The 56,658-nt window shown below is 57.7% G+C and carries 55 protein-coding genes, 3 tRNA genes, 1 other RNA gene and 1 pseudogene (2 of these 60 running past the window's edge); 14 read left to right on the forward strand and 46 right to left on the reverse strand.

All coding sequences use genetic code 11. The features are described from left to right. A protein-coding gene (locus PMI22_RS26650) for a transglycosylase SLT domain-containing protein (RefSeq protein ID WP_007942846.1) crosses the window boundary here: on the reverse strand, nucleotides 1-1,835 show its 5' portion. Its footprint begins 334 nt before the window's first position; only the first 1,835 of its 2,169 coding nucleotides appear in the window; the start codon lies at nucleotides 1,833-1,835; its stop codon lies off the left edge, out of view. Then, the gene (locus PMI22_RS26645) at nucleotides 1,835-2,815 is read right to left on the reverse strand and encodes a hypothetical protein (protein ID WP_157214390.1); all 981 of its coding nucleotides are present in this window, start codon (nucleotides 2,813-2,815) and stop codon (nucleotides 1,835-1,837) included. Before PMI22_RS26645 ends, PMI22_RS26650 begins: the two co-directional genes overlap by 1 nt. 267 nt (nucleotides 2,816-3,082) lie before the next feature. Here PMI22_RS26645 and PMI22_RS31210 point away from each other — a divergent pair, with 267 nt between their 5' ends. After that, the gene (locus PMI22_RS31210) at nucleotides 3,083-3,463 is read left to right on the forward strand and encodes a hypothetical protein (RefSeq protein WP_157214391.1); all 381 of its coding nucleotides are present in this window, start codon (nucleotides 3,083-3,085) and stop codon (nucleotides 3,461-3,463) included. A gap of 461 nt (nucleotides 3,464-3,924) precedes the next feature. Here PMI22_RS31210 and PMI22_RS26640 read toward each other — a convergent pair whose 3' ends face one another. The 31 genes from PMI22_RS26640 to rlmE form a co-directional block, all read right to left on the reverse strand. Beyond that, nucleotides 3,925-4,530 (reverse strand): hypothetical protein, encoded by a 606-nt coding sequence (locus PMI22_RS26640; RefSeq protein WP_007942849.1) that lies wholly within the window; start codon nucleotides 4,528-4,530, stop codon nucleotides 3,925-3,927. Continuing rightward, a complete protein-coding gene (locus PMI22_RS26635) occupies nucleotides 4,527-4,832 on the reverse strand; it encodes a hypothetical protein (protein WP_007942851.1) in 306 nt (101 codons plus the stop codon). The genes PMI22_RS26640 and PMI22_RS26635 overlap by 4 nt, the downstream gene beginning before the upstream one ends. Further along, nucleotides 4,829-5,191 carry a hypothetical protein gene (locus PMI22_RS31215; RefSeq protein ID WP_157214392.1) on the reverse strand — a complete coding sequence of 121 codons (363 nt, stop codon included), beginning with the start codon at nucleotides 5,189-5,191 and terminating at the stop codon, nucleotides 4,829-4,831. Before PMI22_RS31215 ends, PMI22_RS26635 begins: the two co-directional genes overlap by 4 nt. Next, nucleotides 5,188-6,984: a DUF927 domain-containing protein gene (locus PMI22_RS26630; protein ID WP_007942853.1), complete on the reverse strand. Its 1,797-nt coding sequence runs from the start codon at nucleotides 6,982-6,984 to the stop codon at nucleotides 5,188-5,190. The genes PMI22_RS31215 and PMI22_RS26630 overlap by 4 nt, the downstream gene beginning before the upstream one ends. Beyond that, nucleotides 6,971-7,849 (reverse strand): toprim domain-containing protein, encoded by an 879-nt coding sequence (locus PMI22_RS26625; protein ID WP_007942854.1) that lies wholly within the window; start codon nucleotides 7,847-7,849, stop codon nucleotides 6,971-6,973. The genes PMI22_RS26630 and PMI22_RS26625 overlap by 14 nt, the downstream gene beginning before the upstream one ends. Continuing rightward, the gene (locus tag PMI22_RS26620; protein WP_007942855.1) at nucleotides 7,846-8,070 is read right to left on the reverse strand and encodes a hypothetical protein; all 225 of its coding nucleotides are present in this window, start codon (nucleotides 8,068-8,070) and stop codon (nucleotides 7,846-7,848) included. Before PMI22_RS26620 ends, PMI22_RS26625 begins: the two co-directional genes overlap by 4 nt. After that, the gene (locus tag PMI22_RS26615; RefSeq protein ID WP_007942856.1) at nucleotides 8,063-8,353 is read right to left on the reverse strand and encodes a hypothetical protein; all 291 of its coding nucleotides are present in this window, start codon (nucleotides 8,351-8,353) and stop codon (nucleotides 8,063-8,065) included. Before PMI22_RS26615 ends, PMI22_RS26620 begins: the two co-directional genes overlap by 8 nt. 3 nt (nucleotides 8,354-8,356) lie before the next feature. After that, nucleotides 8,357-8,719 carry a hypothetical protein gene (locus PMI22_RS26610; protein WP_007942857.1) on the reverse strand — a complete coding sequence of 121 codons (363 nt, stop codon included), beginning with the start codon at nucleotides 8,717-8,719 and terminating at the stop codon, nucleotides 8,357-8,359. 164 nt (nucleotides 8,720-8,883) lie between these two features. After that, complete coding sequence (locus PMI22_RS26605; protein ID WP_007942858.1) at nucleotides 8,884-9,099, reverse strand: hypothetical protein; 216 nt, start codon at nucleotides 9,097-9,099, stop codon at nucleotides 8,884-8,886. Continuing rightward, on the reverse strand, nucleotides 9,096-9,356 hold the full coding sequence (locus PMI22_RS26600) for a hypothetical protein (RefSeq protein WP_007942860.1): 261 nt from the start codon (nucleotides 9,354-9,356) through the stop codon (nucleotides 9,096-9,098). The genes PMI22_RS26605 and PMI22_RS26600 overlap by 4 nt, the downstream gene beginning before the upstream one ends. 472 nt (nucleotides 9,357-9,828) lie before the next feature. Continuing rightward, nucleotides 9,829-10,302: a Rha family transcriptional regulator gene (locus PMI22_RS26595; RefSeq protein ID WP_007942862.1), complete on the reverse strand. Its 474-nt coding sequence runs from the start codon at nucleotides 10,300-10,302 to the stop codon at nucleotides 9,829-9,831. Then, the gene (locus PMI22_RS26590; RefSeq protein WP_007942863.1) at nucleotides 10,299-10,610 is read right to left on the reverse strand and encodes a helix-turn-helix domain-containing protein; all 312 of its coding nucleotides are present in this window, start codon (nucleotides 10,608-10,610) and stop codon (nucleotides 10,299-10,301) included. Before PMI22_RS26590 ends, PMI22_RS26595 begins: the two co-directional genes overlap by 4 nt. A gap of 1 nt (nucleotide 10,611) precedes the next feature. Beyond that, nucleotides 10,612-10,869: a helix-turn-helix transcriptional regulator gene (locus PMI22_RS26585; protein ID WP_007942864.1), complete on the reverse strand. Its 258-nt coding sequence runs from the start codon at nucleotides 10,867-10,869 to the stop codon at nucleotides 10,612-10,614. A gap of 80 nt (nucleotides 10,870-10,949) precedes the next feature. Continuing rightward, nucleotides 10,950-11,879, reverse strand: coding sequence for a hypothetical protein (locus tag PMI22_RS26580; RefSeq protein WP_007942865.1), 930 nt, complete (start codon nucleotides 11,877-11,879; stop codon nucleotides 10,950-10,952). Between the two features lie 173 nt (nucleotides 11,880-12,052). Further along, nucleotides 12,053-13,363 (reverse strand): tyrosine-type recombinase/integrase, encoded by a 1,311-nt coding sequence (locus PMI22_RS26575; RefSeq protein ID WP_007942866.1) that lies wholly within the window; start codon nucleotides 13,361-13,363, stop codon nucleotides 12,053-12,055. 161 nt (nucleotides 13,364-13,524) lie between these two features. Next, nucleotides 13,525-13,600 (reverse strand) — tRNA-Thr (locus PMI22_RS0129010). A 131-nt stretch (nucleotides 13,601-13,731) separates the two neighbouring features. Then, the gene (gene pnp, locus PMI22_RS26570; RefSeq protein ID WP_007942868.1) at nucleotides 13,732-15,837 is read right to left on the reverse strand and encodes a polyribonucleotide nucleotidyltransferase; all 2,106 of its coding nucleotides are present in this window, start codon (nucleotides 15,835-15,837) and stop codon (nucleotides 13,732-13,734) included. Between the two features lie 195 nt (nucleotides 15,838-16,032). After that, nucleotides 16,033-16,302 (reverse strand): 30S ribosomal protein S15, encoded by a 270-nt coding sequence (gene rpsO, locus PMI22_RS0129015; protein ID WP_003177875.1) that lies wholly within the window; start codon nucleotides 16,300-16,302, stop codon nucleotides 16,033-16,035. Nucleotides 16,303-16,564: 262 nt separating this feature from the next. Further along, nucleotides 16,565-17,482, reverse strand: a complete 918-nt coding sequence (gene truB, locus PMI22_RS26565; protein WP_007942871.1) for a tRNA pseudouridine(55) synthase TruB — start codon at nucleotides 17,480-17,482, stop codon at nucleotides 16,565-16,567. 3 nt (nucleotides 17,483-17,485) lie between these two features. Beyond that, nucleotides 17,486-17,887 (reverse strand): 30S ribosome-binding factor RbfA, encoded by a 402-nt coding sequence (gene rbfA, locus PMI22_RS26560; RefSeq protein WP_007942872.1) that lies wholly within the window; start codon nucleotides 17,885-17,887, stop codon nucleotides 17,486-17,488. A gap of 159 nt (nucleotides 17,888-18,046) precedes the next feature. Continuing rightward, complete coding sequence (infB, locus tag PMI22_RS26555) at nucleotides 18,047-20,578, reverse strand: translation initiation factor IF-2 (RefSeq protein WP_007942873.1); 2,532 nt, start codon at nucleotides 20,576-20,578, stop codon at nucleotides 18,047-18,049. Nucleotides 20,579-20,605: 27 nt separating this feature from the next. After that, nucleotides 20,606-22,087 (reverse strand): transcription termination factor NusA, encoded by a 1,482-nt coding sequence (nusA, locus tag PMI22_RS26550; protein ID WP_007942874.1) that lies wholly within the window; start codon nucleotides 22,085-22,087, stop codon nucleotides 20,606-20,608. A 47-nt stretch (nucleotides 22,088-22,134) separates the two neighbouring features. Then, nucleotides 22,135-22,593: a ribosome maturation factor RimP gene (gene rimP / locus PMI22_RS26545; protein ID WP_010463487.1), complete on the reverse strand. Its 459-nt coding sequence runs from the start codon at nucleotides 22,591-22,593 to the stop codon at nucleotides 22,135-22,137. A gap of 138 nt (nucleotides 22,594-22,731) precedes the next feature. After that, nucleotides 22,732-22,808, reverse strand: a tRNA-Met gene (locus tag PMI22_RS26540). Nucleotides 22,809-22,904: 96 nt separating this feature from the next. After that, a tRNA-Leu gene (locus PMI22_RS26535) sits at nucleotides 22,905-22,990 on the reverse strand. 22 nt (nucleotides 22,991-23,012) lie between these two features. Beyond that, the gene (secG, locus tag PMI22_RS26530; protein WP_033048675.1) at nucleotides 23,013-23,396 is read right to left on the reverse strand and encodes a preprotein translocase subunit SecG; all 384 of its coding nucleotides are present in this window, start codon (nucleotides 23,394-23,396) and stop codon (nucleotides 23,013-23,015) included. Nucleotides 23,397-23,400: 4 nt separating this feature from the next. After that, on the reverse strand, nucleotides 23,401-24,156 hold the full coding sequence (gene tpiA / locus PMI22_RS26525; RefSeq protein WP_007942877.1) for a triose-phosphate isomerase: 756 nt from the start codon (nucleotides 24,154-24,156) through the stop codon (nucleotides 23,401-23,403). A gap of 66 nt (nucleotides 24,157-24,222) precedes the next feature. Then, nucleotides 24,223-25,560 (reverse strand): phosphoglucosamine mutase, encoded by a 1,338-nt coding sequence (glmM, locus tag PMI22_RS26520; protein WP_007942882.1) that lies wholly within the window; start codon nucleotides 25,558-25,560, stop codon nucleotides 24,223-24,225. A gap of 16 nt (nucleotides 25,561-25,576) precedes the next feature. After that, nucleotides 25,577-26,428, reverse strand: coding sequence for a dihydropteroate synthase (gene folP / locus PMI22_RS26515; protein WP_007942884.1), 852 nt, complete (start codon nucleotides 26,426-26,428; stop codon nucleotides 25,577-25,579). 8 nt (nucleotides 26,429-26,436) lie between these two features. Next, nucleotides 26,437-28,347, reverse strand: coding sequence for an ATP-dependent zinc metalloprotease FtsH (gene ftsH / locus PMI22_RS26510; RefSeq protein WP_033048677.1), 1,911 nt, complete (start codon nucleotides 28,345-28,347; stop codon nucleotides 26,437-26,439). Between the two features lie 202 nt (nucleotides 28,348-28,549). Continuing rightward, on the reverse strand, nucleotides 28,550-29,176 hold the full coding sequence (rlmE, locus tag PMI22_RS26505; RefSeq protein ID WP_007942887.1) for a 23S rRNA (uridine(2552)-2'-O)-methyltransferase RlmE: 627 nt from the start codon (nucleotides 29,174-29,176) through the stop codon (nucleotides 28,550-28,552). A gap of 101 nt (nucleotides 29,177-29,277) precedes the next feature. Between rlmE and PMI22_RS26500 the strand changes: the two genes are divergently transcribed. Beyond that, nucleotides 29,278-29,586: a YhbY family RNA-binding protein gene (locus PMI22_RS26500; RefSeq protein ID WP_007942889.1), complete on the forward strand. Its 309-nt coding sequence runs from the start codon at nucleotides 29,278-29,280 to the stop codon at nucleotides 29,584-29,586. Between the two features lie 9 nt (nucleotides 29,587-29,595). Here PMI22_RS26500 and PMI22_RS26495 read toward each other — a convergent pair whose 3' ends face one another. The 8 genes from PMI22_RS26495 to grpE form a co-directional block, all read right to left on the reverse strand. Continuing rightward, a complete protein-coding gene (locus PMI22_RS26495; RefSeq protein WP_007942890.1) occupies nucleotides 29,596-30,000 on the reverse strand; it encodes a hypothetical protein in 405 nt (134 codons plus the stop codon). 28 nt (nucleotides 30,001-30,028) lie between these two features. Next, a complete protein-coding gene (gene greA / locus PMI22_RS26490; RefSeq protein ID WP_007942892.1) occupies nucleotides 30,029-30,505 on the reverse strand; it encodes a transcription elongation factor GreA in 477 nt (158 codons plus the stop codon). Continuing rightward, on the reverse strand, nucleotides 30,502-33,723 hold the full coding sequence (gene carB / locus PMI22_RS26485; RefSeq protein WP_007942893.1) for a carbamoyl-phosphate synthase large subunit: 3,222 nt from the start codon (nucleotides 33,721-33,723) through the stop codon (nucleotides 30,502-30,504). Before carB ends, greA begins: the two co-directional genes overlap by 4 nt. Nucleotides 33,724-33,841: 118 nt before the next feature. Beyond that, nucleotides 33,842-34,978 (reverse strand): glutamine-hydrolyzing carbamoyl-phosphate synthase small subunit, encoded by a 1,137-nt coding sequence (gene carA, locus PMI22_RS26480; protein ID WP_007942894.1) that lies wholly within the window; start codon nucleotides 34,976-34,978, stop codon nucleotides 33,842-33,844. Nucleotides 34,979-35,237: 259 nt separating this feature from the next. Beyond that, nucleotides 35,238-36,041 (reverse strand): 4-hydroxy-tetrahydrodipicolinate reductase, encoded by an 804-nt coding sequence (gene dapB / locus PMI22_RS26475; RefSeq protein WP_007942896.1) that lies wholly within the window; start codon nucleotides 36,039-36,041, stop codon nucleotides 35,238-35,240. A gap of 10 nt (nucleotides 36,042-36,051) precedes the next feature. Then, nucleotides 36,052-37,176 carry a molecular chaperone DnaJ gene (gene dnaJ, locus PMI22_RS26470; RefSeq protein WP_007942897.1) on the reverse strand — a complete coding sequence of 375 codons (1,125 nt, stop codon included), beginning with the start codon at nucleotides 37,174-37,176 and terminating at the stop codon, nucleotides 36,052-36,054. 297 nt (nucleotides 37,177-37,473) lie between these two features. Beyond that, on the reverse strand, nucleotides 37,474-39,390 hold the full coding sequence (dnaK, locus tag PMI22_RS26465) for a molecular chaperone DnaK (protein ID WP_007942898.1): 1,917 nt from the start codon (nucleotides 39,388-39,390) through the stop codon (nucleotides 37,474-37,476). A 102-nt stretch (nucleotides 39,391-39,492) separates the two neighbouring features. Further along, nucleotides 39,493-40,059, reverse strand: coding sequence for a nucleotide exchange factor GrpE (gene grpE, locus PMI22_RS26460; RefSeq protein WP_007942899.1), 567 nt, complete (start codon nucleotides 40,057-40,059; stop codon nucleotides 39,493-39,495). A gap of 240 nt (nucleotides 40,060-40,299) precedes the next feature. Here grpE and recN point away from each other — a divergent pair, with 240 nt between their 5' ends. Continuing rightward, nucleotides 40,300-41,973 (forward strand): DNA repair protein RecN, encoded by a 1,674-nt coding sequence (gene recN / locus PMI22_RS26455; RefSeq protein ID WP_007942901.1) that lies wholly within the window; start codon nucleotides 40,300-40,302, stop codon nucleotides 41,971-41,973. A gap of 75 nt (nucleotides 41,974-42,048) precedes the next feature. On the opposite strand, the gene fur is transcribed toward recN, so the two are convergent. Beyond that, entirely contained in the window at nucleotides 42,049-42,453 is a 405-nt protein-coding gene (gene fur / locus PMI22_RS26450) for a ferric iron uptake transcriptional regulator (RefSeq protein ID WP_003197684.1), read from the reverse strand. Between the two features lie 97 nt (nucleotides 42,454-42,550). On the opposite strand from fur, the gene PMI22_RS26445 reads away from it, so the two are divergent. Beyond that, on the forward strand, nucleotides 42,551-43,072 hold the full coding sequence (locus tag PMI22_RS26445) for an outer membrane protein assembly factor BamE (RefSeq protein WP_007942903.1): 522 nt from the start codon (nucleotides 42,551-42,553) through the stop codon (nucleotides 43,070-43,072). 60 nt (nucleotides 43,073-43,132) lie between these two features. Here PMI22_RS26445 and PMI22_RS26440 read toward each other — a convergent pair whose 3' ends face one another. The 3 genes from PMI22_RS26440 to PMI22_RS26430 are packed head-to-tail and all read right to left on the reverse strand — an operon-like array spanning nucleotide 43,133 to nucleotide 45,285. Then, nucleotides 43,133-43,447: an RnfH family protein gene (locus tag PMI22_RS26440; protein WP_007942904.1), complete on the reverse strand. Its 315-nt coding sequence runs from the start codon at nucleotides 43,445-43,447 to the stop codon at nucleotides 43,133-43,135. Then, a complete protein-coding gene (locus tag PMI22_RS26435) occupies nucleotides 43,440-43,874 on the reverse strand; it encodes a type II toxin-antitoxin system RatA family toxin (RefSeq protein WP_007942905.1) in 435 nt (144 codons plus the stop codon). The genes PMI22_RS26440 and PMI22_RS26435 overlap by 8 nt, the downstream gene beginning before the upstream one ends. A 7-nt stretch (nucleotides 43,875-43,881) precedes the next feature. Beyond that, complete coding sequence (locus tag PMI22_RS26430) at nucleotides 43,882-45,285, reverse strand: sodium-dependent transporter (protein ID WP_007942906.1); 1,404 nt, start codon at nucleotides 45,283-45,285, stop codon at nucleotides 43,882-43,884. A 118-nt stretch (nucleotides 45,286-45,403) separates the two neighbouring features. Between PMI22_RS26430 and smpB the strand changes: the two genes are divergently transcribed. Continuing rightward, nucleotides 45,404-45,886 carry an SsrA-binding protein SmpB gene (smpB, locus tag PMI22_RS26425; protein WP_007942908.1) on the forward strand — a complete coding sequence of 161 codons (483 nt, stop codon included), beginning with the start codon at nucleotides 45,404-45,406 and terminating at the stop codon, nucleotides 45,884-45,886. A 51-nt stretch (nucleotides 45,887-45,937) separates the two neighbouring features. Here smpB and PMI22_RS26420 read toward each other — a convergent pair whose 3' ends face one another. Further along, entirely contained in the window at nucleotides 45,938-46,705 is a 768-nt protein-coding gene (locus PMI22_RS26420; protein ID WP_007942909.1) for an FCD domain-containing protein, read from the reverse strand. A gap of 263 nt (nucleotides 46,706-46,968) precedes the next feature. Between PMI22_RS26420 and PMI22_RS26415 the strand changes: the two genes are divergently transcribed. The 9 genes and pseudogenes from PMI22_RS26415 to PMI22_RS29880 all read left to right on the forward strand — a co-directional run. Further along, nucleotides 46,969-48,663, forward strand: a complete 1,695-nt coding sequence (locus PMI22_RS26415) for a lactate permease LctP family transporter (RefSeq protein ID WP_007942910.1) — start codon at nucleotides 46,969-46,971, stop codon at nucleotides 48,661-48,663. Nucleotides 48,664-48,812: 149 nt separating this feature from the next. Further along, complete coding sequence (locus tag PMI22_RS26410) at nucleotides 48,813-49,637, forward strand: (Fe-S)-binding protein (RefSeq protein WP_007942911.1); 825 nt, start codon at nucleotides 48,813-48,815, stop codon at nucleotides 49,635-49,637. Beyond that, entirely contained in the window at nucleotides 49,634-51,088 is a 1,455-nt protein-coding gene (locus PMI22_RS26405) for a LutB/LldF family L-lactate oxidation iron-sulfur protein (protein WP_007942912.1), read from the forward strand. Before PMI22_RS26410 ends, PMI22_RS26405 begins: the two co-directional genes overlap by 4 nt. Beyond that, nucleotides 51,088-51,759, forward strand: a complete 672-nt coding sequence (locus PMI22_RS26400; protein WP_007942913.1) for a LutC/YkgG family protein — start codon at nucleotides 51,088-51,090, stop codon at nucleotides 51,757-51,759. The genes PMI22_RS26405 and PMI22_RS26400 overlap by 1 nt, the downstream gene beginning before the upstream one ends. After that, nucleotides 51,756-54,566 carry an FAD-binding and (Fe-S)-binding domain-containing protein gene (locus PMI22_RS26395; protein WP_007942914.1) on the forward strand — a complete coding sequence of 937 codons (2,811 nt, stop codon included), beginning with the start codon at nucleotides 51,756-51,758 and terminating at the stop codon, nucleotides 54,564-54,566. The genes PMI22_RS26400 and PMI22_RS26395 overlap by 4 nt, the downstream gene beginning before the upstream one ends. A gap of 199 nt (nucleotides 54,567-54,765) precedes the next feature. Beyond that, nucleotides 54,766-55,044: a hypothetical protein gene (locus PMI22_RS26390; RefSeq protein WP_007942915.1), complete on the forward strand. Its 279-nt coding sequence runs from the start codon at nucleotides 54,766-54,768 to the stop codon at nucleotides 55,042-55,044. A 100-nt stretch (nucleotides 55,045-55,144) separates the two neighbouring features. Continuing rightward, nucleotides 55,145-55,538: a transfer-messenger RNA gene (gene ssrA / locus PMI22_RS30125) on the forward strand. A gap of 221 nt (nucleotides 55,539-55,759) precedes the next feature. Beyond that, a pseudogene (locus PMI22_RS30130) lies at nucleotides 55,760-55,927 on the forward strand (DNA cytosine methyltransferase); the annotation flags it as partial. Nucleotides 55,928-56,349: 422 nt separating this feature from the next. Beyond that, nucleotides 56,350-56,658, forward strand: partial view of a CsgE family curli-type amyloid fiber assembly protein gene (locus tag PMI22_RS29880; RefSeq protein WP_081502727.1) — the 5' portion only. The gene runs 189 nt beyond the window's last position; only the first 309 of its 498 coding nucleotides appear in the window; its start codon is at nucleotides 56,350-56,352; its stop codon lies beyond the right edge, outside the window.

The following is a 56,658-nucleotide window of genomic DNA, read 5'->3' on the forward strand; positions in this document are numbered from 1 at the left end:
GCCAGTCGAGCGACCGAGATATCGCCCTCGGCGCCGTTTTGAGCCAGCTTCTCCAGGTCAAGCATGGTTCCATATTGCCGGCGAACCTTGGCAAAATCAGCCGCCTCTTCTGGCTTCATTGAGCGGTTAAGCGCGCTCATCAATGACTTTTTAAGATCGCCCGCGTAGTAGGCTTGAGGCGTGTTATGGCCGCCAATGCGATCTAGCGTTCTTTTGATGTTGTAGGCAGCCTGGCCATCGATTTCGCCGTTCTGCACCTTGGCCATGATCTCGTCGATTTGCTTCTGAATGATCGCAGCCTGACCACTCTCCAAATCATTCGATGCTTGGTGTGCATGCTGCGCAAGTTCGTCAACAAACTGCTTATCGACCTTCACCTTGTTGTTTTGCAGAACGGTTTCAAACTTCGCCCCCAGATCTGCCCTGGCATTCCGCAACGCCATACCCACATCATCGGTGTCTTGGCCAATCGTGCGGCTCAGCGCTGTTTTCAGCTGGTCGTTCATCTTTGACAGCGTGCCAGTCCTGCCGCTGAAAGGCATGTATTCGAGCGAGGCGGCAAGGGCATTCATGGGTTTGCTTTTGACGATCCTGTCAGCAGGAATATCAATCCCGTAAATATCTTTCGCCTTGTTCGCAAGGTCGACAACCGCCGGCTTTACATCACCGCCGCGCACCGCTCGGCCTATAGCGCGAGTCGTGCTGCCAGCAACCGATGCGGCACCAGGGATCACGCCACCAACCATGGCCCCCATACCGGCATCTTGCGGATTAATCAGACCAGCCGATGCGCCGCCAGTGATCGCCCCGCCTGCGCTGCGTGTTGCCAGTGCAGGCAGGCCGGTCAAACCACCAACACGAAAGCCGCCAGAACCTATCGACTCAATCAGCGGGGCGATCTTGGCTGCACCAGGCAGCAATGCGGCACCTTTCGCCAATGCGCCACCCATGCCGCCAGTCCCGAGTATTTCGGTGCCGATCTTGCCGGCCTTGAAGGCCATGGAGTCAGGATTTGCGCCAATGGCTCGCAGCATCGAATCAAGATCAGTCCGACGTTGATTATTCGACTCCAGGGACAGGCCTTTGCCATTGAGGGCATCTTTGCCTATATCCCATGGCGCAAGGATGGTTGCTCCGATAGACCCAGCACCGCGTGCGCTGCCTGCCAGCAGGTTGCCTGTGTCCGCCATCAGCTCCTTCCCTGCATTAGCTGGCAGCTGAGGCAACGTCCCGCCGAACCGTCCTGCTTGGTGCGGAGCGGGCTGAACACCGCCGGATTGCTCCGGCAGCATGGCCTGTTGGGCAGGAGCGGTCTGGACAGGCTGATTTGGCTGCTGGGCGCTCATTGCAGGCGCGGCCTGCTGCGGGGCGGGTGCAGAGAACTCCTTGTTCAATTCAGCGAAAGGGTCGTCCTGCTGCTGTGATGGCGCAGCCTGGCTGAACTCTTTATTCAACTCGGCAAATGGGTCTGATTGCTGGGACATATTGGCTGTCACCTTCTGGATATAGTTGCGCGTCTCGGCTGGAGCGGCGTCCATGCCCTTGCGTTGGACGTTGCCAATGCCCCAGTTGTAAGCGGCCAATGCCCCGGGAACGCTGCCGGTCTGCTGCATCATGTCGGAGAGCATCTTGGCGGCAGCAGCGGCTGACTGCTGCAGGTTGTTGGGGTCATTCAGGCCGTATTGCTGGGCAGTGGCGGGCATGAACTGGAAGTGCCCTTGCGCGCCTTTCGGGGACTGCATGTTTTGGCCGCGACTCGACTCGGCAGACCAGACAGCATCCAGCAATCCGGACGGCAGCCTGTTCTTCTGCTCGAGCTGGGCGAAGAGGCCCATTACTGCTTACCTTGGTTCTGCCAGCGAGACATGACCGGATCAGCCCAGATCGACTGCTGAATTTTCCGGTATTGGGCATCAACCTCTGACAGGGGCATTCCTCGCTCCTGCGCGATTTTGATGGCCTTCTCGTAGTAATCGGCTTTTCTGATTGCAGAGTTATTCTTCGCCTGCGCCAAATCGAGGATGTATGCGTTGGCCATCGGCGTTTTTTCCAGAGAGGCGAATGTTTGCAGCGCCCTGGCTGCATCGCCCTCCGTTTGCGTGCCTTTGTTGTCCTGCAACTGTTTGTTGATTTGCGACATAGCCACTGACTGAAATTTCTGCGCGTTCGCGCCAAACAGTTGCGCGTTTTGTGGTGCAACCCCAAGGCCGGCAAGCACGTTGGCTGCCGCCGCTTTTGCGTCAGTCGCCCATCCGGTTTCAATCGGGATAGCCCTCATGGCGCTGATATTGCCGTTCATGTCCTGAGCGGATTTCCCGGAATCAAGGGTTGGGCGATACGAGTTGGTAATGAAGTCGTTATTCAGCCCTTTGGTGGCATCCTGAGCCACTGGATTGCGTCCGGCCATGTACCCGCCAGGCTGCCCAGGTGCGCCACCCTGCCCGGGCGCGGCACCACCTGCACCTGCGGCGACATTGAGTCGCGGAACGTAGTATTCGTTGCCGTCAGGGCCTACAACCTTCATTGGGTCGAGACTCGCGGCACCGCCCTGCTCTGCCTGTTTTTTCGCTACATCGAACGGGAACTGAGCGCCGGCCACTGCGTTGGCTTCCGCACCTTTGTAGCCAGCGTTGGCTGATGCCGCACCCGGTACCGGTATGGCCTGACCCTGCGCATTCATCGTTACGCCTTCTGCCATTTTCGGCATATGGGTCTGCTGGCCGGTGCGCGGGTCGATGTAATAGTTTCCGGCCTTGCGCTCCTGCGGGTTGTTGGCCTGCTTGTACAGATCCAGCAAGGTGCCGCCACCTTCCATGCCAAGCATCTGATAGGTCGTGATGTCATTCAGGGTAAGCGGGAATTGGCCCTGAGCCTGTCGGCCTTGTGGCATCCCTCCAGGCGCAGCGCTAGGTGTCGCCGGGGAACCTGGCACTTGGTAACCATCAGCACCGCCCATCTGAATAGGCGATTGACCGCCAAGCTGAGCAAATGGCTTGGCGCCATCGGGGCCAGCGGGAGGCTGCGTATTGCCTGGGCCTGCTACTGGAGTGCTGCCCGGCATGTGCTGTAGCAGCCACTCATCTTGCCTTTTTTTCTGCGCAAGATTGGCCTGAATTTGCTGCGCCTGCATGCCTCGATACTGGTCAGTGGTTTGGCGCTCCAGGGCATTGCTATAGCCATTCATGCCGGCCAATCCGGCAACGCCCAGGGTATTGACTGGAGCACCCCGGCGAGCGCCGGCCAGACCGCCAAAGGCAGCCGACAGAAGTCCCTGCCCTTCAGGGGTCTTTGCAAAATCGAGAAGCCCGGTCATGTCAGCCATATCAACCCCACAGGAATTGGTGTTGAGCCATCAACTGCTGACGGCGTGCGAGAGGAGGACGTCGGCCCTCGGTGCTTGTGGTGCGGCATTGATTCATGCGACGAAAACCTCGGTAGAGAGCAGAAGACGGCGTTCCGCTAGGGCGATCAACGCGGCATTTGCCTGTACGCTTCCGGAAATTGCCGCGATGCGCAGCCGTTCGTATGCGGCGGCAACCTCTGCGCGGGTTGGCCCGTTTTGGCGGCCCCGGATCTTGGTGCTTGTGCTCATCCTCATTCTCCAGTGTTAGGTTATAACCTAATACAGGCAGATTAGACCTTATCTGTATATTTGAACAGTTCTTTTCAGGTGTGCTTGAGTTGATACAGATACGCATAAAAAATCCCACCTGATCTATTGATCGGCAGGGCATTGAGGGAGACGGTTTTGTTGCAGTAAGTCGGAGGTAGGCAAAGTGATACATGGCTGAATTTTCAGCTCAGTCGCTCGGCCTCAGATGAGACCGAAAAGGCTCGATCCCACAGAGAGCGCTTCCAAGGCCAGTCTGCCAATTTCGCGACACGTTTTCGCAATCCGCAAAACGTGTCGCGTACCAAATGGGGTCATTCGCCAACTAGCCACGGGGCTGGTGGCATTTTCGGGTCGAACACTTCACCAGGCTCGAACAGGTCAGGTAGGTTTTCGGGGCATTCCTTAGTAATCCGGATGATTGCGGCATGGCAGGCGCGATAGAACGGGCCACCTTGTCCCCATTCACCGCCGTACTCCGTGGAGCTGTCCTCCAGCCGGTATTGGTAGACCACTCCACGAAGACTGGTGTCACCGTTCGTATGCGCCTGCTTGCGATGTACGGGGTTGACGCTCAGCAGATCGCACATAAGGTCAAAGCCCAGAGAGTCGGCCAGCCTTCCACGGTCGTACATCAGTGTTTGCCCCAAATCAGCCAGTACACGGCGCGCCGCACTGCGTTCATCCTCTCGGTGTTCTAGAGCTTTTTTCTCCAGGTCTGCGATGGCTTGCCGAGTGAATGGCAGGAACGCTTTCAACTTGCCCGCTTCACGGTGCATGACACGTCTTTCAGCACGGATGAAATCGAGCTGATGAGCAACGGCGCGACAAATACGCCGCTTGGCGATGAGTTTCGTGGCGGTGCTGGTGCCTGGTTTCAATGCGATGTCGCACAGGGCAATGACGAGGTTCTTCTTCATTGGTTTAACTCCATGGGTATGCGGTCGTAGATAGCGCGCAGATCGGCGCCAGCCAGGCAGTAACGAGCTGTCGGCGCGCAGCAGGCTCGACAGGTCATGATGTGATTCAGATATTGGTCGCGGGCGTGACGCCACCCGGGTGTGGCATTGGCGGCGTTGGTGTAAGTGCTTGCCGGTAATTGGGCGGAGTGCTCGACCAGCACCAAACGTGCATGATCCGTGGTGCGATTCACCATGGCCGGTTTTGCAGCATCAGCGAGGGTTGGCGGGATGTGATCGAGCAGGCCGGAAAGGAGGCTCATTGCTCCACCATGCCCGGATTACTCACATACACATGTTGCTGTGAATTCAAAAAGTGTGGCAACAGTGGCAACGGTGGCAACAGCCCCGTAAACCGGGGTCTCCAGCCGTGTCCGATGTTGCTATTTCGTTGCCACTCGGTTTTTTGTGGCAACGGTGATAACCAAATGTGAGATTTGTTGCGGGCTCTTATATTGAAACTGATGTGTGTGTTGCCACTTGTTGCCACTTTTTTTATAGGGTGGCAACGGCTGAGAGGCCCGCCCAGCAAGGCCGTTGCCACTGTTGCCACTGTTGCCACCAGTTCTAGGTTCCTATGAACTCGGGCAATCCGGGCAAATGGTGTTTGGGTGCCGTTCATAGGCCGCCCCCTTCCATGTCCATGGCCTCTGGGTCAACGACATACAGGCGAGATTGACCGCCACCGGGGAGACGATAGTTTTTGGTGCTGCGCTTGCGATCCGCGTCCCGCTTTGCCAGAACACCCGCGCCTTCAAGTGCCTTGATGACACGGTTCAAGCCATGACCATGTGCGGCCTCGGTCAGCGCGGACTTGTTGAACAGGTACAGCCGTTTACCCATGGATAGCTCCCAGTACCCGGCCCGGTTGAATACCCTGGTGTCAGGCGTCTGGTCGTTCACGTCGGAGAATCGGCTACTGCCGTGTTTGTCGATAAAGTCGAGGACACCGGAAAGGATCTGGCGGTCTTCGGCATTGCCGCTGCCCACCCGGCTCAGCCACTCGCCATACAACAACTGGCAGTCAGCCAAAGCGCTTCCCGGCGCCCAGGGCAACAGGCCGTAAGCGATGGCCATTTCCCCTGCCAATGCGATGACGGCGAAACGGTCGGCCACCCGTCCAGCCTGGGCGTTATCCTCGGTGAAGCTGGCGCGGATGCCGGCGAAGTCTTCCAGCAATCCGGGGCGGTCATCACTGGCGAGCAGCTTCTCCACGAAGGCTGGCCCGATGTGCCCATGGTGGGCGCCAACCGCCACGGTCAGCAGGCGGTGGAAGTCGGCGCCCGCAAGGCCGTGTAATTCATCAAAGGCGCGGTGGGTGCGAGTACCGGCGTTCACGTCCACCATGCGCAGCTCGGCGCCAGCGTGGGCCGCATTACCGCCGATGGCCGCGTGTTCAGACAGGGAGCGTTCGCCACTCGACAGCGCCAGCAGGCGCCATGACAGTTTGGCGCGTCCTTCCCGCTCACGGGTCATGGTGCCTTTACCTTGGCCGTTGGCGAGCGAGTAGGCCATTTCCTGTACGCGCTTGGGGTCGGCTCGCTTGATTTCATCCAGAGGCAGCATGGTGTCATTGCGGCCCGAGGCTTCAATCTCCAGACCGCCCTTGGTCATGTCCCACGATGCGGCAAAGATGCCGGGGTCACCCCACACGGATGAACCGATCAGTTGCGCCAAAGTCTTGCCGCTAGAGCTGTCGCCCACCAGGTGAACACCGCCACCCAAGACACCGACCAGACTCAGCAGCGGGCCAGCGAGGGCGCAGCCAATCGCCAGGGTCAGCACCGGATTGCCCTCGCACTTGGCGGCGACCTCGGCTTTCCATCCCGCCAGGTCGCCGCGCAGGCTGAACAGGTTCTGTCCCTTACCGCTGGCCTGATAACGCACCTTGTCGCTGCCAATGGTACGGCCTGGCAACACAAAGGCCCCCGACACATGCCAGCCCGGTCGGCAGGTGGTGGCGAACACCTCGGCAGGGCGTTGCTCAAGCAAATACTCCATGAACTGGCCGCGCTTCTTGAGGGCAATGATGACGCCCATGCCGAACAGTTGGCGCCTGGCGTCCTCGCCACTACCGCCGAACACCTCCATTGGAATGATCCATTCCTTGGTGCCGCTCTCGGTCACCAGGCGCAGGAAACGCCCCTCGCTACCGTCATCGCTATTGGTGGTGCGAGCGGCGACGGTCACGGGGGTGGCGATCCATTCGTCAGTGATCGGGCGGTCTGTTTTGTCGTCGTCGGCATCATCGTCGGCGGCACTGCGCTTGAAGCCGTGCCAGTACACGCCGGGGCGCAATCTGCGGCCTTTCTCATTCGTCACCCAGTGATCGTAAACACCCCAGCATGGGCGCTCAGGTTCAACCATGGGCGCTTCGGGGCGCAGGTTGATTACGTTGTTTTCAGGCGTGCGCATGGTCACGGCTCCAGATTGCTAAGTCGTTGAAGTCGGAGAGGGTTAACGGGGCATCAGCGGGCCACTCGGAAAACGTCACCAAGCCGCCACAGGCTGCGGCGGCGGCATTGGCGGCGGTGCGTCCGGGGTTGCCCTCGGTCATTCGGTCGTCGTCGCCGGCAACGATGATTTCGGTGGTGTGGTATTCAGCCCGAAGCGCCAGCGCCACCGGCTTGAGGTTCCCGGCATTCATGGCGCAGGCGACGGTGTAGCCGCTTTCGTGAAGCGTGGCCCCCGTGGCCCAGCCTTCGCAAATACACAGCGGCTTGCCGGGTGTGATACGCCCCATGGGCGAATAGCTGCCCTTGACCCGGCCCCCGGCCAAGAAACGCTTGCTGCCGTCCGGGGCGATGCGCTGCAGGTTGACCAGCACACCACCGGCATACAGCGGCACCAGTAACTCGTCATTGCGTTGGCGCAGGCTGTGGGAGCGAACGCCCTTAGCGATTAAATAGGCATGGTCAGGATCAGCGCGGCGAGCGTCACGCCACCAGCGTTGAGCAAGTGTTGCCGCGCTCAGTTGGCGCTGGCGTTGCTCGGCTTCGCGCTGCTGGCGGGCCTGCTCGATGCGCTGGCGCAGCTGTTCGGCTTCGCGGTGGTCGGCAGGTTCACGACAGCTCCAGGTGCTGGAGCCACCTGACTTCCAACTGCCGAACGCGCCCGACGCAATGCCGTCTAGATAGAGCACATACCAACCATTGAGCGAACCGGGCTTGTCGTCCGGAACGCGGAAACGGTGAATAGCACCATCAGGGATAGGCAACCAATCAAGCGGCCCATAGACCGACTGGAGCGCATCACGAAAAAGGATCGTCGCGTCTGTCATGCGGCCCCCTGTGGCGGTTCAAACCGTGCCAACACAGCGTTGAGCTTGGTGGTCGTCTTGCGCATTAGTGCGGCACGTTCACGATCTGGCTCGCTGTCACGCAATATCGTCAGGTCGTTGAAGATGCCGACCAGCAGGGCAAAGCTGTACGAATCGATATGCGGCGGCACGTCGTCACGCACGATGCTGGTGAATGGGTCGAACGGGATCACATCACCCATGGTTCACCTCCCGGCGATCAGCGCCAGCAAAGGCCCGACAGACCTGTCCGTTGTTCACGGCATGCCAGTGGGTAATGTCGTCGACGGCATCAACCAAACAGGCCGTCACCTGAGCCTCAGCACTACGCATAACTACGCGCCCGCACTCGGCGTCGGCTTCGGTCAGGAAGGGGCCCAGCAGTGCCTTGGGCACCTTTGGGTGAGTTACGTAAAACAGCTCAGTGGCTTTCTTCGGGCAAGCCGATCCCGTCAACGCTGAAGAGCGTTGTTGAAGGTTTTCCATCGTTTACTCCGCTGTCAGCAGCGCTAGGAGCCTGGCTCTAGCTAGTTCTTGATCGCTTTTTAAGCCCATGTACGGCGTTTTAAAAAAGTTCTGGCCGTACATGACGGCAAGCTTCCGATTTGGCATTTTTGCCTGGAGTGCTTGCAGTGCGCCGAGCGCCTCGACTTCATCAAGAAATGGGCCGCAGACACCGTAAGGAAGCCGATTCCCAGTAGGCATGCCTGGCAGGGGGACGCAGATGCTGAAGTACTTTTGGCGCGATATGCTGATGTCGTCAGTCGAGTCTTCTACATCTAGTTGGTGCGACCTAGAGTGGAATGCGCACAAGTGGTTTTCAGGAGCGTTGCGATTCAGAGCAATGTTCATTTCACACCTCCGACAGTTGGTTGACTGCGAGCGATGTGCTTCTGATAGCAAGGCCGAAAAATACGCTCCGGTAAGCCTGACATTGGCGTGGCGATTGTCGGAGCGTCTGGCGATGTGGCACCAGGCTCGCTCAGTAATTTTAGTTGAGGGCTTCTTCGCGGTTTTCATCGCTCCCCCCCATTCGACTCGATCATGCCTTCGAGCAGATCGGCCCAGGCCATCGCAGTGTGTTGTGCAATAACGGCAGCGACACGGGCGACGATGATCGGAGTGGTGGGCGAGGCAATAACGGCCATGGCCACGCTGAGCAGCACAAGGATTTCTTGCACGTCGCGCAGGTCTTCTAGGGAGCTATCGGTGGAATGAATGGAGGAGCTCATAAGGCACCGCCAAGACTCGACAGGTTTTCAGTGAGTCGGTCGAAGTCGCGCTCGGTGTCAGCCAGGTGGTTTTCGGATAGGAACAACCCAAGCTTGGACAGCGCAGCAGAATTGCGCCCTAAGGAGTACTCATGGTCGTCGCGGATTGCCGTCATGAGCGCGAACATCCAATCAGCGAACTCTCGGCCACAGTCCAGCTGGAAAACAGCCTCGTCTGCGACTTCTTTGTAGCTGGGTGCTTTGGCCTTGATGCTCATAGCACGCCTCCTTGAGATTCCAAGGTGCGGACGATTGCCATGTGGGCGTTGTAGCGGGCGAGGCGGACAGACAGGGACGAGTCGGCGCGGAGGGCGCTCAGAGCCATACGGCGGTGAGCAAGGGCGCGGATTTTGGACGGAATAAGGGCGTGCATAGGTGGAGCTCCAAGTTTCGATGGAACTGCCACTTTCGCGACCAAGCGAATGGGTGGCAGCTGTGCGTAGGTTGGTCGACCGGGAACTTGGAACCCGGCAGGGCCGAAGCCCTCCCACGCACAGCCGCCATAACACGTAACTGCGGGCACAAAAAAAGCGCCTGCAATCGTGATGGGGCGCCTATGCGCCAAGTTACTCGGGCGACCAAGCCCGGTCGCCAGCAATGTGGCGACAGCCGGACAATACATCTGGCCAACCTTAGATGCAACACCCTGTTTCAGTTTGAGCAGTGTCGATGCTGGGTGGGCGATGGTCTTCATGGGCGTACGCCCTCCAGCTCGATAGGCAACTTCAGCTGCTCTCTCAAGTGCTCTACATGCTGGTGGATGCCAGGCTTGTCATAGCGCCAATGGGCCAGCCGGCGACCGCTCTGGCTCGCTTCGTCCTTACGAGCCAGCAGCGTCTGGCAGGCGTGCCCATAGCGGGCTTCACGGAACGCCATAATCAGGCTCGACTTCAGCTCTACGACGCGATCAGTGTTGCGTGAGAGGGACAGCAGGAAATAGCACTGATCTTCGTTGAGCAGCACGAACCGTTCAGGCCTACCACCAGCAGTACCGGCGCCGGGTTTCTCCGTTTGAAACGGAACAACCCCAAACCGCTCAAACTTGCTGATGTACCGCTCGATCAGGCCAAGCGTGTTCTTGGGTTTAACGCCCAGTTGGTCGGCCAGTACACGGCTATCTGCGCGAGCCTCACCTTTAGATTGGGTCAAAACGATAGCGTTCATGCCGCCACCTTTACGCCAGGCTTAGCGATCAGGGTGTACACGGCCACGCCACGGTGGATGCGCCCCCATTCATCTGTAAGCGTTATCCGATTGGTGAGGATCTTGTAGCCGGCTGCCCGCAGATCGCAGATGCGCGCACCAGGGCGGCAGATGTTGAGCTCACGCATGATGGTGAACGTATCAATGTTGCCTTGCTCCATACGACCGGCAAGCCGATTGTTCTGCGCATTGTTGCTGGTGTCACTGATATCATTGCGGGGAGATGTTTCGTGGCTGGCCTGTTGGTCGGCCATTTTTTTTGTCTGCATTTTAGGCCACCTTGCGCAATGCGATGCGTTGACGAACCCAGCCTTGAACCTCAGCCAGCACGAAGCCAACCGGCGATCCGCGTGACTTGCTGTTGCTCAGCGATACCGGACGGGGAAAAGTCGGGTCGTCTTTGAGGCGCTTGTAGACGGTGGCACGGGCAAGGCCGGTGATGGCCTCCACCTCAGGAAAACGGATGATCGTGTTTGCAGGGTCGAACTGTGAAGCGCTGGCGGCTTCGATTTGGCGAATGTTGCTCATGTCTGTTTCCCGTTGTTGATGGCGACGGGAAACAGGTTCGCAACTTTGATGATGCTTGAGGACGACAAAGCACCCCCATTTTAGAGGTCCATCTCGTGCGGCAAGGTGAGGCTTTTGTTCGTCTTTAGTGTCGTCAGAACAAAGTCGAAATCGAGCCCTTTTCTGTCGGCGATCTTTTTCGCCCAGCATTCCCGTAAAGCATCCATTTCACTTTTTGCTAACCGTTCGATTGTTCTCATCTCCAAGGGCCTTTCTACGAACGATAGGCCCAACAGATGAAACACGGCTTTTTTATGGAATGATTTTTGATGGCTGTAGTTGATGCGCAACAATTCAGATGCCAACAATCTTGTTGGTAGATCTGCGTCGTTCCGCCTGCTGGTCGGGCTCTCCAGGATATACGGCTCATCTAACAGTTTGATTGCACTGCGTGTTCTCACTTTGTACTTCAGTTGCTCCTTGAGATCTTCCGGCATCCAATCAACTGCTACGAGCTGCTCAAATTCAAGCAGAAGCTCCTTCATTCGTTGGATGGTAGATGGCCCGTCTATTACTTCCCTGTGACGAGCCCCGGAGAGGTACCTGCTGAGCGCTCCAGCTATGCTGGATATATTTCTGAGATATCGACTTCCGTGAGTTGCAATTCTAGAGGCCACATATCCAGGTAAGTAGTTATGCTTGAAGCTACGCCGAATGTAATCTTCAAAAATCCCCCCCCAACTTCCCCAGTCAGACTGACTGTAACCAAGGGTTTTGATTGCCAGCTTGAATGCTGGCTCACTATCGAGCCAGGCTAGGCAAAAAATCCCATCTGCGCCTAGCGCTGCTTCGGTTTCCTCATCAAATGAAATAACGGAAAAGCTAACCAGATCAAGAATTTCAGCTTCGGTCGGCTGGGCATCCTTAAAGGTCAAAAACTTTTCCCGGAGCCGCTCCCCTAACGAACTCCTGAGAGTTTGCCCCGCTTTGGATAAGCGACCAAACTGATCTGCTGTTGGCGGATTGCTCACCGTTAATGCCCTCCGGCATTACTCAATAGATTGGCCAACCAGGCGGTTGAGTGTCCGTTTTTCACCCCGTCGGGCTAGGTTGGCCAAAACGCTTTATCTGTTCTGATACTGTGCATCTGAACAGTGATGGCTTTCAGTCTATATCTATCTACGCCGACAAAGGAAGGCCCGCATCAGGCCCGTTTGATCGACACCACATTGACGGCGTCAGCCCGGTGGGCAAAGTCATATGGTGTGATGTGTTTTTCCCGATTAGCATCCAGATAGTCGGCCCACCATTGCACCATCAGTCGGCGCGCTTCGATGTGTTCGGCCTTGTGGATGTATGCGGCACGTACGGTATTCCGCTCTTGGTGGCTCATCTGCCGCTCTACCGCATCCTTGCTCCACAGCCCCGACTCCACCAAGGCCGAACAGGCCATAGATCGGAAGCCGTGCCCGCACACATCGACCTTGGTGTCATACCCCATGCGGCGCAGCGCCTTGTTCACGGTGTTTTCGCTCATCGGCTTCCAGTGGTGGTGGTCGCCGGCAAAGACCAGATCGAAGCGCCCGGTCAATCCACGCACTTGATCGAGCGATGCCAGTACCTGACGGCTCAGTGGCACCAGGTGCGGAGTGCTCATCTTGGAGCCGCGATGCGAGCTCTTCACGCCCTCGATGGGCTGGCGCTCGCCGGGGATTTCCCACATCGAGCGAGCAGTGTCGATTTCCCCCCAGCGGGCAAAGCGCAGCTCGCTGGAGCGGATGAACACCAACAGGGTCAGTTGCACAGCGAGTTTCGTCAGCTGCCTCCCCGAATCGGCCTCAATGCGCTGCAACAGCTCAGGCAACCGATCCAAAGGTAACGCTGGGCGGTGAGCCGCCTTGCGGGTAGCAGTAGCCCCCTGAAGGTCAATTGCCGGATTACTGTCGATATGCCCATGCTGAACCGCCATGCGCATGATGCCGGTCATGTACTGGCGCAAGCGCCCTGCCGTCTCCAAGGTGTCGCGTTTCTCGACTGCCTTAAGTGGCACCATCAGATCGCGGGTCTTTAGCTCGGTCACTGGCCGCTCCCCTATTGCAGGGAGCAGATGCGTTTCAATGCGACGTAGCACCGTCGTCGCATGACCAGGTGACCACTTCCGGGAACAAGCGGCGTGCCACTCCAACGCCAATGCCTTGAACGTGTTGGCGCGGGCATTGGCCGCTTCAAACTTGGATTGCTTGGCGTGCTCGATGGGGTCTTGTCCGCGAGCCAAAAGCTCAAGAGCATCCGCTCGACGCTCCCGCGCAGCCTTGAGTCTTAAAGCTGGATAGTTGCCGAAGGTGGCCAGTCCAGACCTACCATCTGGCCTGGTGTACTTGAAGCGCCAGACTTTGGTACCGCTAGCTTTGACCAGCAGGAACAGGCCCTTACCGTCGAACAGGGTGTAATCCTTCTCTCTGGCCTTAGCGGCGTCGCACTTGGGGTCAGATAGGGGCGTAACGGTGCGGGCCATAGGTATACGTTTTCTCGTCGAACCGGAATACACCTAAACATATACCTAAAATAGGTATATGCCTAGAGGCAGATATAGGCAGCAATAAACAACAAAGCCCGCACTAGGCGGGCCTTTTGTGGTGATCCGTATACTAATCGAGACAGATCTAAACAGTGTGTTGGTGCCCGAGACAGGAGTCGAACCTGCGACCTTCGCGTTACGAGTGCGCTGCTCTACCAACTGAGCTACACGGGCAGTGGGCTAAACCTAGCACCGGGTTCGAAGGCCAGCAACTTCACACCCCGTTTTGCAGACAAAAAAATGCCCCGCAGTTTTCACTGCGGGGCATTTTTTATAACGTTGAAGCGGTCAGGCGTGGGGAGTGATTAAACGCCCGAAGCCTTGGCTGCTGCTACGTCCTTGATGGATAGCTTGATACGGCCGCGGTTGTCCACGTCCAGTACCAGTACTTCCACTTCCTGGCCTTCTTTCAGGATGTCGGTCACTTTCTCAACGCGAGCGTCGCTCAGCATGGAGATGTGAACCAGACCGTCCTTGCCTGGCAGGATGTTGACGAATGCGCCGAAGTCGACGATGCGCTCAACCTTACCCACGTAGATCTTGCCGATTTCAGCTTCTGCGGTGATGCCCAGAACGCGCTGACGTGCTGCTTCAGCCGCTTCCTTGGTTTCGCCGAAGATCTTGATCGAGCCGTCGTCTTCGATGTCGATCGAAGCCTTGGTCTCTTCACAGATCGCACGAATGGTCGCGCCGCCTTTACCGATAACGTCACGGATTTTGTCGGTGTCGATTTTCATCGCGATCATGGTCGGAGCGTTTTCCGACAGTTCGGTACGCGACTGGCCGATGATCTGGTTCATCTGACCGAGGATGTTCAGGCGCGCTTCCAGGGCTTGGCCCAGAGCGATTTCCATGATTTCTTCGGTGATGCCTTTGATCTTGATGTCCATCTGCAGCGCGGTAACACCTTTGGCGGTACCGGCTACTTTGAAGTCCATGTCGCCGAGGTGGTCTTCGTCACCCAGGATGTCGGTCAGAATGGCAAATTTCTCGCCTTCTTTAACCAGACCCATGGCGATACCGGCAACCGGTGCCTTCATCGGAACGCCAGCATCCATCAGGGCCAGGGAGGCGCCGCAGACCGAAGCCATGGAGCTCGAACCGTTGGACTCGGTGATTTCCGACACAACACGAATGGTGTACGGGAACACGTCAGCGGCAGGCAGCATGGCTGCAATCGAACGACGGGCCAGACGGCCGTGACCGATTTCGCGACGACCGGCGCCACCCATGCGACCACACTCACCTACCGAGAACGGAGGGAAGTTGTAGTGCAGCATGAACGGGTCTTTTTTCTCGCCTTCCAGGGTGTCCAGCAGTTGTGCGTCACGGGCGGTACCCAGTGTTGCAACAACCAGAGCCTGGGTTTCGCCACGGGTGAACAGCGCCGAGCCGTGGGTCTTAGGCAGAACACCGACTTCGATGTTCAACGGACGTACGGTCTTGGTGTCGCGACCGTCGATACGTGGCTTGCCGTTTACGATGTTTTCGCGAACGGTGCGGTATTCGATTTCGCCGAAAGCCGCTTTGACTTCGCTGGAGGAAGGCTGGCCTTCTTCACCGGACAGCTTGGCAACCACCTGGTCTTTCAGTTCGCCCAGACGAGCGTAACGGTCGGCCTTGATGGTGATGGTGTAAGCCTGGGAGATCGCGTCGCCGAACTCGGCACGGATAGCGCCCAGCAGTGCGGTGGCTTCAGGCTGTGGAGCCCAGGTCCAGGTCGGCTTGGCAGCTTCAGCGGCCAGTTCTTTGACAGCGTTGATCACAACCTGGAACTCGTCGTGAGCAAACAGTACCGCGCCCAGCATCTGGTCTTCGGTCAGCTCTTTGGCTTCCGATTCAACCATCAACACGGCTTCCGAAGTACCGGCAACGACCATGTCCAGGCTCGAAGCTTTCTGTTGTTCGTAAGTCGGGTTCAGCAGGTAACCGGTGCTTTCGTGGAACGCAACGCGGGCAGCGCCGATCGGGCCATCGAAAGGAATGCCGGAGATGGCCAGGGCAGCCGAGGTACCGATCATCGCAGCGATGTCCGGATCGGTCTTCTTGCTGGTGGAAACGACGGTGCAGACAACCTGCACTTCGTTCATGAAGCCTTCTGGGAACAGCGGACGGATCGGACGGTCGATCAGTCGGGAAGTCAGGGTTTCTTTCTCGGAAGGACGGCCTTCGCGCTTGAAGAAACCGCCAGGGATCTTACCGGCAGCGTAAGTCTTTTCCTGGTAGTGAACGGACAGAGGGAAGAAGCCCTTGCCTGGATCGGCTTGCTTGGCACCAACGACAGTCACCAATACGCTGACGTCGTCGTCAACGGTGACCAATACTGCGCCGGAGGCCTGACGGGCGATACGGCCAGTCTCGAGGGTAACGGTCGACTGACCGAACTGGAATTTTTTGATTACCGGGTTCACGGTGTCCTACCTTCTTTTGTGGCTCTTGGGGAACTTGTCTTCTTGCGAAATTCTTGGGCAATGTCGGGAGTCGGCCCAACGCCTGTCCAGGGTAAAACGTATATCCAGATAAAACTTGAGGCTGGGAGCCTGCCATGCGCCAGCGGGAAACCCACTGACGCGCGACAGACAACCAACCTCTAGCGCAATCGCTTATTAGCGACGCAGACCCAGGCGACCGATCAGAGTCTGATAACGACCCAGATCCTTGCCTTTCAGGTAGTCCAGCAGCTTACGGCGCTGGTTTACCATGCGGATCAGACCACGACGGGAGTGGTGATCTTTACCGTTGGCCTTGAAGTGACCTTGCAGCTTGTTGATGTTGTGGGTCAGCAGTGCAACTTGCACTTCTGGCGAACCAGTGTCACCAACAGCTTGCTGGTAGTCAGCTACGATTTGAGCTTTTTCTTGAACGTCGAGAGCCATGAGGCAATCCTTTTATCAGGAAACTGTTTCAGAAAAACAGCTTCAACAGGCCAGGGACAAATCCCTGTATCTAAAAATGAGTAGTGACCGTGCCTGTTAACAGCCACCCTCGTCCCAGTTTGTGCAAAAGCTGCTGCGCTTGGTAATCCTGCGTCAAAAACCGGCTCGGAATGCTCATTGACAGCAGTCAACTCCGCTTCCTCGCCTGTTTTTTCCTTGTCTTCCCTTCGCTCGCTACGCTTTTACACCAAACTGGTTCCGGTCATTCTGACCGAATCAGTCGACGTGGCGCGATGCGCCCGTCTTCGCTCACTTCACCGATACCGATGAAGCGACCGTTGTGATCCTGTACCCGTACCATGCCGAACTTCGGTGCATCCGGGGCTCGAACCGGTTGGCCGTTAAGCCAGTAGAACGAGCTGTGCTCCGAGAACTGCAACAGAGGCCAATCCAGCAGGCCGCTGTCCGATGGCATCAGGAAGCGATCAACCGCTTCATTGCCGCCTTCGGCATGTACCGCTTCCAGCTCTTCAAGCGTGACGGTCTGCGCCAGCGTGAAAGGCCCGGCCTGGGTACGTCGCAGTTCAGCAACGTAAGCGCCACAACCGAGTTTCTCACCAATATCCTCCACCAGGGTGCGGATATAGGTGCCTTTGCTGCAATCCACCGCAAGCCGCGCAGTATCACCTTCAAAGGCCAGCAATTCCAAGCGCGCAATAGTAACAGAACGCGGTTCGCGCTCCACTACTTCGCCTGCACGGGCCAGCTTGTACAGCGGCTGACCATCACGCTTGAGCGCCGAGTACATCGGCGGTATCTGACTGATTTGCCCACGAAAACCGGGTAAAACAGCTTCGACATCGGCGCGACCAACGGTCACCGGGCGTTCCTGCAAAACTTCACCCTCGGCATCGGCCGTGGTGGTGGTCTTGCCCAGTTGCGCCAGGGTTTCATAAGCCTTGTCAGAGTCGAGCAGGTACTGCGAGAACTTGGTCGCCTCACCGAAGCACAACGGCAACACGCCGGTGGCCAGCGGATCGAGACTGCCGGTGTGTCCGGCCTTCTCGGCGTTCAGCAACCAGCGGACCTTCTGCAACGCGGCGTTGGAGGTGAACCCCAGCGGCTTGTCGAGCAGGATGATGCCGCTGACGTTACGACGGATACGTTTGACCTGAGCCACCGATTACTCCTTGGCGTCTTCGGGTTCAGCGGCTACCGGGTGCTGATTGTCTTCAGCCACCGCACGCTCGATCAGGGCCGACAGGTGCGCGCCACGCACGACGCTTTCGTCGTAGTGGAAGTGCAACTGAGGAACGCTGCGCAACTTCATTTCGCGGGCCAACTGCATACGCAGGAAACCAGCGGCGGAGTTGAGCACCTTGATGCTTTGTGCGATGTCTTCGGCGTTGTCCTGACCCATCACGGTGATGAAGATCTTGGCGTGACCGACGTCACGGCTGACTTCAACAGCGGTAATGGTGACCAAGCCGACGCGCGGGTCTTTGACTTCACGACGGATCAGCTGTGCCAGCTCACGCTGCATCTGATCGCCGATACGTTGGGTACGGCTGTATTCTTTTGCCATGTCTTGTTACCTGTTACTGCCCCACGGTGAAACCCGAGGGGTCTGAAAGCGGCAAACGCCCGGCCTGACAAAAGCCAGACCGGGCGTTGCGTTTAGAGTCCTGACGCCGTGCCGCGCACTTGCATGCGGCGGCTCGCCGTGGCCCTTGAAGTGCGCGAGTCAGAGGCTGCGAGCAACCTGAACCTTCTCGTAAACTTCGATCTTGTCGCCAGGTTTGACGTCGTTGTAGCTCTTGACGCCAATACCGCATTCCATGCCGGCACGTACTTCGGAAGCGTCATCCTTGAAGCGGCGCAGGGATTCCAGCTCGCCTTCGAAGATAACGATGTCTTCACGCAGTACACGGATTGGACGGTTACGGTGAACAACACCTTCGATAACCATGCAACCGGCAATCGCGCCAAACTTCGGCGAACGGAACACGTCACGCACTTCAGCGATACCCAGGATGTTCTCGCGAACATCGCTGCCCAGCATACCGGTGAGGGCTTTCTTGACGTCTTCGATGATGTCGTAGATCACGTTGTAGTAACGCATATCCAGACCTTCCTGCTCGACGATCTTGCGAGCGCCAGCATCGGCACGCACGTTGAAGCCGAACAGTACAGCGTTGGAGGCCAGTGCCAGGTTAGCGTCTGATTCGGTGATACCACCGACACCGCCACCAACAACACGCACTTGCACTTCGTCGTTACCCAGGCCGTTCAAGGCACCGTTCAACGCTTCCAGCGAACCACGGACGTCGGATTTGAGGACGATGTTGAGCGTCTTCTTCTCTGCCTGACCCATGTTTTCGAAGATGTTTTCCAGCTTGCCGGCGTGAGCACGGGCCAGCTTGACTTCGCGGAACTTGCCTTGACGGAACAGAGCCACTTCACGGGCTTTCTTCTCGTCCGACAGCACGCTCATCTCATCGCCAGCGTCCGGGGTACCGTCCAGGCCGAGGATCTCGACAGGGATGGAAGGACCGGCTTCTTTGATTGGCTTGCCGTTCTCGTCGAGCATGGCACGTACACGGCCATAGTTCGAACCGACCAGGACCATGTCGCCTTGGCGCAGGGTACCGTCTTGAACCAGAACGGTAGCTACCGGGCCACGACCTTTGTCGAGACGCGATTCAACCACAACGCCACGGCCAGGGGCCGAAGGTGTTGCTTTAAGTTCGAGAACTTCGGCTTGCAGCAGAACAGCTTCGAGCAACTCGTCCACGCCAGTACCGACTTTCGCCGAAACCGATACGAACGGGGTGTCGCCGCCCCACTCTTCCGAGGTCACGCCGTGAACCGACAGTTCGCTACGGATGCGATCGAGATCGGCGCCCGGCTTGTCGATTTTGTTCACTGCAACAACCAGTGGAACACCGGCAGCCTTGGCGTGCTGAACGGCTTCAATGGTCTGCGGCATCACGCCGTCGTCCGCTGCAACCACCAGGATCACGATGTCGGTCGCCTTGGCACCACGAGCACGCATTGCGGTAAACGCGGCGTGACCCGGGGTGTCGAGGAAAGTGACCATGCCGCGATCAGTTTCAACGTGGTACGCACCGATGTGCTGGGTGATACCGCCGGCTTCGCCAGCAGCTACCTTGGCACGACGGATGTAGTCGAGCAGCGAGGTTTTACCGTGGTCAACGTGGCCCATTACGGTCACAACCGGTGCACGGGAGAACGTCTCACCTTCAAACTTCAGGGACTCGGCCAGGGAATCTTCCAGGGCGGTGTCGCTGACCAGGGTCACTTTGTGGCCCAGCTCTTCGGCTACCAGCTGAGCAGTTTCCTGATCCAGTACCTGGTTGATGGTCGCTGGAGTACCCAGTTTGAACATGAACTTGATGATTTCAGCAGCCTTGACCGACATCTGATTGGCGAGATCGCCAACAGTGATGGTCTCGCCAATCTGCACATCACGCACGACAGGGCCGGTTGGGCTCTGGAAACCGTGGGCGTTGCGTTTCTTCAGCTTGGCCTTGCCGCGACCACCACGACGGAAGCCATCGCTTTCTTCGTCGGTAGTACGTGGCGCAACACGTGGCGCAGGTGCTTTCTCTTTGACCGAAGCACGATGCGGAGCGTTTTTGCGCTCTCCATCGCCACCGCCGCTGCGACGATTGTTATCGTCGGCACGTGGTTTGTCCGGACGGCGCTGCTCGTTCTGCTTGTTGCGAACGTCAGCAGACGGTGCTGGTGCAGCCGCTACAACCGGCGCGCTTTCACGCACAGGTTCGGCAACTGCAGCAGGCGCAGCAACAGCGCCGGAAGTAGCCGATTGCGCAGCAGCAGGCTGGCGACGCGCTTCTTCTTCGGCGCGACGCTTGGCTTCTTCTTCAGCCTTCTGACGAGCAACATTTTCTACTGCGCGACGTTCATCCAGTTCGCGTTTGCGCTCGGCTTCGATTTCTTCCGGGCTGCGCTGTACGAACACTTTCTTTTTACGGACTTCAACGCTGATGCTTTTGCTGCCAGCAACACGCAGGGTGCTGGTGGTTTTACGCTGCAGCGTGATCTTGCGTGGTTCTTCCACTTTCGCCTTGTGGCTGCTTTTCAAATGAGTCAGCAACGATTGCTTCTCACTGTCAGTCACATTTTCTTCGGCGGCGGTGTGCGGCAGACCTGCCTCACGCATCTGCTGCAACAGGCGCTCTACCGGTGTTTTGACCTCATCGGCCAGTTGTTTCACCGTGACTTGCGTCATGCACTTCTCTCCTCAGGCCGCGCCTAATTACTCGAACCAGTGGGCTCGGGCGGCCATGATCAACTTGCCGGCACGATCATCGTCAATGCCGTCGATGTCGAGCAGGTCGTCAATAGACTGCTCGGCCAGGTCTTCGCGGGTAATTACGCCGCGCACCGCCAGTTCCATCGCCAAATCCTTGTCCATACCCTCAAGCGAGAGCAGGTCTTCGGCCGGATGGGCGTCTGCCAGCTTTTCCTCAGTAGCGATGGCTTTGGTCAACAAACGATCCTTGGCACGAGCGCGAAGCTCGTTGACGGTTTCTTCGTCAAAGCCGTCGATGTTGAGCATTTCTTCCAACGGTACGTAGGCAATCTCTTCCAGGCTGGTGAAGCCTTCATCTACCAGCACCTGTGCCAGGTCTTCGTCGACTTCCAGCTCGTCGATGAAGTTGCGCAGGATGTCGCCGGTTTCTGCTTGCTGCTTAGCCTGGATGTCCGATTCGGTCATCACGTTCAGGGTCCAGCCAGTCAATTGGCTAGCCAGACGCACGTTCTGACCACCACGACCGATGGCCTGAGCCAGGTTATCTGCGCCAACGGCGATGTCCATTGCATGGGCATCTTCGTCAACGATAATTGCCGCCACTTCAGCCGGCGACATTGCATTGATCACAAACTGAGCCGGGTTGTCGTCCCACAGGACGATATCCACACGCTCACCGCCCAACTCACCCGACACTGCCTGGACGCGCGAACCGCGCATACCGATGCAAGCGCCTTGCGGGTCGATGCGTTTATCCTTGGAGCGGACCGCGATCTTGGCGCGCGAACCCGGGTCACGGGACGCAGCCATTACTTCGATCAGGCCTTCAGCGATTTCCGGCACTTCGATGCGGAACAACTCGATCAGCATTTCCGGCGCGGTACGCGACAGGATCAGCTGCGGGCCGCGGTTCTCGGTGCGGATTTCCTTGAGCAGCGCACGCAGACGCACGCCGACACGGAAGGTTTCGCGAGAGATGATGTCTTCACGAGCCAGCAACGCTTCAGCGTTGTTGCCCAGATCGACGATCACGTTGTCGCGGGTCACTTTCTTCACGGTGCCGGAGATGATTTCTCCCAGGCGCTCGCGATAGGCATCAACGACTTGAGCGCGCTCGGCTTCACGAACTTTTTGCACGATGACTTGCTTGGCAGTCTGTGCAGCGATACGGCCGAACTCAATGGATTCGATTTTTTCTTCGACGACATCGCCAACCTTGGAACCAGGATGCGTTTCGGCAACCTTGCTCGGCCAGGTTTCAATGGCCGGATCGTCCAAATCTGCTTCTTCAACGACCGTCCAACGACGGAATGTCTCGTAAGCACCCGTGTGGCGATTGATTTCCACACGCAGATCGACTTCGTCCTCGAAACGCTTTTTGGTAGCAGTGGCCAGAGCCAGCTCCAGCGCTTCAAAAATTACGTTTGCCGGTACGCCCTTTTCATTGGATACCGACTCAACAACCAGCAGTACTTCTTTGCTCATCGTACGCCTCGCCTTTCGCAAGCCATTGGATCCGCGGGATCCGCGTCTCAGTCAAAACTGGGAATAATGTTGGCCTTGTCGATCATATCGATCGGCAACAGGAACTCATGGTCTTCTACCTGCACCACGACGTCCTGCTCTTCTACACCACGCAGAAGGCCCTGAAAGTTGCGTCGTCCTTCAAAAGGCGAGCGCAGCTTGATCTTCACTTGTTCACCGGCAAATTTTGCAAACTGCTCAATAGTGAACAGCGGGCGTTCCATGCCAGGCGAGGAAACCTCAAGGGTATATTCAACGGCAATCGGATCTTCAACATCCAGGACACCGCTGATTTGACGGCTGACAATGGCGCAATCGTCCACCAGTACACCGCCCTCTTTATCGATATAAACGCGCAACATCGAGTGACGACCCTGAGCCGAAAACTCGATACCCCAGCATTCATAGCCCAGGGCCACGACCACCGGGGCCAACAAGGCCTGCAACTCTTCTAGCTTGCTCGACACCTGAACCCCCTCGTGCATGTATGTGCATGCTATGCAAAATAAAAAAATGGGCGAAACGCCCATCCTTGAAACGCCGTCGAACAGCGGCGTAGAAAGTGTCCAGCTAACAAAAAGCCCCTTAAAAGGGGCTCCTTAAACTGGTTGCGGGGGCCGGATTTGAACCGACGACCTTCGGGTTATGAGCCCGACGAGCTACCAGACTGCTCCACCCCGCGACAAAGCTGGGGCAGAAGTATACGACCGATCCCTAACAGGGTCAATGTAACCTTCCACCTACAAGAAAGCCCGCAACAGCGGGCTCTCCTGATAATTGGTACCGAGAAGGGGACTCGAACCCCTACACCCTATGGGCACAACCACCTCAAGGTTGCGTGTCTACCAATTCCACCACCTCGGCAATACTACGCTTGAAACCCTTCTTACTTCTGCTCTTGAGCTGGAGGTACGTCAGTCGCTGGAGTAGCCGACTTTTGCTCTTGAAGCACCGGGACATCATCAGAAGCCGGCTGCTGCTTTGGAACTTCCATCACTGCCGGATTTGGGAGACCTACTTGAGTCAGCTGCTGAGCTTTCTCTTTAGCAAAGTAACCTAACCCTAAGCTGGTTATGAAGAAACCTGCGGCAAGTATAGCAGTAAACTTACTAAGAAAGGTAGAGGAACCTTGGCTTCCGAACACAGTATTTGAAGCACCTGCTCCGAAAGACGCGCCAGCATCCGCACCTTTACCCTGCTGCAGCAATACCAGAGCAACTACGCCCAATGCACCCAGCAGATGAAAAACGACTACGACTGTTTCCAGCATTTTTTCAGTTTCCCGCGGCGCGACAAATCGCACCGAACTCATCTGCATTCAGGGAAGCTCCACCAATGAGCCCCCCATCGATATCCGGCATGCCGAACAGTTCGACCGCATTGGCCGCCTTCACGCTGCCGCCGTATAGAAGCCGCACACCTTGTGCGACTTCAGAATTCTCTTCCGCCAACTGGGCGCGAATGGCTGCATGCACATCCTGCGCTTGTTGCGGTGAAGCAGTCAGCCCGGTACCAATGGCCCAGACCGGCTCGTAAGCAATTACTGCATTTGCAAAAGCACCGACACCCAGCTCCTCAATGATACTGCCTAGCTGACGCCCGACAACCTCAAGAGTTTTCCCGGCTTCACGTTGCTCAAGGGTCTCCCCTACACACAACACCGGAATCAAGCCACATGCCTGTGCCGCTGCGAACTTGCGAATCAGTATCTCGTCTCGCTCGCCGATTATCTGGCGGCGCTCAGAGTGCCCGACAAGCACCAGGGAACAGCCTGCATCCACCAACTGACTCGGCGCAACTTCACCGGTCAATGCGCCCTGCCCGGATTCCATCGCAGAGTTCTGCGCACCGACCGAAATCGACTTTCCTTCCAAACCATCAATCACTTGATTGATATGCAAGCAAGGCGGGAATACCGCTACATCAACACCGCTCGGCAAGGCCAGATGACCAAGGCCATCGATCAGCTCAGCGACGCTGGCGCGGGTACCGTGCATCTTCCAGTTACCAGCTACCATAGGGCGACGCATGCTGTACCTCGTCGGTCAAAGTGGGCGCAGATGTTACCCAACACAATCATGGCTGGCAAGCCGAATTCAGGCAGAAACTTCAGTAACCAGTTTTGCCAGCTCTTCGGCGTAACCGCGAACCTGTGTTTCGTCCTCACCTTCAACCATGACACGCACCAATGGCTCCGTGCCGGACTTGCGCAAGAGCACACGACCACGACCCGCCATAGCCTTGGTAACACGATCACTGGCTTCCTTGACCGACGGATGATCGAGCGGATTCGCACCGCCACCAAATCGGACATTGATCAACACCTGCGGACACTTGCGAAGCGCCTGACGAGCCTGCGCCAGACCTTCTGAACGCCTTTTCAGCGCCATCAGAACCTGCAATGCCGCGATGATCGCATCACCTGTAGTGGTGTGGTTAAAGCAGACGATATGCCCCGAGTTCTCACCACCGACCAACCAGTTGCGCTCAAGCAAGTCAGCGATGACATACCGGTCGCCAACGTTGGCACGCACGAATGGAATCGACAGATCAGCCAGGGCCAGCTCCAGCCCCAGGTTACTCATCAACGTACCGACCACGCCACCTTGCAACTTGTCCCGCTCATGCAGATCGCGGGCGATGATGTACAGCAGCTCGTCGCCATCAACGATGGCGCCAGTGTGATCGACCATCAGGACGCGATCACCGTCACCATCGAAAGCAATACCCAGATCTGCGTGCTCAGCCAATACCGCAGCCTGCAATTGGCCCATATGGGTCGAACCGCAATTGTCATTGATGTTCAGGCCATTAGGCTGAGCAGACAGCACAACGACTTCAGCCCCCAACTCACGAAACACGCTCGGGGCAACCTTGTAGGTTGCGCCGTGGGCGCAGTCGATGACGATCTTCAGGCCCGTGAAGCTGGTACTGGTCGGGACGCTGCTTTTGCAGAATTCAATGTAACGGCCAGAGGCATCGTTGATACGCGAAACTTTGCCAATCTTGCTCGATTCAACCACAGTCATCGGCGTATCGAGCAACTCTTCAATCATCAACTCGACTTCATCCGGAAGCTTGGTGCCCTTTCCGGAGAAGAACTTGATGCCGTTGTCATCGTGAGGATTGTGCGAGGCACTGATCACGATGCCGGCTTCGGCATGAAAGGTGCGCGTCAGGTAGGCGATCGCCGGTGTAGGCATCGGGCCCAACAGCATCACGTCAGCGCCTGCCGACGTCAGACCGGCCTCGAGTGCCGACTCGAACATGTAGCCAGAGATTCGGGTGTCTTTGCCAACCAGCACCTTGCAGGCGCCCATCTTGCGAAACGCCATGCCCGCAGCCCAGCCGAGCTTGAGCATGAAATCAGGAGTGATCGGATATTCACCGACCCGGCCACGAATACCGTCGGTGCCAAAATATTTTTTGCTCATAAGTGCTCCATCATTTTTATTCGGCTGATTCCACTGCGGCGATCATCCGCACCACGTCCATTGTTTCGGCTACATCATGGACGCGCAATATACGCGCCCCATTGGCCGAAGCCAGCGCTGCGAGCGCCAGACCACCATACAGACGCTCACCAACCGGTCGATTCAAGGCCTGACCAATCATGCTCTTTCGCGAAACTCCGACCAACAGAGGTCGCCCCAAGGCATGCAAGGCTTTCATATGCTTAAACAAGCTTAGATTGTGCTGCAAGGTTTTAGCGAACCCAAAACCCGGATCAAGAATAATCCGCTCCGGCGGGATACCCACCGACGCGCACTGAGCCATGCGCTCAGCGAGAAATACTCCCACTTCTTTGGTGACGTCCTGGTAGTACGGATTGTCCTGCATATCGCCCGGCTCACCGAGCATATGCATCAGACACACGGGCAACCCGGTGGCTGCTGCTGCATCCAGGGCACCGTCTCGACGTAGCGAGCGCACATCATTGATCAGACCCGCACCCAGCCGCGCAGTCTCGCGCATGACCGCTGGCGTGGAGGTATCGACCGAAATAATCACATCCAGCTCGCGATGGATGCGCTCGACGATAGGCGCAACGCGCTCCAGCTCCTCAAGCGGCGAAACCGCCCGGGCACCTGGACGGGTTGACTCGCCACCGACATCTATCAGCGTTGCGCCTGCCGCCACCATTGACTCGGCGTGGCGCAGAGCTGCATCGAGCTGGCTGTATCGGCCGCCATCAGAAAAGGAATCAGGAGTGACGTTGAGTATGCCCATGACATGTGTCTGGGCCAAATCAAGAACCCGGTTGCCGCAAGGCAACCGGGTTGAGGACTGAACAGAAGTCATTTCAAACCTTATACGTCAGCAGCGGGACCGCCGATCGGTGTTTCCGGACGCTCATCCTGTACTACCGGAGGTGTTCCGGAAGTACCGGTACCGCCTGACCAGTCACGAGGCTCGCGAGGCGCACGACCCGCCATGATGTCGTCGATCTGATCAGCATCGATCGTCTCGTACTTCATCAAGGCGTCCGCCATGGCATCAAGCTTGTCGCGGTTATCCGTGAGGATCTGCTTGGCCGTGCCGTAGCACTGATCGATGATGCTGCGTACTTCCGAGTCAATCAGCTTGGCGGTCTCACCGGAGAAGCTTGCGCCCTGACCACCGCCGCCGCGACCGAGGAACACTTCACCCTCTTCTTCGGCATACATCAACGGACCGAGTTTTTCCGACAAGCCCCACTTGGTCACCATGTTTCGCGCAATCTGGCTGGCACGCATGATGTCGTTGGACGCACCGGTGGTGACACCATCGAAGCCCAAGGTCATTTCTTCAGCGATACGGCCACCGTACAGCGAGCAGATCTGGCTGATCAGCGCACGCTTGGACAGGCTGTAACGATCTTCTTCCGGCAGGAACATGGTCACACCCAGCGCACGACCGCGCGGGATGATAGAGACCTTGTAGACCGGATCATGCTCAGGCACGACGCGACCAACGATAGCGTGGCCGGCTTCGTGATAAGCAGTGTTCTGCTTTTCCTTCTCGGACATGACCATGGATTTGCGCTCGGCGCCCATCATGATCTTGTCTTTCGCCAGTTCGAACTCTTTCATTTCGACGATGCGCTTGCCGGCACGGGCGGCGAACAAAGAAGCCTCGTTCACCAGGTTAGCCAGGTCTGCACCTGAGAAACCAGGTGTACCGCGAGCGATTACCGCTGGAGCGACGTCGTCACCCATCGGCACTTTGCGCATGTGAACCTTGAGAATCTGTTCGCGACCACGTATGTCTGGCAGCCCCACCACAACCTGACGGTCGAAACGACCTGGACGCAGCAATGCCGGGTCCAATACGTCAGGGCGGTTGGTTGCAGCGATAACGATGATGCCGTCATTCATTTCGAAGCCGTCCATCTCTACCAGCAACTGGTTGAGAGTCTGCTCCCGCTCATCGTGACCGCCGCCCATGCCGGCGCCACGGTGGCGACCAACGGCGTCGATTTCATCGATAAAGATGATGCATGGCGCGTGTTTCTTGGCCTGCTCGAACATGTCTCGAACACGGCTGGCACCGACGCCGACAAACATTTCAACGAAGTCGGAACCGGAGATGGTGAAGAATGGCACTTTCGCTTCGCCGGCGATTGCCTTGGCCAGCAAGGTTTTACCGGTACCCGGAGGACCGACCATCAGTACGCCGCGAGGAATACGACCACCCAGGCGCTGGAACTTGCCCGGATCACGGAGAAATTCGACCAGTTCGCCGACTTCTTCCTTGGCTTCGTCGCAACCGGCAACGTCAGCCAATGTGGTTTTTACCTGGTCTTCGGAGAGCAGGCGCGCCTTGCTCTTGCCGAAGCTCATCGGTCCGCCTTTACCGCCCGCTCCGCCCTGCATCTGCCGCATGAAGAACATGAACACGGCGATGATCACCAGGATCGGGAAGCTTGCGACCAGGAGCTGAGTCCAGATGCTTTGCTGTTCAGGCTGTTTGCCTTCGACCACGACGTGGTTGTCCACGAGATCGCCGATCAGGCCGTTGTCCTGGATTGCCGGACGAATGGTCTTGAAGCTGTCGCCGTCGGTGCGTTTACCGGTAATCACGTAGCCGTCAACCGCTACGCGCTCGACCTTGCCATCCTTGACCTGCTGGATGAAGTCGGAATAGTTGAGGGTCTGCGGCTCGTTAGGGCTGGAGAAGTTGTTCATCACTGTCACCAGGACAGCCGCGATGATCAACCACAGGATCAGATTCTTTGCCATATCGTTCAATTAACTACCCTCTGAAGCTAGCGCCGCTAATGGCGCGCGCTTCGCATGATATTCACCGGCCTAACTTACTACATTACCTACGGCTCTGGCAGGCGCCGTCTGTAACCCTTTGTGAAACACTTTCTACACAATATTCGCTAATGCTCGCGGGGCGAAATACGAAAAACCTATCGCCCCGCCAAAAAACCTCGTTTTACTCACTACCGCGGTAACCCCAAGCCAGCATGTATTGCTCGCGGGAACTGCCACGCGAAGAGTCTGGCTTGATCATCTGGATCTTATCGAATTTCCGACGAGCATCCTTCAGGTAAACATCAAACCCTTCGCCCTGAAAAATCTTGATCACGAAATTACCACCCGGCTTGAGTATCCGTTCCGCCAAATCAAGCGCCAGCTCGCAAAGAAACATGGCTTTGGGCATGTCCACTTCAGGCGTACCACTCATATTGGGGGCCATATCGGAAATCACAAGGTCCACCTGCGAATTACCCACGGCTTCAAGGATCCGCGCGAGCACTTCGTCCTCGGTGAAGTCACCCTGGATGAAAGTCACGTCCGGAATGCTGTCCATTTCCAGAATGTCCGAAGCGATCAGACGCCCCTGACCACCGATCAGACGGCTAGTCACCTGCGACCACCCCCCGGGCGCCGCGCCCAGGTCGACAACGCTCATGCCGGGACGGATCAGGTTGTATTTCTCCTGGACCTCCAGAAGTTTGTAACTCGCACGCGAGCGGTAGCCATCCTTCTGCGCCTGCTTCACATAGGGATCGTTGACATGTCTTTTCAGCCAACCAAGGCTTGTCTTGGAACGCGCCATTGGGCACCTCGATGATAAGGGTCGTGATTAATTGGGCGGATCCACGAGCCCTCGGGTAAAATGGCCGCCATTTTACAGAATCCAGACGAAAGGGTCAGATTATGCCGCTCACTCAAGAGCAGAAGAAACAGTACAAATCCATTGGCCACCATCTGAAACCAGTTTTGATTGTGGCTGACAACGGTTTGACTGAAGGTGTGTTAGCCGAACTTGAACGCGCTTTGGCGGATCACGAGCTGATTAAAATCAAGCTCAACATCCTCGATCGCGAATCGCGCCTGGCGTCCATTGCAGAACTCTGCAAGGTCGGTAAAGCGGATCTGGTTCAGGTCATCGGCAAGATGGCACTGATTTACCGCAAGAACTTCAGCGTCAACAAGCAGCTGTCGAACGTTCATCGCTTCAAGTGATGGCAAGGGTCAAGGGTGTGCTTCGCGCACCCTGCCGCTCCTTCCCGGTTCCGGCTGCAACACCAGCACCAGCCCGGTAAATCCCAGAACAAGATAGCCGAATACCTGCCAACGCACTGCATCCGGCCACCCAAGGCGCACGACGAAAAACATCGCGCTCGCATACAGCGCCATCATCAGCAGTTGCCCGCGAATATCGCGCCATAGACTGGCAAGGCCCTCGGCCTGTACCAGCACCAAAGCCTGAAAAATCACACACGCTGCGGCAAATCCCACCATCAGCGCGTTCAGCGTGCCTGCAATTTCGTCGATCAGCAGCGGCGCCAGACCTACTCGGCCCAACGCCGGCACCAAACCGATGTATAACAGCCACAGACCGCCGACCCACAACATCTGAGTCAGCTGCCAAGCCATGGCGCCCGCTCGTAGCGGGCGCAGGCCTTTAGAGGTGGCGAACTTCGACAATCTCATACTCGATGACGCCACCCGGCGTTTTGACGGCAACCACGTCGCCCTCTTCCTTGGCAATCAAGGCGCGGGCCAGTGGCGAACCGACGGAAATCTTGCCGAGTTTGAAATCAGCCTCATCCTCACCCACGATATGGTAAGTGACGCGCTCATCCGTCTCGACGTTGGCGATTTCAACGGTGGTGCCGAAAATCACTTTGCCTGTGTGAGGAATGGTCGTGACGTCGATGATGACCTGATTCTGAATGCGGCCTTCGATGTCACGAATCCGCGCCTCGACCATTCCCTGCTGCTCACGAGCAGCGTGGTATTCGGCGTTTTCCTTCAAGTCACCCAACTCGCGGGCCGTTCCGATGTCCTGGCTGAGCTTCGGACGGACGACCTTGGTCAGGTGAGCGTGTTCTTCTTCCAGGGCTTTCGCGCCCTGGACGGTCATTGGGTATTTGATCATGCCTTCAATCCTGCGTGTAGATCCTGCAAGCGGCGCACGGTCTTCTCGGGACCGAACTTCAGCGCTTCGCAGATGGCTTCGCCAGCAGCAATAGTCGTGGTGCAGTAGATCTTGTGCTGCAAGGCATTGCGACGAATGGAGTACGAGTCGGCAATCGACTGACGACCTTCCGTGGTGTTGATGATCAGGGTGACTTCGTCATTCTTGATCATGTCGACCACGTGCGGACGACCTTCGGTAACCTTGTTCACACGGCGCACTTTCAGGCCCGCAGCTTCGATCAGCTTGGCAGTACCGGCAGTGGCAACCACTTCGAAACCCAAGTTGATCAGATCACGGGCGACGCCTGCAACCAGCGGCTTGTCGTCGTCACGCACGCTGATGAACGCAGTACCACCGGTCGGCAGCACTTCGCTGGCGCCCATCTGGGCCTTGGCGAATGCTTCGCCGAAGGTGTCGCCCACGCCCATCACTTCACCGGTGGACTTCATCTCTGGGCCCAGGATCGGGTCCACGCCAGGGAATTTGGCGAATGGGAACACCGCCTCTTTCACGCTGTAGAAGTTCGGGATGATTTCTTTGGTGAAGCCGATTTCTTTCAGGGTTTTACCGGCCATCACGCGAGCCGCGATCATCGCCAGGGAAACACCGATGCACTTGGACACGAACGGTACGGTACGGGAAGCGCGCGGGTTGACTTCGATGACGTAGATGTCTTCGCCTTGCAGCGCCAACTGAACGTTCATCAGGCCGACAACGCCCAGCTCCAGGGCCATTTTCTTGACCTGTTCGCGCATCTCATCCTGGATGTGTACAGGCAACGAGTACGGCGGCAAGGAGCACGCGGAGTCACCGGAGTGAACACCCGCCTGCTCAATGTGCTGCATGATCGCGCCAATCACCACGTCGGTGCCGTCGCAGACCGCATCCACGTCCATTTCGATGGCGCAGTTGAGGAAGTGGTCGAGCAGCACCGGGCTGTCGTTTGACACTTTCACCGCGTCACGCAGGTAGCGCTTCAGCTCTTCTTCTTCGTAAACGATTTCCATCGCGCGACCGCCCAATACGTAGGACGGGCGGACCACCAGCGGGTAGCCGATCTTGGCGGCGGCGCGAATTGCTTCGTCTTCGCTGCGCACGGTGGCGTTTGGCGGCTGACGCAGGTTCAGGCGCTCAACCATTTGCTGGAAGCGCTCGCGGTCTTCGGCACGGTCGATAGCGTCAGGGCTGGTGCCGATGATCGGCACGCCGGCTTCTTCCAGGGCGCGCGCCAGTTTCAGCGGAGTCTGGCCGCCGTACTGGACGATCACGCCTTTCGGCTTCTCGACGCGGACGATTTCCAGTACGTCTTCCAGGGTGACTGGTTCGAAGTACAGGCGATCGGAGGTGTCGTAGTCGGTGGAAACGGTTTCCGGGTTGCAGTTGACCATGATGGTCTCGTAACCGTCTTCGCGCAGCGCCAGTGCCGCGTGTACGCAGCAGTAGTCGAACTCGATGCCCTGGCCGATACGGTTTGGACCGCCGCCGAGGATCATGATCTTGTCGCGGCCCGACGGCGCGGCTTCGCACTCTTCCTCGTACGTCGAGTAGAGGTAAGCGGTGTCGGTGGCGAACTCGGCCGCGCAGGTGTCAACGCGCTTGTAGACCGGGAAGATTTCCAGCTTGTGACGATGGCGACGCAGGGCCTTCTCGGTCACGCCCAGCAGCTTGGCCAGACGCATGTCGGAGAAGCCTTTGCGCTTGAGGCGGAACATCAAGTCGCGGTCGATGCTGGCCAGCCCCAGGGTCTTGACCTTCTCTTCTTCCTTGATCAGATCCTCGATCTGCACCAGGAACCACGGGTCGATCATGTTCATGCCGAAGATGTCTTCGACCGACAGACCAGCGCGGAAGGCGTCGGCCACGTACCAGATACGCTCGGCGCCCGGCACGGTCAGTTCGCGCTTGAGCACGCTCATGCTTTCCGGGTTGCTCAGGTCGAGCTTCTCGTCCAGACCGCAAACGCCCACTTCCAGGCCACGCAGGGCTTTCTGCAGGGATTCCTGGAAAGTCCGGCCGATGGCCATGACTTCACCCACCGACTTCATTTGAGTGGTCAGGCGGGCGTCGGCTTTCGGGAATTTCTCGAAGGCGAAACGTGGCAGTTTGGTTACGACGTAGTCGATGGACGGCTCGAAGGAGGCAGGAGTAGCGCCGCCGGTGATTTCGTTCTGCAGTTCGTCCAGGGTGTAGCCGATCGCCAGCTTGGCAGCGATACGCGCAATCGGGAAACCAGTGGCTTTCGAAGCCAGTGCCGAAGAGCGGGATACACGCGGGTTCATCTCGATCACGACCATACGGCCAGTGTCCGGGCAGATGCCAAACTGAACGTTGGAGCCGCCGGTTTCCACGCCGATCTCACGCAGCACCGCCAACGAGGCGTTACGCATGATCTGGTATTCCTTGTCCGTCAGGGTTTGTGCAGGAGCAACGGTGATCGAGTCACCGGTGTGCACGCCCATCGGGTCAAAGTTTTCGATGGAGCAGACGATGATGCAGTTGTCCTTCTTATCGCGGACAACCTCCATCTCGTACTCTTTCCAACCGATCAGGGATTCGTCGATCAGCAGCTCTTTGGTCGGCGACAGGTCCAGACCACGGGCGCAGATTTCTTCGAATTCTTCACGGTTGTAAGCGATACCGCCACCGGTGCCGCCCATGGTGAAGGACGGACGGATAATGCAGGGGAAGCCCAGGCGCTCCAGAACGGCGTTGGCCTCTTCCATGCTGTGGGCGATACCCGAACGCGGGCAGTCCAGGCCGATGGATTTCATCGCCTTGTCGAAGCGCGAACGGTCTTCAGCCTTGTCGATGGTGTCAGCGTTGGCGCCGATCATTTCTACGCCGAATTTCTCTAGAACGCCTTCGCGCTCCAGGTCCAGTGCACAGTTCAGAGCGGTCTGGCCACCCATGGTTGGCAGCAGCGCGTCCGGACGCTCTTTCTCGATGATCTTGGCAACGGTCTGCCACTTGATCGGCTCGATGTACGTGGCGTCGGCCATGTCCGGGTCGGTCATGATGGTGGCTGGGTTGGAGTTCACCAGGATGACGCGGTAACCCTCTTCACGCAGGGCTTTGCAGGCCTGGGCGCCGGAGTAGTCGAATTCGCAGGCCTGACCGATAACGATCGGGCCAGCGCCGAGAATCAGGATGCTTTTAATGTCTGTACGTTTTGGCATGGGTTTGTCACTCAAATCCGCAGGTCAGTCGGCAAGCCGTCTTGTTCAATCTTTGAAGCCTTGAGGGGGCCGCCGGTGTCGGGACCGCCCTCAAGCTTTGCTACATCAAGGCGAGCGATCAGCGTCGCTTGGCCATCTCGTTGATGAAGCGATCGAACAATGGCGCTACGTCGTTCGGGCCAGGGCTGGCTTCCGGGTGACCCTGGAAGCTGAAGGCGCTCTTGTCGGTACGCTCGATGCCTTGCAGGGTGCCGTCGAACAGCGATTTGTGAATCGCGCGAACGTTGGCTGGCAGGGTCGCTTCGTCTACCGCAAAACCGTGGTTCTGGCTGGTGATCATTACCACACCGCTGTCCAGATCCTGGACCGGGTGGTTGGCACCGTGGTGGCCGTGGCCCATTTTCAGGGTTTTGGCACCGGAGGCCAGAGCCAGCAGCTGGTGACCCAGGCAAATGCCGAATACCGGAATTTCGGTTTCCAACACGTCCTTGATCGCCTGGATCGCATAGTCGCAAGGCTCCGGGTCACCAGGGCCGTTGGACAGGAACACACCGTCCGGCTTCAGAGCCAGCACATCAGCAGCAGGTGTTTGTGCAGGCACCACGGTCACGCGGCAACCGCGCTCGACCAGCATGCGCAGGATGTTCAGCTTGACGCCGTAGTCATAGGCCACCACGTGGTACGGGAGCTCGGAGGCTTCGATAGTTGCGTGGCTGTCGGTTTTCAGATCCCAGACCGTCGAGCGCCATTCGTACTGCTCTTTGGTGCTGACGACTTTTGCCAGGTCCATGCCTTTGAGGCCAGGGAAACCCTGTGCGGCGGCAATGGCGGCGGCTTCGGAAATGTTGTCACCGGCCATGATGCAGCCGTTCTGTGCGCCTTTTTCACGCAGGATGCGTGTCAGGCGGCGGGTGTCGATACCGGCGATAGCCACAACGTTATTGGCTTTCAGATAGTCGGACAGGGACATCGTGTTACGCCAGTTGCTCGCAACCAGCGGCAGGTCACGGATGACCAGGCCAGCGGACCAGACGCGATCAGACTCGGCGTCTTCCGGCGTGGTACCGGTATTACCGATGTGCGGGTATGTCAGGGTAACTATCTGTTGGGCGTAGGAAGGATCGGTAAGAATTTCCTGATAGCCGGTCATTGCGGTGTTAAACACCACCTCACCAACGGTTTGACCGTCGGCTCCAATGGCTTCGCCGCGAAAAATGCTGCCATCAGCAAGGGCGAGTATGGCTGGCTTAGTCAAGAAGACCTCCCGTAAATAAAGCCTGAAAGGGCGATCGCAGGTTGTAAAAAAGCGGAGTGACGTATGGACACGTCACCCCGCTTCTTCACCGAATAATTCTGCGCGCTTTTAGTGGACACACTAAAGCTGTAGCTTACAGAAAAAGGCAATTTTGGTCTACCGCCAATGAGCCTGAAAGGCTGGAGAATGCGACAGGTCGTCGCTTGGCGGGGTAAAACCGGGTTCAAACGCAAGGTTCGAACCCGATTTCGGGGGCATCTTAACGCAGATCGAGCACGTCTTGCATGTCGTAAAGGCCTGGCTCACGCCCGTCCAGCCACAATGCAGCTCGCACAGCACCCTTGGCGAACGTCATTCGACTGGACGCCTTGTGGGTGATCTCGACACGCTCACCATCGGCAGCGAACAGCACCGTATGATCACCCACGATGTCACCGGCACGCACGGTGGCGAAACCGATTGTTTCGCGCTCACGAGCGCCGGTCTGGCCTTCGCGACCATAAACCGCCACTTTCTTCAGATCGCGCCCCAGCGCATCGGCAATCACCTCACCCATACGAACGGCAGTGCCGGACGGCGCATCGACTTTGTGCCGATGATGAGCTTCAGTGATTTCGATATCGACATCATCACCCAACACGCGAGCAGCCGTGTCGAGCAACTTGAGGCAAAGATTGACGCCGACGCTGAAGTTGGCCGCGAAGACAATCGGTATGTCCTTGCCTGCTTCCGCCAGCAACTGCTTCTCTTCAACGCTGAAACCGGTGGTACCGATAATCATCGCTTTGCGATGCTTGCGGCAGAACGCGAGATTCTTCAGGGTCACCGTCGGGTGCGTGAAGTCGATCAACACGTCGAACTCGTCAACCACCCGAGCCAGATCACCCGACAATGGCACGCCAATTCGACCAAGAGCAGCCAATTCACCGGCATCCGCCCCCACCAGCGTGCTGTCAGGACGATCAATGGCAGCCGTCAGACCGGCGCCAGGCGTTTGCTGCACCGCTTCGATCAGGGTTTTGCCCATGCGCCCGGCGGCGCCCATCACTGCTATACGTCGCATGCCTGTCTCCTTACAAATCGCCGAAGAAGCGCTTCACGCCTTCAAACCAACCGGTGGTCTTTGGCGAATGGCTGTTGTCGTCCGCCAGGGAGCTGCGGAACTCTTCCAGCAATTCACGCTGACGACGCCCCAGGTTGACCGGGGTTTCGACTGCCACACGGCACATCAAATCACCCGCACCGCCGCCACGCACCGGCGCAACGCCTTTGCCGCGAACACGGAACTGCTTGCCGGTCTGGGTCCCCTCAGGGATTTTCAGTTTGACTCGACCATCGAGGGTCGGAATCTCCAGCTCGCCGCCCAATGCCGCATCGACAAAGCTGATCGGCACTTCGCAGAACAGGTGCTTGCCGTCGCGCTGGAAGATCGCGTGCTCGCGCACATTGATCACCACGTACAGGTCACCCGTTGGTCCGCCCTGAGCGCCCGCTTCGCCTTCGCCGGACAGGCGAATGCGGTCACCGGTATCGACACCGGCCGGCACTTTTACGGAAAGGGTTTTGGACTCTTCGACACGACCTTCGCCGTTGCAGGAGTTACAAGGGTCGGAAATGATCTTGCCCTGACCATGGCAACGCGGGCAGGTTTGCTGCACCGAGAAGAAGCCCTGTTGCATGCGAACCTGGCCGATACCGCCGCACGTCGGGCAAGTGACTGGCGAGGAGCCTTTCTTGGCACCGGAGCCGTCGCACGGCTTGCAGTTGACCAGTGATGGAACACGGATATTCACGGTAGTACCGCGTACCGCTTCTTCCAGATCCAGTTCCAGGGTGTAACGCAGGTCGCTGCCGCGCTGGGCACCGCCACGGGAACCGCCGCGACCGCCGCCGAAGAAGTCACTGAAGACATCGCCAAAGATGTCGGAGAAGTTCTGACCGCCAAACCCTGCACCGCCGCCGCCCATGCTTGGGTCGACACCGGCATGACCGTACTGGTCGTATGCCGCGCGCTTGCCGGAATCGGACAGCACTTCGTAGGCTTCGTTGGCCTCTTTGAACATCTCTTCCGACGCTTTGTCATCGGGATTACGGTCCGGGTGGTGCTTCATCGCCAGGCGACGGTAGGCCTTTTTCAAGTCCGCTTCGCTTGAGCCACGCTCAACACCCAATACTTCGTAATAGTCACGCTTTGCCATAAGTCTTTGCACTCTTGAGGACGTCCGGCAAACCTCTCCTGAGCCTTGCCAAACTCGTTGAGCCCCAATACAGGCCCGGACCCAACTCACGTCAATTCAACGATCCTGGTCTTTGATTCATTGCGGTACTTTCGGCTCGAAAAGCAGGAGCATTCCCGGCCATACCATCAACACGCGAGCGTTGTCGCATGCTGTAAAAATTCGCTAACTCCAGACACGCCAACGCGGGAGCAAGCTCCCGCGCGGCGACATCCTACCAGTCACCGCCTGAAGGCAGTCAACCGGGCGACCAACAACTTACTTGTGGTCTTTGACTTCTTCGAACTCGGCATCGACAACGTCGTCAGCCTTTTCAGCTTTTTCGTCGTGCGGTGCCGCGCCTTCAGCAGGCTGGGCCTGTTCGGCGTACATCTTCTGCGCCACTGGAGCAGATACTTTCGACAGCTCTTCAACCTTGGCTTCGATTGCAGCTTTGTCGTCGCCTTTAACAGCGGCTTCCAGCGCAACAACAGCGGCTTCGATTGCTGTCTTCTCTTCGGCAGTCACTTTATCGCCTGCATCAGCGACCATTTTGCGCGTCGAGTGAACCAGCGCATCGCCCTGGTTGCGAGCGGTTGCCAGCTCTTCGAACTGGCGGTCTGCGTCGACGTTGGCTTCAGCATCGCGAATCATCTGCTGAATTTCTTCCTCGGACAGACCGGAGTTGGCCTTGATCACGATCGACTGAGTTTTGCCGGTGGCCTTGTCTTTGGCGCCTACGTGCAGAATGCCGTTGGCGTCGATGTCGAAGGTCACTTCGATTTGTGGCACGCCACGTGGTGCTGGTGGAATGTCGGCCAGGTCGAACTTGCCCAAGGACTTGTTCTGAGCCGCTTGTTTACGCTCACCTTGCAGCACGTGAATGGTCACAGCGCCCTGGTTGTCATCGGCAGTCGAGAACACTTGCGATTTCTTGGTAGGAATCGTGGTGTTTTTCTCGATCAGCGCGGTCATCACGCCACCCATGGTTTCGATACCCAGGGTCAGCGGGCTAACGTCCAGCAGCAGAACGTCTTTAACGTCGCCGGCCAATACCGCGCCCTGGATAGCTGCACCCATGGCAACCGCTTCGTCCGGGTTCACGTCTTTACGAGCTTCTTTGCCGAAGAACTCGGTTACCAGCTTCTGAACCAGTGGCATACGGGTCTGACCGCCTACCAGGATCACGTCGTTGATCGCACCAACGTCGATACCGGAGTCTTTCAGAGCGATGCGGCAAGGTTCGATGGTGCGCTGAACCAGGTCTTCAACCAGTGCTTCCAACTTGGCGCGAGAAATCTTCACGTTCAAGTGCTTGGGACCGGTGGCGTCTGCAGTGATGTACGGCAGGTTCACGTCGGTCGACAGAGCAGAAGACAGCTCGATCTTGGCTTTTTCAGCGGCTTCTTTCAGGCGCTGCATGGCCAGCGGATCACCTTTGAGGTTCATGCCGCTTTCTTTCTTGAATTCGTCGACGAGGTAGTCGATCAGACGAATGTCAAAGTCTTCACCGCCCAGGAACGTGTCACCGTTGGTGGCCAATACTTCGAACTGGTGCTCGCCATCGACTTCAGCGATTTCGATCACGGAAACGTCGAAAGTACCGCCGCCCAGGTCATAAACGATCACGGTGTGATCGCCCTTCGCCTTGTCCATACCGTAAGCCAAAGCGGCTGCGGTTGGTTCGTTGATGATACGTTTAACGTCCAGGCCCGCGATGCGGCCGGCGTCTTTGGTGGCTTGACGCTGGCTGTCGTTGAAGTAGGCCGGAACGGTGATCACCGCTTCAGTCACTGGCTCGCCGAGGTAGTCTTCGGCGGTCTTCTTCATTTTCTTCAGAATTTCAGCCGAGATTTGTGGCGGCGACATTTTCTGGCCGTTCACTTCTACCCACGCGTCGCCGTTGTCAGCCTTGGCGATTTTGTACGGGACCATCTTGATGTCTTTCTGTACGACTTCTTCGTCGAACTTACGACCGATCAGACGCTTCACCGCGTACAGGGTGTTATGCGGATTGGTCACAGCCTGACGCTTGGCCGATTGGCCTACGAGGATTTCGCCATCGTTGGCGTAAGCGATGATCGACGGCGTGGTACGCGCGCCTTCAGCGTTTTCAATAACTTTAGCTACGCCGTTTTCCAGCACGGAGACGCAGGAGTTGGTAGTCCCCAGGTCGATACCGATAATTTTGCCCATGTTCACTCTCCCGAAACTTTGGATTTGGTTGCCGCAGCAGTGGTGGCTAACTGCGGTAGCACTTAAACGCTTGACTTATAAATGGGGGCCTTGCGGCCAATTTCAAGCCTGCTCGTCAATCGAAGGCGAAACTGGTGCAGGGGCCTTGCTGACCACGACCATGGCCGGGCGCAGCAGGCGGCCATTAAGCTGATAGCCCTTCTGGAACACCTTGAGCACGCTGTTCGGCTCGACATCGGCGCTTTCCTGCATGGCCATTGCCTGATGTTGAACGGCGTTGAACGGTTCGCCATGCGGATCGATGGCTTCCAGCTGATAGCGCTTGAGGGTGTCCTGGAACATTTTCAGGGTCAGCTCGATGCCTTCGCGCATTGGGCGGATGCTTTCGTCGTCCGGGTTGGACAACTCCAGACCACGCTCCAGGCTGTCGATGATCGGCAGCAAATCGCCTGCGAATTTTTCCAGGGCGAATTTGTGCGCTTTTTCTACATCCTGCTCGGCGCGACGGCGGACGTTCTGCAGATCGGCGGCAACACGCAAAGCCTGATCCTGCGCGCCTGCCAGCTGCTCTTCGAGCACTTGTACACGAGCCGCCAGGTCTTCACCCGAAGCCGCGGAGCCCTGGTTGGCGTCTTGATTTTGCGTATCCACTGTCTGTTCGTCAGCCATAGATTTCTCCTTTCAATATCGTCCGTGAGCTCAACTCACGCTTCTGTCCCGGTATATGGGGCCGCAAAAATCAGCTTCAAGGGGGTAGTTGCGATTGCCCCTACAAAAAGCACTGCATTGCAATGACCCGATGCGTCAGGCATTTCGTCAGGCCAGGCAAATCAAGCCAGGCAAGGGCATTGTCAGGCACAAATAAAACACTGTATAAATAACCAGACCTAAAGCCTGGGAGCGGCCTTTATGCTGGTTCACCTGTCCGTACATAACTACGCCATCGTTGAACACCTCGATCTCGAACTCGATCGCGGGATGAGCGTGATCACCGGGGAAACCGGCGCCGGCAAGTCGATCATGCTCGACGCCCTGGGCCTGACACTGGGCGATAGAGCCGACAGCGGCGTGGTTCGCCCCGGTGCCGACAAGGCCGACATTCTGGCGACCTTCGACCTGGTCGATATCCCGGAAGCCAGCGCCTGGCTCGCTGAGCGCGACCTCGAAAGTGATGGCCCGTGCATCCTGCGCCGGGTGATCACCGCCGAAGGGCGCTCCCGCGGCTACATCAATGGCACGCCCTGCCCGCTCGGCGACCTCAAGGCTCTGGGCGAACTGCTGATCGATATCCACAGCCAACACGAACACCAATCGCTGCTCAAAACAGACACCCACCGCCGCCTGCTCGACGAGTACGCCGGCGCAACGGACCTTGCCCGCCAGGTGCAACTTGCCGCCCAACGCTGGCGCCAGACCCGCCAGGAACTGGAGCGCCTTTCCAACTCCGGTGACGAGCAACGCGCTCGCCATCAATTGCTCAGCTATCAACTCGAAGAGCTGGAGAACCTCGGCCTCGGCGATAACGAGCTGGAGCAACTGGAACAGGAACACAAGAACCTGACCAACGCTGAAACACTGCTGGGCATCTGCCGACAAGTCGTCGAGCAGTGCAGCGAAAGTGATTCCGGCAATGTCCTGAACGCCCTGACCGCCAGCCTCAACCGCCTTTCAAGCGTCAACAACTCGATCGGCGCCTTGGGCGAAGCCAGCAGCCTGCTGACCAGCGCACAGATTCAGGTAGAAGAAGCTGTGGGTGAACTGAACCGCTTCCTCGACAACTTCGACGCCGATCCGGCGCGCTTGCAATATCTGGAAGAACGCCTCGACGCGATCTACACCATGGCGCGCAAACACCGCATCCAGCCGACGGAGGTCGCGGAGATGCAGCAGCGCCTGCTGGATGAAATCGAAACCCTGAATGCCAACGATGAATCCATAGAGCGGCTGAGCGATGAACTGGCCTCCTACGCCCGTCATTATCAGGAGAAGGCACGCGAGCTGAGTGACTTGCGCCATCAAGCATCGAGCAGCCTGGCCAGTGCCGTTGAACAGGAAATCCAGCGACTCGGCATGCCCGGCGGTCGCTTTACCATCGAGTTACGCCCTAATAGCAGCGATGAACTGCTGCCCAATGGCTTGGAGCAAGTCGAGTTACTGGTAAGCGCCAACCCTGGCCAGCCATTAAAAGCCTTGGCCAAAGTCGCATCCGGCGGTGAGCTGTCGCGGATCAGCCTGGCGATTCAGGTGATCACCGCACAGACCTCTCGTGTACCCACCCTGGTGTTCGACGAAGTCGATGTGGGTATCGGCGGCCCGACCGCCGAGATCGTTGGCCAATTGTTACGTCGACTCGGGGAACGCGGGCAGGTGCTGACAGTGACTCACTTGCCGCAAGTGGCGGCGCAGGGTCACCAGCATCTATTCGTGCACAAGGTTCGCGGCGAAGAGGCGACCCACACCGCCGTTTCCAAGCTGAGCAAGAATGATCGAGTGGAGGAAGTGGCGCGGATGCTGGGTGGCATCGACCTGACCAAGGAGTCCTTGGCTCACGCGAAAAAAATGGTCGTCACCGCAAAAATTTAAGAACGGCAGACAGCACGAAGGCGACCCATGGGTCGCCTTCGTTCGTTTCGCGAATGTGACATTCGCGCGACATGCTTACTTTTTCTTGCGTACGTACAGCACCAGATTGTGATCAACCATCTCGAAACCATACTTGTCGACGATGGCTTTCTGAAGGCGCTCGATTTCTTCGTCGAAGAATTCGATCACTTCGCTGGTTTCGACATTGACCATATGGTCGTGATGCTTGCCATCATCCAGTTCGAAGACCGCGTGGCCTCCGTCGAAGTTGTGCCGTACCACAAGGCCAGCTGCTTCGAACTGAGTCAGTACACGGTAAACCGTGGCCAGACCGACGTCCTCACCAGCTTCCATCAGCGCCTTGTAAACGTCTTCGGCACTCATGTGGCGTTGCTCGGCGGAATCGAGCATTTGCAGAATTTTGACCCGTGGCAGGGTCACTTTGAGGCCTGCTTTGCGTAGTTCGCTATTTTCAACCATGGTCAGCTTTCTCGCGATGCTGCTTCGCAGCTTCTCTTAATGCGGGTATGATCGGCGTTTACGTTGTCCCAGCCAAGATAGTGGAAGTCGCCCACCGATGCAAAACACCAAGCTCTTGCTAACCAGTTTCACCTTTGTGGGACTGCTCGCACTCGCCGGTTGTTCATTCCCCGGGGTTTACAAAATCGACATCCAGCAGGGCAATGTCGTCACGCAGGACATGATAGACCAGTTACGCCCGGGAATGACCCGTAAGCAAGTACGGTTTATCATGGGTAACCCTCTGCTGACCGACACGTTCCATGCCGATCGCTGGGATTATCTGTACAGCATGCAACCGGGTGGCGGTGAACGCCAGCAGGAACGCGTTACTGTTATCTTCAACTCAAATGATCAGCTTGTCAGCCTTTCTGGTGATTTCATGCCCGGCATGAGCCGCGATGAAGCCATTCTCGGCACCGACACGCCAATCAAAGAACCCGTAGAACACGTCGAATTGCCGAAACCTGAAAAACCGGTCAAGCCGGGCTCGTTGCTGGACCAGATCCAGAAGGACGTCGACGGCGTAGAAACCGTTCCAGTCCCGACGCCAGAACCGCTGAACACCTCGCCGCAATAATTTGCGACGCAATAAAAAACCCGGAATGTCCGGGTTTTTTATTGTCCAGGGTTTAGCCACTCACTGATTTCGGGCTTTGGCCTCGGCCGCCTTGGCGGCACGTAACCGACGCACTTCCTTCGGATCCGCCAGCAATGGCCGGTAAATCTCGATGCGATCCCCTGCCTGAACCGGGCGCACGTGCGGGTCGGCAATGACCTTGCCGAATATTCCCACCGGGCAATTATCCAGATCCAGCTCAGGAAACTGCGCGCCTACCGCAGATTGGCGCAACGTCTCACGAACCGAAGTACCCTCAGGCACAGCGACCACCAGCAACACCTGACGATCAACGGCGGCATACACCACCTCGACCTCTAACACGGCCTCAACCATGAATTTGCTTGGCGCGCTGGCAGAACGCGTCCATCAGCGTGTTGGCAGCCTGATTGAACAAGGGCCCCAACGTCGCGCGAACAATCGGTCCGGCGTAGTCGAATGACAGGTCCAGACTGATCTTGCAGGCCTTCTCAGTCAGCGGCTTGAACGACCAGATGCCGTGCAATTGAGTGAAAGGGCCTTCTTCAAGATTCATTTCGATGGAATGGCCGGGAACCAGTGTGTTTCTAGTAACGAAATGCTGACTCAACCCACCCTTGGCCACCCCTACGCGGGCGCGCATGTGCTCAGGTGAACTCTCAAGCACTTCGGCGGCCGAGCACCAAGGCAGAAACTCCGGATAACGCGCTACGTCGTTGACCAGGTCATACAGGGCCTGCGCCGGGTACGGCAGCAGGGCCGAACGTTGAATATGCGTTGTCATGTCGGCGTCACTTCCACAGCTGGGCGGCAAACACTACGAGAATGCCGATGGGCGCCACATAGCGCATCAAGAACAGGGACAAGCCAAACAGCATCGGACTGCGGATCGATAACTCGTCACGCACCGCTTCTCGCCCCATGATCCAGCCTGCAAACACCACGAAACACAAACCACCGAGTGGCAACATGATCCGCGAGGTGAAGAAGTCGATCACGCCAAAGAAGTCCAGACCGCCGGCCGCGCCCCATTGGTAGAGGTGGAACATCCCGCCTTCGTTCACGAAAAACTTGGCTTCCTTCCAGATATTGAAGGAAAACACGGTGCCCAGACCAACGAACCAGCAAGTGAAAGCCAACCAGAACGTCACCCAGGCTCGGCTGACCCTGGTGCGTTCAACCAGGTACGCGACCATCGGCTCCAGCAGTGAAATTGCCGAGCTCCAGGCAGCGACGGCGACCAGCACGAAGAACACTACGCCCATCAACTGGCCGAAAGCTACGTTGCCGAAGGCAAATGGCAGGCTGACAAACATCAGGCCAGGGCCTTCGCTGGGGTTCAGACCCGCGGCGAACACAATCGGAAACAATGCCAGACCGGCAACCAGCGAAACGAACGTATCGAGCAGCGCCACACCGACGATAGTGCCGGAAATCGACGAGTGCTTCGGCATGTAGGCACCGTAGATCATGATCGAGCCGACACCCACGCTCAGCGAGAAGAACGCGTGGCCCATGGCGGGCAGCAAACCGTCGAGGACTTTTTCCGGGTGGAAGTCGAACATGAAATGCACGCCCTCCATGAAATGGCCGGTGGTCATGCTGTAACCCAGCAGCACGATGACCATCACAAACAGCAGCGGCATCATGATGCGCAAGCTGCGTTCAAGCCCGGCGACCACGCCTTTGGCGATCACAACGGCCGACAGCAGCATGAAAATCGTGTGCCAAAGTGTCAGGCGCCAAGGATCGGCAATCACGTTGCCAAAGTACGCGCCGACTTGATCAGCCGTTACCCCCTGAAAATCGCCACGCCCCATGTCGATGATGTAATCCAGCGACCAGCCGCCGACCACACTATAGAAAGACAGGATCAGCAACGCCGTGATCATCCCGGCGAAAGCGCCCCAGGACCATTTGGCCGAGTGCCCCGCCTCCAGCGCCAGCACCTTCAAGGCGTTGGCCGGACTTTGCCGGGCACGACGGCCGATCAGGGTTTCAGCCAGCATGACCGGCACACCGATCAGCGCAATACAGGCCAGGAACATCAGCACGAAAGCCCCGCCGCCATAGACGCCGACCATGTACGGGAATTTCCAGATACTACCCAGGCCCACGGCCGAACCGGTCGCGGCGAGTATGAAGACCCAGCGGCTAGCCCAACTGCCGTGGACAGAAACCTTGTCTGTCGACATCGTTATCACGCCCAAGCGTTCAAAAAAGAGGCCGCATTGTCCGGGATTCAATCAACCTGCTCAAGCACGTAGCGATACCGTAGCCGACTCGCGCGCAACTCCCTATAATGCCGCCCCTATGGCTAAACAGAAGAAACACCCAACAGGGACCATCGCGCAGAACAAAAAGGCGCGACACGATTACTTCATCGAGCATAAGTTCGAGGCTGGTCTGGTCCTGGCCGGCTGGGAAGTAAAAAGTTTGCGGGCAAGCAAGCTGCAACTGGTCGACAGTTACGTGCTGCTCAAGGATGGCGAAGCCTGGCTGCTCGGCAGTCACATCACGCCGCTGATGACTGCCAGCACCCACGTCATTGCTGACCCGACCCGTACCCGAAAATTGCTGCTCAACCGCCGCGAGCTGGAAAAGCTGGCCACCGCCGTGCAGCAGAAAGGCTATGCCTGCGTGTGCCTGTCATGGTACTGGAGCAAGCACATGGTCAAGTGCGAGATCGCGCTGGGCAAGGGCAAGAAGGAATACGACAAGCGCGACACCGAACGCGAACGCGACGCTGGTCGTGAATTGGCGCGTGCAGTGCGTAACAAGGGCAAGGAAGATTAATTTCCCACCCTGATCGATCCCACGCTCTGCGTGGGAACGATCGCTTGCTGACTACATCCCCTTGCGCCGCTCCGCCCGAGCCATGCGCTGCACTTCCTGACGCACCTCTTCCAGCACTTCCTGCACATACAAGATGTGTCGACTGGAGATTTCGCGCGCCTGCTCCGCCCGTCCTTCGATAATCGCCAGGTACAACTCCCGGTGCTGCGTGATCAGCATGTCGCGGGTTTCCGTGCGCTGCTTGTACATGCCGCCAATGTTGGTCACCACGTTGCGTTTGAGCAGATCGAACAGCCCGCGAATCGTGTGCAACAACACCGCGTTATGACTGGCTTCAGCAATGGCCAGGTGAAAACTGGCGTCCGCCGCACCCTCTTCGGCCCGACTCACGTCGTCATGGCGCGAATAACAGTCCTGCAATACGTCAAACGCGGCCGTCAGCCGCTCACGGTCCACATCGGTGGCGCGCAATGCCGCGTAATAAGCGCAAGACGCTTCCAGGGTGTGGCGAAACTCCAGCAGATCGCGCTGCGCCTCGGGGTTATTTTCCAGCAGATGCAGCAGTGGATCGCTGAAGGTCGACCCCAACGAGTCGACGACATAATTGCCACCGCCCTGACGACTGACCAGCAAGCCCTTGGCGGACAGTTTCTGAATCGCCTCACGCAACGAAGGGCGTGACACGCCGAACTGCTCGGCCAGTGCCCGCTCGGCCGGCAAGCGCTCGCCAGACTTCAGCGTGCCCTCAAGGATCATTCCCTCGAGCCGCTCGACAATATCGTCAGACAAACGGCGCTGACGAATCTGATCAAACCCCATAACTCATTTCTCCACGATCCCGACCACTCGCCGGGCGGTCTATTCTGGTCTATTGGCGCGGCGACATCACCTGGCCAGACGACGCTCGATCAAACCGCTCAACAACATTGCATACGGCGTATTCGACAAAAGTTTTAGGGCGGCAAATTGACACACCGCACATAAGGCTTTTACCCTAGCCAACAGCGATTGTAAATTGGTATTACCAATTAACCAAAACCGCTGCCCAGTGTCTGACCAACAACAATTAGGGGCCACCCCATATGCAAACCTGGCAACAGCTCTATACCCCGCTCGGCAGTCTCGGCATCTCCGCCCTCGCGGCCGTCATTCCTATCGTATTTTTCTTCCTGGCGTTGGCGGTGTTCCGCCTCAAAGGTCATGTGGCGGGCAGCATCACCCTGGCGTTGTCCATTGCCGTGGCGATCTTTGCCTTCCAGATGCCGGTCGACATGGCATTCGCTGCCGCCGGTTACGGCTTCGCCTATGGTCTGTGGCCCATCGCCTGGATCATTGTGGCGGCCGTATTCCTCTACAAACTGACGGTCAAGAGCGGCCAGTTTGAAGTGATCCGCAGTTCGGTACTGTCGATCACCGACGACCAGCGTTTGCAGGTGCTGCTGATCGGGTTCTGCTTCGGTGCATTCCTCGAAGGCGCCGCCGGTTTCGGTGCGCCGGTGGCGATTACTGCTGCATTGCTTGTCGGCCTGGGCTTCAATCCGCTGTACGCGGCAGGCCTGTGCCTGATCGCCAACACCGCGCCCGTGGCATTCGGTGCCCTGGGGATTCCAATCATCGTCGCCGGGCAAGTGACCGGCATCGACGCGTTCAAGATCGGCGCCATGACCGGTCGCCAACTGCCGCTGCTGTCGTTGTTCGTGCCGTTCTGGCTGGTGTTCATGATGGATGGCCTGCGCGGCGTTCGGGAGACCTGGCCTGCCGCACTGGTGGCCGGCCTGAGCTTTGCCGTCACCCAGTACTTCACTTCGAACTTCATCGGCCCGGAGCTGCCGGACATCACCTCGGCCTTGGCCAGCCTGATTTCCCTGACCTTGTTCCTGAAGGTCTGGCAACCGAAACGCGCCGCCGGCCAGCACATCGTCGGCGCCGTCTCGGCGTCCGTGGTAACAGCCAGCGCCGGTGGTTTCGGCCAGAAGCGCACTACTGTCGCTTCGCCTTACAGCCTCCTGGAAATCATCAAAGCCTGGTCGCCGTTCCTGATCCTCACCGTGCTGGTCACCATCTGGACCCTGAAACCGTTCAAGGCAATGTTCGCTGCCGGCGGCTCGATGTACAGCTGGGTGTTCAACTTCGCCATCCCGCACCTGGATCAAATGGTGATCAAGGTTGCACCGATCGTGGCGGCTCCAACCGCCCTTCCGGCGGTGTTCAAGCTCGATCCGATCTCTGCGACCGGCACCGCTATTTTCTTCTCCGCACTGATCTCGATGCTGGTACTGAAGATCAACATCAAAACTGGTCTGACCACTTTGAAAGAGACCTTCTACGAGCTGCGCTGGCCAATCCTGTCGATCGGCATGGTGCTGGCGTTTGCCTTCGTCACCAACTACTCGGGCATTTCGTCGACCATGGCCCTGGTGCTGGCCGGCACCGGCGCAGCCTTCCCGTTCTTCTCGCCATTCCTCGGTTGGCTGGGTGTGTTCCTGACCGGTTCCGACACTTCGTCCAACGCCCTGTTCAGCTCGTTGCAAGCAACGACTGCGCATCAGATCGGCGTTAGCGATGTGTTGCTGGTGGCGGCGAACACCAGCGGCGGCGTGACCGGCAAGATGATCTCGCCACAATCGATCGCCGTAGCCTGCGCCGCGACCGGCCTGGTGGGCAAAGAATCGGATCTGTTCCGCTTCACCCTCAAGCACAGCCTATTCTTTGCAACGATAGTCGGTTTGATCACCATGGCTCAGGCCTACTGGTTCACCGGCATGCTGGTGCATTAAGTACTACAGGTTAAAAAGCAAAAACCGACGCCGGACCACGATTCCGGCGTCAGCAATTCACAACCCGGTCTGCAAGGCTGCTGAAAGTTGCCCACACTATTTTCAGCCGCCGCAGCGGACGGATAACCGGGACCACCCGGAGACGCCTGATGAGCGAGCTTTTTTACAACGCTGTGCCGAACGCGACCCGCGTCGCCCCGCCACTGCCCGAGCCTCGGCAATACCCCAGCGAGAAACCGTCACGGGTCTACCTGTTCGGGACCTGCGTCGTGGATTTGTTCTACCCGGAAGCCGGGATGGACGCGATCCACTTGCTGGAACGCGAAGGCATTCGTGTCGAGTACCCGCAAGGGCAAAGCTGCTGTGGACAACCGGCCTACACCTCGGGTTACACCGAGCAGGCAAGGACCGTAGCTCGCTCGCAACTGGCGCTGTTCGCCGGGGATTATCCGGTGGTGGTGCCGTCAGGTTCGTGTGCCGGGATGTTGCGCGAACACTACGCCGACTTGTTCAAGGACGAACCGCACACGCTGAAACAGGTTCAAGCATTGGCGGCCAGGACGTATGAACTGGCCGAGTTCCTGTTGTTTGTCTGCAAAGTGCAGCTCAAGGACAGCGGCGAACCGGTCAAAGTGGCGTTGCACACCTCGTGCTCGGCCCGCCGCGAGATGAACACCCACCTGCACGGTCGCGAGTTATTGGCGCAATTGAGCAATGTGGAGCGGGTCAATCATGATCATGAAAGTGAATGCTGTGGCTTTGGCGGGACTTTCAGCGTCCGAATGCCGGACATTTCCGGCGCGATGGTGGCGGACAAGACCCGGTCGTTGAAGGAGTCCGGCGCGCACAAGGTACTCAGTGCCGACTGCGGTTGCCTGATGAACATCAACGGCTCGCTGGAGAAACAGAAGGAAGCGTTGCGCGGCCAACACCTGGCCAGTTTCCTCTGGCAGCGAACCGGGGGTGCCCGATGAGCACGTCCACGATTATTCCGACGGTCAGCGTCGAGGAAGATTTTCGCGCCCGGGCTCACAAGGCTTTGGGCGACAAGCAACTGCGAAACAACTTTCGCACGGCAATGGATTCGCTGATGGCCAAGCGGGCAGCGTCCTTCGGCGATGCCCACGAACGAGAACATTTGCGAGCGCTGGGCAACGCTGTCCGCGCCCGTGCATTATCCAAGTTGCCCGACCTGCTCGAACAGCTTGAACAGAACCTGACCCGCAACGGTGTGACAGTGCACTGGGCGGAAACGGTGGACGAGGCCAATGGCATCGTCCTCTCGATCATCCGCGCTCACGAGGGGCGGCAAGTGATCAAGGGCAAATCGATGGTCAGCGAAGAGATGGAGATGAACCATGTCCTCGAAGCTCAAGGCATTGAGTGCCTGGAGTCGGACATGGGGGAGTACATCGTCCAGCTCGACCACGAGAAGCCTTCACACATAATTATGCCGGCGATCCACAAGAATGCCGGTCAGGTCGCGTCCTTATTCCACGACAAACTTGGCGTGGAATACACCAAGGACGTTGACCAACTCATTCAGATCGGTCGCAGAGTCTTGCGGCAGAAATTTTTCGAAGCGGACATCGGCGTCTCCGGTGTCAACTTCGCCGTGGCCGAAACTGGCACCTTGTTGCTGGTGGAAAATGAAGGCAACGGGCGCATGACCACCGCCGTACCACCGGTGCACATCGCCGTCACCGGTATCGAAAAAGTCGTGGAAAACCTGCGCGATGTGGTGCCGCTGCTGTCGCTGCTGACCCGTTCGGCGCTGGGCATTCCGATCACCACCTACGTGAACATGATCTCCGGCCCACGCAAGGAACATGAACTCGACGGCCCTCAGGAAGTGCACCTGGTCCTGCTCGACAACGGTCGCAGCCAGGCGTTTGCCGACAGCGAATTGCGTCAGACCCTGAACTGCATCCGCTGCGGCGCCTGTATGAATCATTGCCCGGTCTACACCCGAATCGGCGGCCACGCCTATGGGGAGGTTTACCCTGGGCCTATCGGAAAAATCATCACGCCGCACATGGTCGGCCTGGCGAAAGTCCCGGACCACCCCAGCGCTTCATCGCTTTGCGGTGCGTGCGGCGAAGTCTGCCCGGTAAAAATTCCTATCCCGGCACTGCTGCGTCGCCTACGGGAAGAGAACGTCAAATCGCCGGACAGCCCGCATCAAGTCATGCGTGGCCAAGGCAGCAAGTATTCGCGCAAAGAACGGTTCATCTGGAACGCTTGGGCCAGGCTCAACAGCTCGCCGACGCTGTACAGACTGTTCGGTTTCTTCGCCACGCGTTTACGCGCGCTCACGCCAGACAATGTCGGCCCGTGGACGCAGAACCACAGCGCACCAAAACCCGCTGCCCGCTCACTGCACGACATGGCCCGCGACCATATGGCCAAACAGGGAGACCGCTGATGAGCGCCAAGCAAAACATCCTCGCCAAACTTCGGAAAAGTCTGACCGGCACCACGCCTGTGCCTGACGAGTTTGACGTCGAACTGGTGACAGCGCCCTACACCTATACCGCTGAACAACGCATCCCGCAGCTGCGCAAATTGATGGAAGCGGTGCACACCGAAATTCATCTGACGTCGAGCGACGGCTGGCCTTCGCTATTAGCTCAGTTGTTGCAGGATCGCCAATTGCCAAGCCTGTTGATCGCGCCGACTACGCCTCACGGTCAACGCCTCTCACAGCATTGGGCGAATAATCCGGGGCTGCCGACACTCAAGGCCTACGGCCGCCCGATTGAAGAGTGGAAAGCCGAGTTGTTCAATGACACCCCGGCCAGCCTGACCGGCACCCTCGGCGCCATCGCCGCGACCGGCAGCCTGATTCTGTGGCCAACGCGCGAAGAACCGCGTTTGATGAGCCTGGTACCGCCGGTGCATTTCGCCCTGCTGAAGGCTAGCGAGATCCGCGACAACTTTTATCAGGTACAGCAGGAATTCAACTGGGCCCAAGGCATGCCGACCAACGCTCTGCTGGTGTCCGGTCCGTCGAAAACCGCCGACATTGAACAGATACTGGCCTACGGCGCTCATGGTCCGAAAGACTTGGTGGTTTTGATCCTGGAGGACCAATGAGTCTACCGGCGGCTTTCCTGAAAGATGCGCAGCAACTGATCCCCCAAGAGCGACGTTTCGACGACCCGCTGTCTACATTGGCCTTCGGCACTGACGCCAGCTTCTATCGACTGATTCCGCAACTGGTGATTCGCGTCGAGTCGGAAGACGAAGTCGTCGCGCTGCTCAAACTGGCGCAACGGGATCAGGTCCCGGTGACCTTCCGCGCCGCCGGCACCAGCCTGTCTGGCCAGGCCATCAGCGACTCGGTGCTGATCGTGCTGGGGGATAACTGGAACGCTCGCGAGATCCGCGGCCAAGGTACGCAAATCCGCCTGCAACCGGGTGTGATCGGCGCGCAGGCCAACGCTTGGCTGGCCCCGTTCGGACGCAAGATCGGCCCGGATCCGGCCTCGATCAACGCCTGCAAAATCGGCGGCATCGTCGCCAACAATGCCAGCGGCATGTGCTGCGGCACGGCACAGAACACCTATCACACGCTGGCCGGCATTCGGCTGGTACTGGCCGACGGTAGCCGCCTTGATACCGAGGACGCGGCCAGTGTCGCGGCGTTTCGTCAAAGCCACGCTTCACTGCTTGAACGTCTGGCCACCTTGGGCCGCGAGACCCGCGCCAATGCCGAATTGGCTGCGCGAATCCGCCACAAATACCGTCTGAAAAATACCACTGGCCTGTCACTCAATGCCCTGGTGGATTTCGACGAGCCTGTGGATATCTTGAGCCACTTGCTGGTGGGCTCCGAAGGCACCCTCGGCTTTATCAGCGCGGTGACTTACGACACGGTAATCGACCACCCGAACAAAGCCTCGGCGCTGATCGTGTTCCCCGACGTGGAAACCTGCTGTAACGCCGTGACCGTGCTGAAAAGCCAACCGGTGTCGGCCGTGGAACTGCTGGACCGGCGCAGTTTGCGCTCGGTGCAGAGCAAACCCGGCATGCCCGCTTTCGTACAGCATCTGTCGAACAATGCCTGCGCGCTGCTCATCGAATCCCGCGCCGCATCGTCCACCTTGCTGCAGGAACAACTGGCGCAAATCATGGCGTCGCTGACTTCGTTCCCGGTGGAGAAGCAGGTCGACTTCACCGAAGACCCGGTGGAAAACGCCCGCCTCTGGGCGATCCGCAAAGACACCTTCCCCGCCGTCGGCGCCGTGCGTAAAACCGGCACAACCGTAATCATCGAAGACGTGACCTTCCCGGTGGAACAACTGGCCATCGGGGTAAACCGCCTGATCGAGTTGTTCGACAAACATCACTACGACGAAGCGATCCTTTTCGGACACGCGCTGGAAGGTAATCTGCACTTCGTCTTCACCCAGGGCTTCAACAACCCGGAAGAAGTCGCACGCTACCAGGCGTTCATGGACGACGTGGCGCAGTTGGTGGCAGTGGAATTCGGCGGTTCGCTGAAGGCTGAACACGGCACCGGACGCAACATGGCGCCCTTCGTCGAGCTGGAGTGGGGCAGTGATGCCTACCAATTGATGTGGCAGCTCAAACGCCTGCTCGACCCCAGCGGCATTCTCAACCCGGACGTGGTGCTCAGCGAAGACCCGCAAATCCACCTCAAGCACCTGAAACCCTTGCCGGCCGCCGACGAGATTGTGGATAAGTGCATCGAGTGCGGTTTCTGCGAACCGGTGTGCCCCTCGAAAGGCCTGACCCTGAGCCCGCGCCAGCGCATCGTGATCTGGCGGGATATTCAGGCGAAAAAGCGCGCCGGCGTCGATACCACCGAACTCGAAGCGGCTTACGAATACCAAGGCATCGACACCTGCGCGGCCACCGGCCTTTGTGCGCAGCGCTGCCCTGTAGGCATCAATACCGGCGAGCTGGTGAAAAAGCTCCGCAGCCGTAACGCCAAGCATGTGAAAACGGCGAATTGGCTCGAAGGAAATTTCGCCACGGCACTGCAAGGCGCCCGCTTCACCCTGCACGTCGCCAACGGCGCGCGGATGCTGTTGGGAGCACCACGCCTGGCAAAACTTTCGGCGACACTGACCAAGCTGTCCAAAGGTCAGGTCCCGCAATGGACCAACGCCATGCCTCAACCGGAAAAAGCCATTCGCTTCAGTCCGACCGTGTCGGACGAGCGCCCGCGGGTGGTGTATCTGGCGGCGTGTGTATCGCGGGTCATGGGCCCGGCGGCGGGTGATATAGAGCAAACGTCTCTGTACGACAAAACCCGCAGGCTGCTGGAAAAGGCCGGTTACCAAGTGGTCTTCCCGGACAATCTGGACAACCTCTGCTGCGGCCAGCCATTTGCCTCCAAAGGTTACGCCGAACAGGCCGAACACAAACGCCAGGAACTGATCGGCGCCTTGCTGCACGCCAGCCGCGGCGGCCTCGACCCGATTTACTGCGACACCAGTCCTTGCACGTTACGGCTGGTTGAGGATTTGGGCGAGGTTCGACTGGACCTGTACGACCCGGTGCGTTTCATCCGTACGCATTTGATGGATCGCCTGGATTTCACGCCCCAGGAAGCACCGATTGCCGTGCACGTCACCTGCAGCACCCAGCATCTGGGCGAGAGCCAGGCGTTGATCGAGCTGGCGCGCAAGTGCAGCAAAACCGTGGTCATTCCGGAAGGCATTCACTGCTGCGGGTTTGCCGGCGACAAGGGATTCACTACGCCGGAATTGAATGCTCATGCGTTGAGAACGCTCAAGGACGCGGTTCAGCAGTGCAGCGAGGGAATCTCGACCAGTCGCACTTGTGAGATAGGGCTGACACAACACAGCACAATTGACTACCACGGGCTAGTCTATCTAGTGGACCGCGTTACCAAGGCCAGGGTGACCTGAAGCAAACATCAAGGAAGGCGTGTTTATGCGCCTTCTGTAATGCTTCTTGCTGGAATCGACAGCCCTGCCGTAGAAAATTCGAACCCTGACTTGTCGCCGCAGTCCACCTATCAAGTCCCGCAAACGTGGGGCCTTCCAAAACTCGGCAGCTCGCCCAGATGGTCAGTGATGCCTGGTTCTTCAGTTCAAGGAGATGCACATGAAACATTCTGTACTGTTCGGCCTGTTCGTTACTGCTTCCCTGATGGCTTCTGCTTCATTTGCTGCTGAAGACCTATGCGCGGTCAACCTGAAAACGATCGAAAATAACCAGGCGGAGTTCCAGAGTTCAGAAGACATGATGGGTACGATCAAGGAAGGCGTTGAGAAGGCCAAAGCGGATCAGGCAAAAGGTACTGAACAAGGCACTAAAGATTGCATTGGTGAAACGAGTGAGCTCATCCAGACCATGAAGAATGCCAAGAAAGGCGGTAAATAACCGCAGCGCTCAGGGCCAACCTTCGGGTTGGCCTTCTGAGCCTTGTTGGCGTACACTGCGCAGGCTTGTTGCTCACTTTGATTCACAGAGCAGCAGGCTCGGGGCCGTTTAGGATTCGACGCCGGTTGCGAAACTTTAGGTGCATGCCGAGTTGGTAACAGAACTCGTAAATCCACTGTTGCAACTTCTTATAGTTGCCAATGACGAAACCTACGGGGAATACGCTCTCGCTGCGTAAGCAGCCTTAGCCCTTCCCTCCTGGTACCTTCGGGTCCAGCAATCATCAGGGGATGTCTGTAAACCCAAAGTGATTGTCATATAGAACAGAATCGCCGTGCAGTACGTTGTGGACGAAGCGGCTAAAACTTACACAACTCGCCCAAAGCACCCTGCCCGTCGGGTCGCTGAGGGTTAACTTAATAGACACGGCTACGCATGTAGTACCGACAGCGGAGTACTGGCGGACGGGGGTTCAAATCCCCCCGGCTCCACCAAATGCGACACCAACGAAGCCCGCCCAGTGCGGGCTTCGCTGCATCTGGGGGTTCATGTGTTGCTGAAGGTTGTTGTGGATTCATGTCGATTCACGTCAGTTTCAGCAGCTTTTCAGCAACATCCTCCCCGGCGTTCTGCCGACCGAACACACTCCCTGCATAAAGGAAAGATTCATAGGACGATGGCTGTCAAGGCACATCCTTAAAGAAGACATGGTGACCCAGGCGAGTGCGAGCGCCTTCAGGGTATGCCCGACGACTACACGCTGATCCCATGGCGCGGCAAGCCAGCCAGTGAATGTCCGGACGGCCCGCGTTACAAGGCGATCTGGAACAGCAAGGCGGTCACCGTCGTTCGCTGGATCGGCCAGCGCTTCCTCCGCCAGATCACACCCAGCCATACGGATAAAGGATCGTGCAGCACCGCTCGATACTGCAATGCCAATCCCATTCTTGCACCCTATTGCGCCAACACGATCCCGTGCATGACACGGCGCGCCCTTAAGCCTAAAGCCTTCGACACTGGCTCGCGTGTGAGCTGATCCAACTGGCGGGCGGCTGGACTGAGGATCATCACCTCGATGAATACGAAGCCCTGAAGAAAGTCGCCGTTAAATGGATAAACTTCAGCAACAGAAAATTCATACCAGCAGCACTAAGACAAAATTCCGTATGCGCCCACGCTTACAACAAAAAAATGACGCCATATTTCTATTGTCGCATACGTTAATTTCCATAAATTACACTACAAAGAAAACAAGAAATTGACGTCAAAAACAAACTTTAATTAATGCATTTTTTTAGTGGCTAAATGCCATTTTTTGTATTTAAATCGCTTCATACCTGTATCGGTGCCATTACAACAATGAACCGCCCTCAACTTTTCAGCATTATTGCCCTCCAACTAGGCGTTGTTTTTACCGTTTTTGCGCAGGAGAGCGTTAACAGTACCGCAAGTGTTGATCAACACCGAACGCTTAACCATAAAGACGTCGGGGGGGTCGTGATTGGACAGACAATCACCATGGCGGGGCGAGCGTTTTACGACAGTTTTGCCATTGCGTGGAGTGAAAAGGATGAGGCCGGAAACTTCACAGTTGCCATTACCGAGCGACCAACC

This window comes from Pseudomonas sp. GM21 (genome assembly GCF_000282215.1).
Classification (GTDB): Bacteria; Pseudomonadota; Gammaproteobacteria; order Pseudomonadales; family Pseudomonadaceae; genus Aquipseudomonas.

Bases quoted from the DNA above. Each gene is read 5' to 3' on its own strand.
- PMI22_RS26435 (WP_007942905.1), bottom strand. From the start codon at position 43,874: ATGACAACGCATATTCAACGTTCGGCCCTGCTGCCGTACCCGGCGCAG.
- tpiA (WP_007942877.1), bottom strand. From the start codon at position 24,156: ATGCGTCGCCCTATGGTAGCTGGTAACTGGAAGATGCACGGTACCCGC.
- PMI22_RS26415 (WP_007942910.1), top strand. From the start codon at position 46,969: ATGCAAACCTGGCAACAGCTCTATACCCCGCTCGGCAGTCTCGGCATC.
- grpE (WP_007942899.1), bottom strand. From the start codon at position 40,059: ATGGCTGACGAACAGACAGTGGATACGCAAAATCAAGACGCCAACCAG.
- PMI22_RS26625 (WP_007942854.1), bottom strand. From the start codon at position 7,849: ATGACAGACGCGACGATCCTTTTTCGTGATGCGCTCCAGTCGGTCTAT.
- PMI22_RS26575 (WP_007942866.1), bottom strand. From the start codon at position 13,363: ATGGCCCGCACCGTTACGCCCCTATCTGACCCCAAGTGCGACGCCGCT.
- PMI22_RS26400 (WP_007942913.1), top strand. From the start codon at position 51,088: ATGAGCGCCAAGCAAAACATCCTCGCCAAACTTCGGAAAAGTCTGACC.
- PMI22_RS26590 (WP_007942863.1), bottom strand. From the start codon at position 10,610: ATGCAGACAAAAAAAATGGCCGACCAACAGGCCAGCCACGAAACATCT.
- greA (WP_007942892.1), bottom strand. From the start codon at position 30,505: ATGATCAAATACCCAATGACCGTCCAGGGCGCGAAAGCCCTGGAAGAA.
- PMI22_RS26630 (WP_007942853.1), bottom strand. From the start codon at position 6,984: ATGCGCACGCCTGAAAACAACGTAATCAACCTGCGCCCCGAAGCGCCC.
- PMI22_RS26445 (WP_007942903.1), top strand. From the start codon at position 42,551: ATGCAAAACACCAAGCTCTTGCTAACCAGTTTCACCTTTGTGGGACTG.
- folP (WP_007942884.1), bottom strand. From the start codon at position 26,428: ATGACTTCTGTTCAGTCCTCAACCCGGTTGCCTTGCGGCAACCGGGTT.
- dnaJ (WP_007942897.1), bottom strand. From the start codon at position 37,176: ATGGCAAAGCGTGACTATTACGAAGTATTGGGTGTTGAGCGTGGCTCA.
- PMI22_RS26605 (WP_007942858.1), bottom strand. From the start codon at position 9,099: ATGAGCTCCTCCATTCATTCCACCGATAGCTCCCTAGAAGACCTGCGC.
- rlmE (WP_007942887.1), bottom strand. From the start codon at position 29,176: ATGGCGCGTTCCAAGACAAGCCTTGGTTGGCTGAAAAGACATGTCAAC.
- infB (WP_007942873.1), bottom strand. From the start codon at position 20,578: ATGACGCAAGTCACGGTGAAACAACTGGCCGATGAGGTCAAAACACCG.
- secG (WP_033048675.1), bottom strand. From the start codon at position 23,396: ATGCTGGAAACAGTCGTAGTCGTTTTTCATCTGCTGGGTGCATTGGGC.
- PMI22_RS26610 (WP_007942857.1), bottom strand. From the start codon at position 8,719: ATGAACATTGCTCTGAATCGCAACGCTCCTGAAAACCACTTGTGCGCA.
- glmM (WP_007942882.1), bottom strand. From the start codon at position 25,560: ATGAGCAAAAAATATTTTGGCACCGACGGTATTCGTGGCCGGGTCGGT.
- PMI22_RS26395 (WP_007942914.1), top strand. From the start codon at position 51,756: ATGAGTCTACCGGCGGCTTTCCTGAAAGATGCGCAGCAACTGATCCCC.
- recN (WP_007942901.1), top strand. From the start codon at position 40,300: ATGCTGGTTCACCTGTCCGTACATAACTACGCCATCGTTGAACACCTC.
- rbfA (WP_007942872.1), bottom strand. From the start codon at position 17,887: ATGGCAAAAGAATACAGCCGTACCCAACGTATCGGCGATCAGATGCAG.
- PMI22_RS26410 (WP_007942911.1), top strand. From the start codon at position 48,813: ATGAGCGAGCTTTTTTACAACGCTGTGCCGAACGCGACCCGCGTCGCC.
- carB (WP_007942893.1), bottom strand. From the start codon at position 33,723: ATGCCAAAACGTACAGACATTAAAAGCATCCTGATTCTCGGCGCTGGC.
- PMI22_RS26595 (WP_007942862.1), bottom strand. From the start codon at position 10,302: ATGAACGCTATCGTTTTGACCCAATCTAAAGGTGAGGCTCGCGCAGAT.
- nusA (WP_007942874.1), bottom strand. From the start codon at position 22,087: ATGAGCAAAGAAGTACTGCTGGTTGTTGAGTCGGTATCCAATGAAAAG.
- fur (WP_003197684.1), bottom strand. From the start codon at position 42,453: ATGGTTGAAAATAGCGAACTACGCAAAGCAGGCCTCAAAGTGACCCTG.
- PMI22_RS26635 (WP_007942851.1), bottom strand. From the start codon at position 4,832: ATGAGCCTCCTTTCCGGCCTGCTCGATCACATCCCGCCAACCCTCGCT.
- PMI22_RS26430 (WP_007942906.1), bottom strand. From the start codon at position 45,285: ATGTCGACAGACAAGGTTTCTGTCCACGGCAGTTGGGCTAGCCGCTGG.
- ftsH (WP_033048677.1), bottom strand. From the start codon at position 28,347: ATGGCAAAGAATCTGATCCTGTGGTTGATCATCGCGGCTGTCCTGGTG.
- PMI22_RS26390 (WP_007942915.1), top strand. From the start codon at position 54,766: ATGAAACATTCTGTACTGTTCGGCCTGTTCGTTACTGCTTCCCTGATG.
- PMI22_RS26405 (WP_007942912.1), top strand. From the start codon at position 49,634: ATGAGCACGTCCACGATTATTCCGACGGTCAGCGTCGAGGAAGATTTT.
- PMI22_RS26640 (WP_007942849.1), bottom strand. From the start codon at position 4,530: ATGAAGAAGAACCTCGTCATTGCCCTGTGCGACATCGCATTGAAACCA.
- PMI22_RS26420 (WP_007942909.1), bottom strand. From the start codon at position 46,705: ATGGGGTTTGATCAGATTCGTCAGCGCCGTTTGTCTGACGATATTGTC.
- PMI22_RS26620 (WP_007942855.1), bottom strand. From the start codon at position 8,070: ATGGGTGATGTGATCCCGTTCGACCCATTCACCAGCATCGTGCGTGAC.
- PMI22_RS26615 (WP_007942856.1), bottom strand. From the start codon at position 8,353: ATGGAAAACCTTCAACAACGCTCTTCAGCGTTGACGGGATCGGCTTGC.
- dapB (WP_007942896.1), bottom strand. From the start codon at position 36,041: ATGCGACGTATAGCAGTGATGGGCGCCGCCGGGCGCATGGGCAAAACC.
- dnaK (WP_007942898.1), bottom strand. From the start codon at position 39,390: ATGGGCAAAATTATCGGTATCGACCTGGGGACTACCAACTCCTGCGTC.
- smpB (WP_007942908.1), top strand. From the start codon at position 45,404: ATGGCTAAACAGAAGAAACACCCAACAGGGACCATCGCGCAGAACAAA.
- PMI22_RS26600 (WP_007942860.1), bottom strand. From the start codon at position 9,356: ATGAGCATCAAGGCCAAAGCACCCAGCTACAAAGAAGTCGCAGACGAG.
- PMI22_RS26500 (WP_007942889.1), top strand. From the start codon at position 29,278: ATGCCGCTCACTCAAGAGCAGAAGAAACAGTACAAATCCATTGGCCAC.
- rpsO (WP_003177875.1), bottom strand. From the start codon at position 16,302: ATGGCTCTCGACGTTCAAGAAAAAGCTCAAATCGTAGCTGACTACCAG.
- PMI22_RS26585 (WP_007942864.1), bottom strand. From the start codon at position 10,869: ATGAGCAACATTCGCCAAATCGAAGCCGCCAGCGCTTCACAGTTCGAC.
- PMI22_RS31215 (WP_157214392.1), bottom strand. From the start codon at position 5,191: ATGAACGGCACCCAAACACCATTTGCCCGGATTGCCCGAGTTCATAGG.
- PMI22_RS26495 (WP_007942890.1), bottom strand. From the start codon at position 30,000: ATGGCTTGGCAGCTGACTCAGATGTTGTGGGTCGGCGGTCTGTGGCTG.
- PMI22_RS26645 (WP_157214390.1), bottom strand. From the start codon at position 2,815: ATGGAAGGTGGCGGCACCTTGCTGGATCTGTACAAGCAGGCCAACAAC.
- PMI22_RS26440 (WP_007942904.1), bottom strand. From the start codon at position 43,447: ATGGTTGAGGCCGTGTTAGAGGTCGAGGTGGTGTATGCCGCCGTTGAT.